General features: G+C 63.3%; 45 protein-coding genes (2 of these 45 only partly in view). 30 read left to right on the forward strand and 15 right to left on the reverse strand.

Going from position 1 to position 57671, the window contains the following annotated elements; all coding sequences use genetic code 11:
- Together nagA and N008_RS21300 are read left to right on the forward strand one after the other, a co-directional pair.
- Nucleotides 1-595, forward strand: the 3' portion of a protein-coding gene (gene nagA / locus N008_RS04360) for an N-acetylglucosamine-6-phosphate deacetylase (RefSeq protein ID WP_044014024.1). 527 nt of this gene lie to the left of the window's left edge; only the last 595 of its 1122 coding nucleotides appear in the window; its start codon lies off the left edge, out of view; the stop codon is at nucleotides 593-595.
- Between the two features lie 107 nt (nucleotides 596-702).
- The gene (locus N008_RS21300) at nucleotides 703-1392 is read left to right on the forward strand and encodes a DoxX family membrane protein (protein ID WP_081910610.1); all 690 of its coding nucleotides are present in this window, start codon (nucleotides 703-705) and stop codon (nucleotides 1390-1392) included.
- Here the strand turns inward: N008_RS21300 and N008_RS04370 are convergent.
- On the reverse strand, nucleotides 1389-2192 hold the full coding sequence (locus tag N008_RS04370) for a TrmH family RNA methyltransferase (protein ID WP_044014026.1): 804 nt from the start codon (nucleotides 2190-2192) through the stop codon (nucleotides 1389-1391). The two genes, N008_RS21300 and N008_RS04370, sit on opposite strands and share 4 nt — an antisense overlap.
- Nucleotides 2193-2334: 142 nt before the next feature.
- Between N008_RS04370 and N008_RS21305 the strand changes: the two genes are divergently transcribed.
- From N008_RS21305 to N008_RS04410, 8 genes are all read left to right on the forward strand, one after another.
- Nucleotides 2335-3834, forward strand: a complete 1500-nt coding sequence (locus N008_RS21305) for a sensor histidine kinase (protein WP_197062950.1) — start codon at nucleotides 2335-2337, stop codon at nucleotides 3832-3834.
- 130 nt (nucleotides 3835-3964) lie between these two features.
- Nucleotides 3965-4375: a response regulator gene (locus N008_RS04380; protein WP_044014028.1), complete on the forward strand. Its 411-nt coding sequence runs from the start codon at nucleotides 3965-3967 to the stop codon at nucleotides 4373-4375.
- Between the two features lie 23 nt (nucleotides 4376-4398).
- A complete protein-coding gene (locus N008_RS04385; protein WP_044014030.1) occupies nucleotides 4399-4800 on the forward strand; it encodes a hypothetical protein in 402 nt (133 codons plus the stop codon).
- A gap of 106 nt (nucleotides 4801-4906) precedes the next feature.
- Complete coding sequence (locus N008_RS23510) at nucleotides 4907-5836, forward strand: hypothetical protein (protein ID WP_197062951.1); 930 nt, start codon at nucleotides 4907-4909, stop codon at nucleotides 5834-5836.
- A gap of 71 nt (nucleotides 5837-5907) precedes the next feature.
- Nucleotides 5908-6636 carry an endonuclease III domain-containing protein gene (locus N008_RS04395; RefSeq protein ID WP_231569779.1) on the forward strand — a complete coding sequence of 243 codons (729 nt, stop codon included), beginning with the start codon at nucleotides 5908-5910 and terminating at the stop codon, nucleotides 6634-6636.
- A 166-nt stretch (nucleotides 6637-6802) separates the two neighbouring features.
- Nucleotides 6803-7003 carry a hypothetical protein gene (locus N008_RS04400; protein ID WP_044014034.1) on the forward strand — a complete coding sequence of 67 codons (201 nt, stop codon included), beginning with the start codon at nucleotides 6803-6805 and terminating at the stop codon, nucleotides 7001-7003.
- Nucleotides 7004-7007: 4 nt separating this feature from the next.
- Nucleotides 7008-7280, forward strand: a complete 273-nt coding sequence (locus N008_RS04405; RefSeq protein WP_044014035.1) for a DUF167 domain-containing protein — start codon at nucleotides 7008-7010, stop codon at nucleotides 7278-7280.
- Between the two features lie 67 nt (nucleotides 7281-7347).
- Nucleotides 7348-8142 (forward strand): ZIP family metal transporter, encoded by a 795-nt coding sequence (locus N008_RS04410; RefSeq protein ID WP_044014037.1) that lies wholly within the window; start codon nucleotides 7348-7350, stop codon nucleotides 8140-8142.
- A gap of 295 nt (nucleotides 8143-8437) precedes the next feature.
- Here the strand turns inward: N008_RS04410 and N008_RS04415 are convergent, their stop codons facing one another.
- Nucleotides 8438-9817 carry an ammonium transporter gene (locus tag N008_RS04415; RefSeq protein ID WP_071884485.1) on the reverse strand — a complete coding sequence of 460 codons (1380 nt, stop codon included), beginning with the start codon at nucleotides 9815-9817 and terminating at the stop codon, nucleotides 8438-8440.
- A 241-nt stretch (nucleotides 9818-10058) separates the two neighbouring features.
- Complete coding sequence (locus tag N008_RS04420; RefSeq protein WP_044014039.1) at nucleotides 10059-12014, reverse strand: glycosyltransferase; 1956 nt, start codon at nucleotides 12012-12014, stop codon at nucleotides 10059-10061.
- Between the two features lie 185 nt (nucleotides 12015-12199).
- On the opposite strand from N008_RS04420, the gene N008_RS04425 reads away from it, so the two are divergent.
- The 4 genes from N008_RS04425 to N008_RS04440 are packed head-to-tail and all read left to right on the forward strand — an operon-like array spanning nucleotide 12200 to nucleotide 17363.
- Nucleotides 12200-13576: an ATP-binding protein gene (locus N008_RS04425; protein WP_044014041.1), complete on the forward strand. Its 1377-nt coding sequence runs from the start codon at nucleotides 12200-12202 to the stop codon at nucleotides 13574-13576.
- Between the two features lie 7 nt (nucleotides 13577-13583).
- Nucleotides 13584-14849, forward strand: a complete 1266-nt coding sequence (locus N008_RS04430) for a tetratricopeptide repeat protein (protein WP_044014043.1) — start codon at nucleotides 13584-13586, stop codon at nucleotides 14847-14849.
- Between the two features lie 36 nt (nucleotides 14850-14885).
- Nucleotides 14886-16142, forward strand: coding sequence for a tetratricopeptide repeat protein (locus N008_RS04435; RefSeq protein ID WP_044014045.1), 1257 nt, complete (start codon nucleotides 14886-14888; stop codon nucleotides 16140-16142).
- An 18-nt stretch (nucleotides 16143-16160) separates the two neighbouring features.
- A complete protein-coding gene (locus N008_RS04440; RefSeq protein WP_044014047.1) occupies nucleotides 16161-17363 on the forward strand; it encodes a tetratricopeptide repeat protein in 1203 nt (400 codons plus the stop codon).
- Nucleotides 17364-17605: 242 nt separating this feature from the next.
- On the opposite strand, the gene N008_RS04445 is transcribed toward N008_RS04440, so the two are convergent.
- From N008_RS04445 to N008_RS22970, 3 genes are all read right to left on the reverse strand, one after another.
- A complete protein-coding gene (locus tag N008_RS04445; protein WP_044014049.1) occupies nucleotides 17606-18811 on the reverse strand; it encodes a threonine synthase in 1206 nt (401 codons plus the stop codon).
- 246 nt (nucleotides 18812-19057) lie between these two features.
- The gene (locus tag N008_RS04450; protein ID WP_044014050.1) at nucleotides 19058-19966 is read right to left on the reverse strand and encodes a LysR substrate-binding domain-containing protein; all 909 of its coding nucleotides are present in this window, start codon (nucleotides 19964-19966) and stop codon (nucleotides 19058-19060) included.
- A gap of 111 nt (nucleotides 19967-20077) precedes the next feature.
- Nucleotides 20078-20509 (reverse strand): hypothetical protein, encoded by a 432-nt coding sequence (locus tag N008_RS22970; protein WP_156109009.1) that lies wholly within the window; start codon nucleotides 20507-20509, stop codon nucleotides 20078-20080.
- Nucleotides 20510-20624: 115 nt separating this feature from the next.
- On the opposite strand from N008_RS22970, the gene N008_RS04455 reads away from it, so the two are divergent.
- The 9 genes from N008_RS04455 (at nucleotide 20625) to N008_RS04495 (ending at nucleotide 41847) form a co-directional block, all read left to right on the forward strand.
- Nucleotides 20625-26153 carry an alpha-2-macroglobulin family protein gene (locus N008_RS04455; RefSeq protein WP_044014053.1) on the forward strand — a complete coding sequence of 1843 codons (5529 nt, stop codon included), beginning with the start codon at nucleotides 20625-20627 and terminating at the stop codon, nucleotides 26151-26153.
- Nucleotides 26154-26312: 159 nt separating this feature from the next.
- Nucleotides 26313-26861 (forward strand): transposase, encoded by a 549-nt coding sequence (locus tag N008_RS22265; RefSeq protein WP_044014055.1) that lies wholly within the window; start codon nucleotides 26313-26315, stop codon nucleotides 26859-26861.
- A gap of 136 nt (nucleotides 26862-26997) precedes the next feature.
- The gene (pbpC, locus tag N008_RS04465; RefSeq protein ID WP_044014057.1) at nucleotides 26998-29304 is read left to right on the forward strand and encodes a penicillin-binding protein 1C; all 2307 of its coding nucleotides are present in this window, start codon (nucleotides 26998-27000) and stop codon (nucleotides 29302-29304) included.
- Nucleotides 29305-29754: 450 nt separating this feature from the next.
- On the forward strand, nucleotides 29755-31113 hold the full coding sequence (locus tag N008_RS04470; RefSeq protein WP_044014059.1) for a TolC family protein: 1359 nt from the start codon (nucleotides 29755-29757) through the stop codon (nucleotides 31111-31113).
- A 230-nt stretch (nucleotides 31114-31343) separates the two neighbouring features.
- Nucleotides 31344-32477, forward strand: coding sequence for an efflux RND transporter periplasmic adaptor subunit (locus N008_RS04475; RefSeq protein WP_044014061.1), 1134 nt, complete (start codon nucleotides 31344-31346; stop codon nucleotides 32475-32477).
- 146 nt (nucleotides 32478-32623) lie between these two features.
- Nucleotides 32624-35851: an efflux RND transporter permease subunit gene (locus tag N008_RS04480; RefSeq protein WP_052381189.1), complete on the forward strand. Its 3228-nt coding sequence runs from the start codon at nucleotides 32624-32626 to the stop codon at nucleotides 35849-35851.
- Nucleotides 35852-36387: 536 nt separating this feature from the next.
- Nucleotides 36388-37737, forward strand: a complete 1350-nt coding sequence (locus tag N008_RS04485) for an SWIM zinc finger domain-containing protein (protein WP_044014063.1) — start codon at nucleotides 36388-36390, stop codon at nucleotides 37735-37737.
- 57 nt (nucleotides 37738-37794) lie between these two features.
- The gene (locus N008_RS04490; RefSeq protein ID WP_044014065.1) at nucleotides 37795-40869 is read left to right on the forward strand and encodes a DUF6493 family protein; all 3075 of its coding nucleotides are present in this window, start codon (nucleotides 37795-37797) and stop codon (nucleotides 40867-40869) included.
- Between the two features lie 57 nt (nucleotides 40870-40926).
- Complete coding sequence (locus N008_RS04495) at nucleotides 40927-41847, forward strand: alpha/beta hydrolase (RefSeq protein WP_044014067.1); 921 nt, start codon at nucleotides 40927-40929, stop codon at nucleotides 41845-41847.
- On the opposite strand, the gene N008_RS04500 is transcribed toward N008_RS04495, so the two are convergent.
- A complete protein-coding gene (locus N008_RS04500; protein ID WP_044014069.1) occupies nucleotides 41848-42123 on the reverse strand; it encodes a hypothetical protein in 276 nt (91 codons plus the stop codon). It lies immediately after the preceding gene.
- 250 nt (nucleotides 42124-42373) lie between these two features.
- On the opposite strand from N008_RS04500, the gene N008_RS04505 reads away from it, so the two are divergent.
- From N008_RS04505 to N008_RS04515, 3 genes are all read left to right on the forward strand, one after another.
- Entirely contained in the window at nucleotides 42374-42868 is a 495-nt protein-coding gene (locus N008_RS04505; RefSeq protein WP_410471198.1) for a hypothetical protein, read from the forward strand.
- A 125-nt stretch (nucleotides 42869-42993) separates the two neighbouring features.
- Nucleotides 42994-43458 (forward strand): YybH family protein, encoded by a 465-nt coding sequence (locus N008_RS04510; RefSeq protein WP_044014073.1) that lies wholly within the window; start codon nucleotides 42994-42996, stop codon nucleotides 43456-43458.
- A 169-nt stretch (nucleotides 43459-43627) separates the two neighbouring features.
- Nucleotides 43628-45670, forward strand: a complete 2043-nt coding sequence (locus N008_RS04515) for a S9 family peptidase (protein WP_044014075.1) — start codon at nucleotides 43628-43630, stop codon at nucleotides 45668-45670.
- Nucleotides 45671-45853: 183 nt separating this feature from the next.
- On the opposite strand, the gene N008_RS04520 is transcribed toward N008_RS04515, so the two are convergent.
- From N008_RS04520 to N008_RS04530, 3 genes are all read right to left on the reverse strand, one after another.
- Entirely contained in the window at nucleotides 45854-46264 is a 411-nt protein-coding gene (locus tag N008_RS04520; protein ID WP_044014076.1) for a DUF779 domain-containing protein, read from the reverse strand.
- Between the two features lie 52 nt (nucleotides 46265-46316).
- Nucleotides 46317-46676 carry a hypothetical protein gene (locus N008_RS04525; protein WP_156109010.1) on the reverse strand — a complete coding sequence of 120 codons (360 nt, stop codon included), beginning with the start codon at nucleotides 46674-46676 and terminating at the stop codon, nucleotides 46317-46319.
- A gap of 175 nt (nucleotides 46677-46851) precedes the next feature.
- Entirely contained in the window at nucleotides 46852-48381 is a 1530-nt protein-coding gene (locus tag N008_RS04530) for an aldehyde dehydrogenase family protein (protein WP_044014081.1), read from the reverse strand.
- A 300-nt stretch (nucleotides 48382-48681) separates the two neighbouring features.
- Between N008_RS04530 and N008_RS04535 the strand changes: the two genes are divergently transcribed.
- Together N008_RS04535 and N008_RS04540 are read left to right on the forward strand one after the other, a co-directional pair.
- Complete coding sequence (locus N008_RS04535) at nucleotides 48682-49605, forward strand: AraC family transcriptional regulator (RefSeq protein WP_044014083.1); 924 nt, start codon at nucleotides 48682-48684, stop codon at nucleotides 49603-49605.
- 152 nt (nucleotides 49606-49757) lie between these two features.
- Nucleotides 49758-50966 (forward strand): MFS transporter, encoded by a 1209-nt coding sequence (locus N008_RS04540; RefSeq protein ID WP_044014085.1) that lies wholly within the window; start codon nucleotides 49758-49760, stop codon nucleotides 50964-50966.
- Here N008_RS04540 and N008_RS04545 read toward each other — a convergent pair.
- The 5 genes from N008_RS04545 to N008_RS04560 form a co-directional block, all read right to left on the reverse strand.
- Nucleotides 50956-51588, reverse strand: coding sequence for a hypothetical protein (locus tag N008_RS04545; RefSeq protein WP_156109011.1), 633 nt, complete (start codon nucleotides 51586-51588; stop codon nucleotides 50956-50958). The genes N008_RS04540 and N008_RS04545 overlap by 11 nt on opposite strands.
- 26 nt (nucleotides 51589-51614) lie before the next feature.
- On the reverse strand, nucleotides 51615-52469 hold the full coding sequence (gene rfbD / locus N008_RS04550; RefSeq protein ID WP_044014089.1) for a dTDP-4-dehydrorhamnose reductase: 855 nt from the start codon (nucleotides 52467-52469) through the stop codon (nucleotides 51615-51617).
- 178 nt (nucleotides 52470-52647) lie between these two features.
- Nucleotides 52648-53595 (reverse strand): TIGR03915 family putative DNA repair protein, encoded by a 948-nt coding sequence (locus tag N008_RS04555; protein WP_052381191.1) that lies wholly within the window; start codon nucleotides 53593-53595, stop codon nucleotides 52648-52650.
- A 42-nt stretch (nucleotides 53596-53637) separates the two neighbouring features.
- Nucleotides 53638-53814 carry a hypothetical protein gene (locus tag N008_RS22975; protein ID WP_156109012.1) on the reverse strand — a complete coding sequence of 59 codons (177 nt, stop codon included), beginning with the start codon at nucleotides 53812-53814 and terminating at the stop codon, nucleotides 53638-53640.
- A 95-nt stretch (nucleotides 53815-53909) separates the two neighbouring features.
- Nucleotides 53910-55178: a putative DNA modification/repair radical SAM protein gene (locus N008_RS04560; RefSeq protein WP_044014091.1), complete on the reverse strand. Its 1269-nt coding sequence runs from the start codon at nucleotides 55176-55178 to the stop codon at nucleotides 53910-53912.
- Nucleotides 55179-55463: 285 nt separating this feature from the next.
- On the opposite strand from N008_RS04560, the gene N008_RS04565 reads away from it, so the two are divergent.
- Together N008_RS04565 and N008_RS04570 are read left to right on the forward strand one after the other, a co-directional pair.
- Nucleotides 55464-57383 carry a hypothetical protein gene (locus N008_RS04565; RefSeq protein WP_044014093.1) on the forward strand — a complete coding sequence of 640 codons (1920 nt, stop codon included), beginning with the start codon at nucleotides 55464-55466 and terminating at the stop codon, nucleotides 57381-57383.
- Between the two features lie 264 nt (nucleotides 57384-57647).
- Nucleotides 57648-57671 carry the 5' portion of a DUF6252 family protein gene (locus tag N008_RS04570; protein WP_044014095.1) on the forward strand. It continues 528 nt past the right edge of the window, so the window shows 24 of its 552 coding nt (coding positions 1-24); it begins with the start codon at nucleotides 57648-57650; its stop codon lies beyond the right edge, outside the window.

The following is a 57671-nucleotide window of genomic DNA, read 5'->3' on the forward strand; positions in this document are numbered from 1 at the left end:
TGCCGTAGCAGCCCGCCTGCGTGAGGCCGGCGTGGTGTTGTCGGCCGGCCACTCCAATGCCACCTACGCCCAGGCTATGGCGGGCTTCGATGGCGGATTTTCCGCCGCTACCCACCTGTTCAATGCCATGTCGGCGCTGCAGGGGCGGGAGCCAGGACTAGTGGGCGCTGCGTACGATGCGGCCACGGCCAGCGCCAGCATCATTGCCGATGGCGTGCATTGCGACTTTGCCTCGGTGCGCATCAGCCACAAGATTATGCGGGAGCGGCTGTTTCTGATTACGGATGCCGTGACGGAAAGCGCGCAGGGCGCCTACCGGTTTCGGCGCCAAGCCAACCACTTTGTGGATGTGCAGGGCACGCTGGCCGGCTCGGCCCTCACGCTGCCGCAGGCAGTACGCAACTGTGTGCAACACGCCGGTATTCCGCTGCCAGAGGCCTTGCGCATGGCGTCGTTGTACCCGGCCCGCGTGCTGGGTCTTGACGGGCAACTGGGGCGCCTGGCGGCCGGCTATGCGGCTGATTTTTGGTTGTTTGACAACGAGCTGAACGCCCAGGCCACGGCCCGGGCCGGCGAACTGGTCTGGCACGCCTAGCGGCTGCTCTAGGGCTGGTACCTAGTGTTGCCTCACAAAGAACTTAGTTGCAGCGGTAGTGCCGCCGAAGCTTCCGTTATTTAGCCCGCTGTACCACTACCTCCATCATGCCGCCCGTTACCCTACTCTACGCTTTGACCATTGTGCTACCGCTGCTGGCTACGGCCGTGGCCTTCTGGGCGGGCGGCTGGTGGCGGCGGCTCTATGTGGGTGGTGCGCGCCTGTTGCTGGGCGCGCTCATGCTGGGCGGCGGCCTCTACAAGCTCTCCGACAATCACCTGCCCGGCCTGATGGGCCCGCCCATGGACCACGCCTTTCTGGCCAAGCACAGTCTGGAAATCTTTGCCCGCTTCATTGGGGTGGCGCAGCTGCTGATTGGGCTGCTGCTGCTCACGGGCCGGTTTGCGCTGCTGGGGGCCCTGATGCTGGTGCCCATGTGGGTAGGCATCGTGATGCTCACCTGGTCGCAGCACTGGACGGGCACGCCGTACCTGACCTTGGGCTTCCTGATCCTGACTCTGGGGTTGCTGCTGCACGACTACCACCGGCTCAAATACGTGCTCTATCCGCCCGCGCAGCCCGAAACCATCCGGGTGGTGCCCTTGCGCACCGGGCCGCGGAGCCTGGAGGCACTGTGGTGGCTGGGGGTGGCCGTATTCATGGGCGGCAGCCTGCTCTACCCGGTTTCGCTGCGCATGATGGTGGGCACCATGCTGGCGGGCCTGTTGCTGCTGCTGGCGGCCGGCGGCCTGCTGCTGTGGCGCCGGCGTACCGCCGCCGCCGCGCCCGGCGTTTAGCCGCGCTGGCGCACCGCCTCAAACGTGAGGATGGCCGTGGCGGTGCTCACGTTCAGCGAATCAATGTAGCCGCCCATCGGGATGATGATGGTTTCGGTGCAGGCCTGCATGAGCTCGGGCGTGAGGCCGTCGGCTTCGGTGCCCATCACGAAGGCGGTGGGGCCGCGGAAGTCGTACTGAGTGTAGGGGCGGGCGTGGTCGGTGAGGGCGGCGGCGTAGGTGCGGATGCCATGCTGCTCGCACCAGCTCAGCAGCTCCTGCCGGGTGGTGGCCACGGTGGGCACCGTGAAGATGCAGCCGATGCTGCTGCGAATGGCGTTGGGGTTGTAGAGGTCGGTGCGCGGGTCGCAGATGATGACGGCGTCGGCGCGGGCGGCGTCGGCGGTGCGCAGGATGGCCCCCAGGTTGCCGGGTTTCTCCACAGCTTCCAGCACCAGCAGCAACGGCGCGGCCGGCAGCTTCAGCGCGGCCAACGTGTGGCGCGGCGGCTGGGCCAGGGCCAGCACCCCATCGGAACCCTCCCGGTAAGCTACCTTCTCAAACACCGGCTTCGACACCTCAATCCACTCGGTGGCGGCCCCGGCGGCCAGGGCGCGCAACTCGGCCAGGCGGGCCGGGCCGGCCAGTTCGGGGCACACAAACAGCGTGGGCACGGCTACCCCGGCAGCCCGGGCAATGGTGAGCTCGCGCAGGCCTTCGATAATGGTGAGGCCCTGCTCGCGCCGCTCCGACGACTTTTGCTGGAGGCGCAGCAGGTTTTTGATGCGCGGGTTCTGAGGGCTGGAAATGAGGTCGGGCATAGCGAAAAACGGGCCCGGCAGGTGGGCGGGCCCCCAAAGATACGGGGCCGGGGGCGAGCGGCGGCGCACTTTTCCGTACCTCAACCGTTATCCTTGCACACGCGTAAGCGTGCTGACTTTCGGTTTCGCCTTTTTCCTGCAAATGCGGCTACAACTCAATACCAAGATTCTTCTGGGCTTCACGGTGGCGCTGCTGGTGCTCACGCTCACCTCGCTGCTGGCCTACCGCAGCATTCAGCAGCTGAGCTTCTACACGCGGCAGGTGGAGCACACCTACCAGGTGATGCAGCACACCTCCGACATGCGCATGCGCACCCGCGACGCCCAGCTGGCCGTGCGCAACTATCTGCTGCTGGACGACTCCACCCGCCTGGACGAGGTGCAACCCAGCCTCGACGGGGCCCTGCGCAACTTCGATGCGCTGCAGCTGCTCACCCGCGACAACCCCACGCAGCAAACCCGCCTCGACAGCCTGCGGCAGCTGATTGCCTTCGAGCGGGCCCTGCTCAACAAGTGGCAGCGCGTCCGGCCCTCGCCCGAGGCCGCCCGCGACCTGGTGCTGGCCGACGCCAATGCGCTGAACGATATCCGGCGGCTGCTGGATGAAATCACGGCCGACGAAACCGTGCTGCTCGACCAGCGCCGCCAAAACCAGGATTTCTACGAAAACACCAGCCCGCTGGCCATCGTCGTGTCGGCAGTGCTGGCCGTGCTGATTGTGCTGTGGCTGTTCTCGAAAATCTCGCGCGAGCTGCAAGCCAACCAGCGCCTACAACAGGAGCTGACCACCGTCAACACAGACACGGCCCGGCGCATCGAAATCATCGAAAACCTGGCCAACCAGGTGGTGCAGGGCGACTTCAGCGTGAAGATCAGCCAGGACCAGCAGCGCGACACGCTGGGCAAGCTGGCGACTTCGCTCAACCGCATGACCCAGACGCTGGACGAGAACTTCACGGCCCTCAAAAACCGAAACCAGGAGCTCGACCAGTTTGCCTACGTGGCCTCCCACGACCTGAAAGCGCCATTGCGGGGCGTGATGACGGTGGTCAAGTGGATTGAAGATGAGCTGCACGGCGAGCTGAGCGAGCAAATGCGCCAGTATCTGGGCATGATGAAGGGCCGCCTCAGCCGCCTCGAAGACCTGATCAACGGCTTGCTGGCCTACGCCCGCGCGGGCCGCACCGAGCAGCACATCGAGGAAGTGAACGTGGCGCAGCTGGTCAGCGAAATCACGGAAATGGTGGTGCCGCTGAGCTTTCGGGTGGAGCTGGCCGACTCGCTGCCGGTATTCCAGACCGACCGCCTGAGCCTGCAGCAGGTGTTCACCAACCTGATGAGCAACGCCGCCAAGTACCACGACAAGGAAGCCGGCACCATCACCATCGGCTGCCGCGACGCGGGCAAGTGCTACGAGTTTCGGGTGCAGGACGATGGCCCAGGCATTGCCCCCGAATACCACGAGAAGATCTTCCTCATTTTCCAGACCCTGCGCGACCGGCACACCGCCGAAAGCACCGGTATCGGCCTGAGCATCGTTAAGAAGATTATTGACGAGCAGAAAGGCAGCATCCACGTTGAGTCGGCGGCCGGCCAGGGAGCTGCGTTTGTATTCACTTGGCCAAAAGAGGCCACCAAATAGGGTGGTGATGAGGGAATGAAGTGCTGAGTTGATGATGTAACGCTCTTACTCTGGTCTTCCATCAGCTTTAACTTCAGCTCCTGTTCTCTCATTGCCCTATCACCTGTCACCCCATCACTCCATCCCTACTATGCGCTCCGTACTGCTTGTAGAAGACGATTTCTTTGACACCATGACGGTGAAGAAGTCATTCGAGAAATTTAGCGTTCAGCACAAGCTCTACACGGCTTTCAATGGCCTGGAAGCCCTGGATTTGCTGCTGGGTCGCAACGGAATCGAGCCGATCCGGCCGCTGCCCGAAGTGATTCTGCTGGACCTGAACATGCCTAAAATGAACGGCCACGAGTTCCTGGCTGAAATCCGCCGCAACCCCGAGCTGGCCGACATTCCGGTGTTCATCACCACTACCTCGGCCATGGACGTAGACCGGCTCAATGCCCAGAACCTGGGTGTAAGCGGCTACATTCTCAAACCCATTGATTTTGAAACCACTACCGACATGGTAGACAGCATGAGCCTGCTGGAAAAGCTGCTCAAATAAGAAATAAGTAAGAATCCTTTATCATGACGCTTAAATTCGAAAACGACACCACCCGCATCTACTACGACGATACCATCCCCGGCTTGGTGCAGGTTTGGAACGGCTTTGCCACCGGCGGCCCTCTGCGCGAAGCCCACGACGCGCTGCTGCAGCTACAGCAGCAGTACGGCACGGCCAAATCCCTGAGCGACCTGCGCGCTATGCGCGTGATTCCGCGCACCGACCAGCAGTGGATTCAGGAAACATTTTTTCCGCAGGCGCTGGCTGCTGGCTACCGCGCCGTGGCCATCATCACCAGCGAAGACATTTTCAACCAGACTTCTGTAAAGAATATTCTGCTGCATGTTGGGCAGAACGATACCTTTCAGGCCGAATACTTTCAGGACGAAAGCGCCGCCCGGGCTTGGCTGGTGCAGCTGCCGTAGCGCCCCCTCAAAACCGGGCACTTATTTTGCGGCATCGGCGCACAGGTTTCGTCCAGAAGCCGTTTTTGTTGTAGCGCCTCATCCTTCGCCCTTCTGCTCTTTTCGTATGCTATTTCGTTCTGCCTTGCTGCTGTCGTTGGGATTGGGGCTGGCCGCGCCCGCAGTGGTGCGGGCCCAGCAGGCTCCGCGTGAGCTGAACACCCTGCCGCCGGCCCCGCCCACCAGCCGCCCGGCCGCCGCCGCGCCTGTGGCCGCCCCCGACACCGCCCGCCAGGCTGCCCCGCGCCAGCTGGCTGCTCCGCCCGCGGCGCCCACTCCGCAGCCGCAGCAGGCCCCCCTGCCCCCGGCCGCTACCACCCGCTACAGCGTGGGCCTGAAAACCGGGCAGGTGTATAAGGGATTCGATGTGCTGGTGAAGCAGCCGCTGCTGGGCCGCCCTTACCTGCTCATGGATGGGCAGCAGCGTTTCGAGCTGGACCAGGTGCGCTACTACGAAGACGAAACCGGCTTCTACGTGCGCACCACGCTGCCCGGCCGCTCTTCCCGCGAGTCCACGCTGCGCCGCGACAAGGTGGGCCGCATCAGCCTCTACTCCATCACCAGCACCCAGTACGCCGGCAACGGCATGGGCGGGTTCGGGGGCTATGGCCGCTACGGCGGGTTTGGGGGATACCCCTACGGCTTTGGCGGGCCGATGTACCGCACCACCAAAACCGAGTATTTCAGCAAAGACAACGGCCCGATTGAGAACTTGAACGTGCGCACCCTGGCTTTGGCCACCGCCGACAACCAGGCTGCGACCAGCCTGCTGCTGCAGGCCCGCCAGTACCAGACCTACACCACACTAAGCTACGTGGCGGCCGGGGGCCTGCTGGTGGCCGGCCTGGTCCAGTCGCTCAACCCCAACAGCAACGGGCCGGCTATTTCGCCGCTAGTATATGCCAGCCTGCCCCTCATGATTGTGCCGCTGGTGCTGGGCGGCAAAACCCAGAACAACGTCCGGCAGGCCATCAGCCTCTACAACCGCGGGCAGTAGCTGGGAGGCGGGGCGCGCCAAAACCGGCCGCTCCGCCAACGCCAGGGCCCTTACCTGCGTAGGCTGCAGGTGTGATACCAGACCTTTTTTCGGCCGCCGATGCCGACACGGAAGCGCGCCGCCGCAAAGCCCTGCTGGTGCATGAGCGCCTGTGCGCCGAGTACGGGGCGCCCTTCCCGTTTTTCAGCACCAAAGACCCGCTCAGCGAGCTGGTCAGCGCCCTGCTCTCGCACCGCACCCGCAACCACGACTCGCACCGGGCCTACCAGGAACTGCGGGCACGGTTTCCAACCTGGGAGGCCGTGCGCGATGCGCCCACCGAAGCCGTGCAGGAGGCCATCAGCGCCTGCACCTGGCCCGAGCAGAAGGCCCCGCGCATTCAGGCTGTGCTGCGCGAAATCAGCACCCGCTGCAACGGCGGCCCCTGCCACCTGGAGTTTCTGGCCGACCTGCCGGTGCCCGAGGCGCGGGCCTGGCTGGAAGCCATTCCGGGCATCGGGCCCAAAACCAGCGCCGCGGTGCTGCTCTTCAGTACCCTGCGCATTGCAGCTATGCCCGTGGATAGCCACCACCACCGCGTGGCGCAGCGCCTGGGCCTCATCGGCCCTAAAGTGGGCGAGGCGGCCGCTCACAAGCTGCTGGAGGCCCTGCTACCCACCGGCTGGGATGCCCAGCAGGTCTACGACCACCACGAGGCGCTGATGTTCCACGGCCAGAAGTGCTGCTACTTCCACACGCCCGCCTGCGGCCGCTGCGTCATCCTCGACCAATGCCCGTTCGGCCAGGCACGGGTGAGGTAATTTTTGGTGATGAGGTGATGAGGTGATGAGGTGAAAATATTCACTCTTTGGCCTCTTGTTACTGGCTTTGCCTTACTTGCTGTCCACGTCACCCCATGACCGTTCACCTGTCACTCAATCACCCCATCACTTCATCACCAAAATTCACCTCATCACCAAAAACCATATGAAACCTACTTACGGCGTACCGGCTTTGCTTTCGTTTTTCATTCCTGGCCTGGGGCAGCTCATCAAGGGACAGATTCTGAAGGCCTTTCTGATCTGGGCCGTAGGCGGCGCGCTCAGCTTTTTCCTGGTCTGGACCATTGTGGTGCCGTTTGTTATCTGGGCCTGGAACGTGTACGACGCCTACAACGACCCGGCGTAGCGGCATGGCCGTGCTTCATCTGAAGGCCAAGCCCAACGCCCGCCAAAACGCCCTGCTGGTATCCCCGGACGGCACCATTACGGTGCGCCTGCACGCGCCCCCGCAGGATGGCAAGGCCAACGCCTGCCTGCTGGCGTATCTGGCCGAAGTGTTTGGGTTGCCGAAGTCGCAGCTGACTTTGCTGAGCGGCCACACCGCCCCGTTCAAGAAAGTGGAGCTGGCCGGCTTGTCCGATGTGACGGTGCAGGCTACACTTGCCCGCTATTCTGTTGCCTGACGGCAGCATTCCTGTAAGAATTAAGTACTCTGTACTTGACAATCAATATCAATCAAACCAACGAGTTATGACCTTTCCGATGTGGGCGCAAGCCGGTTTTTGGGGGCTTGTGTCGGGGTCGGCACTGCTGCTGGGTGCGGCGGCAGGCTATTTCATGCGGGTGCCGCAGCGGCTGATTGCGGCCATTATGGCCTTTGGCAGCGGCGTGCTGATTGCCACTCTTTCGCTGGAACTGATGGAGGAAGCCTACCACAAGGGCGGCTTCACGGCCACGGCGCTGGGGTTTCTGGGTGGCGCGGGGGCTTTCACGCTGGCCAACTGGCTGCTGGCCCGCCACGGGGCCAAGCACCGCAAACGCTCCGGCGAGCATCAGCAGCAGGAGCGCACCGCCGTGCAACAGGGGCAGACCGAAGGCTCCGAAAGCGGCGACGATAATGGCCTGGCGCTGGCCATTGGAGCCTTGCTGGACGGCATTCCTGAGAGCATCGTTATCGGGCTGAGCATGCTGGCGGGCGGCGGCGTGAGCGTGGTGGCCGTGGTGGCCATCTTCCTTTCCAACCTGCCCGAAGGCCTTTCCAGCGCCTCCGGCATGCGCAAGGCCGGCCGCCCGGCCCGCTACGTGCTGCTGCTGTGGGCCGGTATTGCCCTGATTTCGGGCGTGGCCTCGCTGGCCGGCTACACCGTGTTCAGCCAGTTCTCCGACGAGGTGGTAGCTGCTACCATGGCCGTATCAGCCGGAGCCGTGCTGGCCATGATTGCCGATACCATGATTCCGGAAGCATTCGACGTGGCCCACAACTTCACGGGCTTTATCACGGTGCTGGGGTTTCTAGTGTCGTTTTTCCTGAGCAAAATGGAGTAGCAGAGCGAGTAGTAAACCAGTCATGCAGAGCCGGAGGCGTATCATCTCGCGTGTTGACGTTGCTTCACTGGCCCAGGGTTTAAACCCTGGGCTACGGAGCGGTTGCTGTTCAATTATTCGGCAACGTTAGTGCGCGAGATGCATCGGCAGTACCTCTGTCCGACGTTCCATCTTCACTTCAAACACGAAAAAGCCGTCAGATTCCCCCCTGACGGCTTTTTCTCCCCACTCCACAACTCACCCGGCATGAGCCATCCCGCTTTCCGGAGCCGGAAGGCTGCTGCCCGGGTGGTACTTACACGCTTTCCGCTACTGGTTCGCGCCGGTAGCTGCGCTCAAATTCTTCGTCGATATGATAAGTGGACTCCTCGTGCTGGCTTAGGTCGAGGCCCAGTTCTTCGTCCTGCAGCTTCACGCGCAGCCCGAAGAGGCGGTCGGTGAGCTTGAGAAGCAGCCAGGAGCCCACGAAGGAGTAGCTCACCACAATCAGCAGGCCCAGCACGTGGTAGCCAAATACGGTGGCCGAACCGTGCACCAAACCCACTTTATCGGCGAATACGCCGGTGAGCAGCATGCCCACGATGCCGCCCAGGCCGTGGCACGGAAACACGTCGAGCGTGTCGTCGAGGGTAGTGCGGTTGTTTTTCCAGTGCACGGCGCCGTAGCTGATCAACGACGCCAGCACCCCGATGAAAATGCTGTGCCCGTATTGCACGAAGCCCGCCGCCGGCGTGATGGCCACCAGCCCCACCACGGCCCCAATGCAGGCGCCCAGTGCGGTAGGCTTGCCGCCGTGCACCGTCTCGACCAGCAGCCAGGCCGTGAGGGCCGCGCCCGAGGCCAGCGTGGTGTTCACGAAGGCCAGCGCGGCCACTTCGTTGGCGGCCAGCGAGGAGCCGGCATTGAATCCAAACCACCCGAACCACAGCAGCCCGGTACCCAGCAGCACGTAGGGCACGTTGGGCGTGGAAAAAGCGGCTTTGCGCACGTGCGTGGTGCGACGACCCAGCACCATGGCGCCAGCCAGCGCTGCAATGCCTGCCGAAATATGCACCACCGTACCGCCGGCAAAATCGAGCACGCCCCACTGCCGCAGGAAGCCCTCAGGGTGCCAGGTCCAGTGGGCCAGCGGGCAGTAGATGAACAGACAAAACAGCACCATAAAGGCCAGATAGCCCTTAAAGCGCACCCGCTCGGCAAACGAGCCGGTGATGAGGGCCGGCGTGATGACGGCAAACTTGAGCTGAAACGCAAAGTAGAGCACAAACGGAATGGTGGCCGCAAACGCCGGATTAGGCGCGGTGCCTACGTTGCGCAGCATAATGAACGTGAGCGGGTTGCCGATCAGGCCGTGCCAGGAGTCGCCGTAGGCCAGCGAAAAGCCCACGAAGTAGAACACCAGCGTAATCACGCCCATGGCCACAAAGCTCTGCAGCATGGTGCTGATGACGTTCTTGGGCCGCACCATGCCGCCATAGAAGAACGACAGCCCCGGCGTCATGATCAGCACGAAGGCCGTGGCCGTGAGCATCCAGGCCACATCGGCGCCGTTGAGCGAGCCCGCCAGCGCCGCCGGGTGCGGCAGTTCCGTGAAGGCCGCCACCGCCGCCAGCCCGACCAGCGTCACCAGCGAAAACATGCTCAGACTGGTAAGCTTTTTTGAAGGAGCAATCATGTCCACAGGAATCGATGTAGTGCGTTATGCAAAGGCAATTTAACAACAAACTGCCTTTTCACAAGCAATACCCCTCCGTATTCAACCCCTATATTCTATAAAGTACCTTCTATACCAAAAATACACCCTAATAAATACACCCAATTCGTCAAAACTCACACATACATAAAGGACATGCCTGTCACTTCGCTGACAGCGAGACAATAGGTTTACTTTCCAGCCTTACAGGGTTTAGCGACGGTTACTTGCCGCGCTTCCAGCGGTAGTAGGCGCGGTACCAGAACGAGGTCTTCTTGCGCAGCGTGGCCGTGGTTTCTTCCGGAAATATGTTCACCCGAAACACCTGCATCCGGTCGTCTTCGAGGTGCAGGCCGCCGGTGTCGGTGGCTACGCCGAAGGCGAAGCCGGCCGCCTGCACCTGGGCTTTGGTTTCGGGCGTGAGGGCGCCGTAGGGGTAGGCAAAGGACACGATGCGCGTGGCCAGGGCCTGCTCCAGGGCCGTTTTGCTGTCCTGGATTTCCCGGGCAGCCTCGGCGGCGGGCAGCTCCGGCAGGCGGGCATGGCGCATGGTATGGGCCCCGATTTCCCAGCCGGCGGCCACAAACGCCAGCTTCTGCGCTTCGTCCATGATGTCGGAGCGCGGCTCGGTGGGGTCGGCGTCCACGTCCCAGTAGTTGTAGCGGATGGCGGGGTCGCCGAGCAGGTAGAGCACGCCGCGGTAGCCGTACTGCTGCATCAGGGGCAGCAGGTTGGTGTAGTTGTCGAGGTAGCCGTCGTCGAAGGTGAGGATGAGCGGGCGGGCCGGGAAGTCGGCCAGGGGCCGCTCGCCGTTGGCAAAGGCCAGGTAGTCGAGGAAGGTGATGGGCGTGAACTGCTGCTGCCGGAAAAAGCGCAGGTGCTCCTCAAACCGGTCTTTCGTGACGAAGATGCGGTGCTTGGTTTGCAGCGGCTCCGTCGGGATTTTGTGGTACATAAGCACCGGCAGGAAGCCCGGCAGCCGCTTTTTCATGATGGCCGAACGGTACACCGTCAGGACCTCGGCGCTGATGCGGGCCAGACTGAACTCAGTGCGCACGCGCTGCTGCAGGGTGGCCGGCACCGCCGCCGGGGCCGCCAGAAACGCCCGCACCTGCGCCAGCAGCGCCGGGTAGTCTACGTGCGAGCTGGTGCCGACCTGCGCCGAGATGTCGCCGAAGTTGGAGGCGGCGGCCGTGGGGTAGCTGGCTTCCGTCACGATGCCTTCGCAGGTGGCTTCGCCCAGCGCCAGCACCGGCACGCCCGCGCCCAGCGCCTCAATGGCCACCCGCCCCGCCCCTATCACCAGCGTGGAGCGGCGCAGCCAGCCCGGCACATCATCAGTGAAGCCTACCACCTCCACCCGTTCGCCAAACTGCTGTTGCAGCGCCACCAGGGCCGTTTTGCCGGCTTCGGGCAGATGCTCCAGCTCGCCGCCCACCAGCGCCAGCCGCAGCCCGGCAAACCCGGTGAGCAGCGCCGGAAACACCTGCTGCAGCAGGGCCGCCGCCCGCTCGCCCTTGCCGCCGTTGAAGCGCCCGATGAAGGAGAGCCTGAGGTTGTCCGCAGTTGAGGCCTCATCCCCCCGGCCCCCTTCTCCCGTGGAGAAGGGGGAGCCTGACGGCTTTTTAGAATTATCATCTATGGCTAGTTCCCCCTCTCCACGGGAGAGGGGGCTAGGGGATGAGGCCACCGGTAGAGCTGATCCAGGAAAATCCACTCCGTTGGGCAGCTGCACGATTTTCTCGGGGCGCATTTTCACTTCCTCGATGAGGTGCTGACGCAGGTTTTCGCAGATGGCAATGACTTTGTCGCCGTAGATGTCGAAGAGGCTGGTGCTGGTGTGCAGGTGCTGGCGGCCGTGCACGGTGCTCACCAGCGGCACCTTCAGGCCCCGCAGCGCGAAATAGGCCACCCAGCTGGCAGCGCGCGAGTGGGCGTGCACCACCTCAATCTGCTGCTGCTGCACCAGCTGCCGAATGCGCCGGATGTTGCGCAGCCGCTGCGGGTGCCGCCGGTTGCTGATGGGCAGCTGCTCGACGTGCGCGGCCGTGGGCAGCGTGGCCGCGTCCGACAGCAGCCAGACCTCGTGGCCCTGGGCGCGGTGCGCCTCGGCCAAGTGCACGGCGTAGCTCACCGAACCGGCGAAGAAGTTGGCGGACAGCAAGTGCAGAATACGCATAGGAAACGAGGCAGACAGGTGAGCGGGCAAAGGTACGAAGCCCCGCAGGGGCCTAGCGGGCCGGCGCGGGCTTCACCAAAACCGCGGAACCGAAAAAGCCGGATTTGCGAACAGCGGAGCCCGTTTCTGCCGCGCCAATTGGCCGCAAAACCCGTAGCTTGCGGCCTCTCTTTATCGTGTAGATTATGGCCGCCTTACCCAATCCATCCGACTTACAACCCCTACTCGACGCCCTGCAGTTTTCGCCCGAAAACGTGCCCCTACGCCGCCACGTAGCCAACCTGCTGCGCCAGATGGGCCGCTTTGCCGAAGCCGAAGACCACTACCGCCTCGGCCTGCGCCAGGCCCCCGACGACGTGGAGCTGCAGCTGGGGCTGGCCGAAACCTACGCGGCCCTGCTGAAAACCTCGGCCGCGCTGGTGGTGCTGGAAGAAGTGCTGCGCGCCCACCCCGACCACGCCCGCGCCCACCTGCTGCACGCCCGGGTGCTGGCCCGCGCCGGCGGTCCGCCCGACGAAGCCCGCGCCGCCTACCAGCAGGCCCTGCAGCTGGACGGCAGCCTGCGCGACCAAGACCTCGACGAGCAGCTGGGCCTACGCCCGGCGGCCCGCCCTGCCGGGGGCGGCCCCGCAGCCGACTACAACGCCACCCACGTTTCAGACCAGGGCCTGGATGAAAAGGCGCTGTTTGCGGGCCTGGAGAAGCCGAAAATCACGTTTCAGGATGTGGGCGGCATGGACGCAGTGAAGGAGGAAATTGGGATGAAGATGATTCAGCCGCTGCTGCATCCCGACTTGTACAAAGCCTACGGCAAAGCGGCCGGGGGCGGACTGCTGCTGTACGGCCCGCCCGGCTGCGGCAAAACCTACCTGGCCCGTGCCACGGCCGGCGAGGTGAAGGCCTCGTTTATCCACGTGGGCATCAACGACATTCTGGACATGTGGATGGGCCAGAGCGAGAAGAAGCTGCACGACTTGTTCGAGCTGGCCCGCGTGCAGGCGCCCTGCGTGCTGTTTTTCGACGAGGTGGATGCCCTGGCCGCCAACCGCCACGACCTGCGCCAGAGCGCCGGCCGCACCCTCATCAACCAGTTTCTGGAGGAGCTGGACGGGGCCCGCAGCTCCAACGACGGCGTGCTCATCCTGGCCGCCACCAACGCCCCCTGGCAGCTCGACCCCGCCTTCCGCCGTCCCGGCCGCTTCGACCGGATTGTGCTGGTGACCCCGCCCGACGAGCCCGCCCGCGTAGCCATCCTGGAAGTGCTGCTGCGCAACAAGCCCGTGGCCGCCGACCTGCGCCTGCCTGCCCTGGCCGCCCAAACCGCCGGCCTCTCCGGCGCCGACCTGCAGGCCGTGGTGGACACGGCCGTGGAGGCCTGTTTGCGCGAGTCGATGAAGGCGGGCCAGGTGCGGCCGGTGCAGCAGAGCCACCTGCTGGCCGCCGCCAAGCAGGTGCGCCCCAGCACCAAGGAGTGGTTTGCCACGGCCAAAAACTACGCCCTCTACTCCAACGAAGGCGGCACCTACGACGACATCCTGACTTATCTGGGCATCAAAAAATAGCTTTGCCATGATGCCCGGAACCCCGGCCGCGCGGTGGCAGGACGCGGTGCAGAACCTGCTGGATATACACCGGCCGGAGCAGGCCGAACGGCTGGTTCGGCAGCAGCTGGCGCTCAATCCGCAGGATGTGTTTGCGCACATCCTGCTCAGCTTTGCGCTATACCAGCAGAGTCGGCTGGAAGGAGCGCGGGAAGTGGCTCAGCAGGCGCTGGCCCTGAACCCAACCGCCAGTGAGGCATTTTATGTGCTGTTTCTGGTGGAAGACCAAGCCGGACAGGCGCCTGCCCGGGCCGGGGCGTTGCGGGAAGCCCTCCGCCTGCAGCCCTTCAACCCCAAATACCTGGCGGCCCAGGCTCAGCTTCACTTACACCAAAACCAGCCGGCCGCGGCGCAGCAGACGGCGGCGCGGGGCCTGGCCAATTACCCTAGTCACGCCGGCTGCCTGATAGCGCTGGCGAATGCGCTGCACGAACAGCAGCGCTGGCCAGACCTGGCGCCGGTGCTGCAGCAGCTGGTGGCGGCTCATCCTACTATGCCGAAAGCGCACCAGCTGCTGGGCCGCGAGGCGATGCGGCTGCAGTACTATGCAGCCGCCCAAACGCATTTTCAGGAAGTGTTGCGCCTGGCTCCCACCGATGCCACGGCCCTGCACGGAGCCAGTCAGGCAATCCGCCGCCAGCTCTGGATTGGCCGGGCGGCCGTGTGGCTGGATAATTATCTGACCTTCATTTCGGAAGGCACCAAACAAGGCAAGCTGAGAGCTTGGGGGCATTTCCTGCTGATTCTGATTCCGCTGAGCCTGCTGTGCATCCCCATCCTGCTTTTCATGGGGTTTGAGGCCGTGTACTGGCGCCTGCACCCGCAGGTGCGGCGCCTGCGTAACCGCCCCGACCAGGCCCTTCCGTACGCGCAGCAAACATTCTGGCGGTATGGGCCGGTAGCGGCCTTTACGCTGTTGCTGCTGGCCTGGCTTACGGGCATATTCTGGCTGCTGGTGTGGCTGGGCGTGCCGGAAAGCAGCCTGGGGCCAGGCCTCACGGGCGGGCTTACTACGGTGGCTATGGCTATTTGGGCCGCTTTCAAACACGCCTCCGAGCAGCCGTTGCCTGAAAAGTCGCCCTTGGGAAAGGTGCTGGCCGCCGCGCTGGCGCTGGCACTCAGTATTACGTGCGCAAGCTGGTCGGCAACCTGGCCCTATGGGCCGCTGGGAATACTGGGGCTCACTAGCTGGGCCGGGTTTATCGTCTTTCGCCGGGCGCGGGCAGCAGCGTAGTAGCCGCCGCTTTTTGCTTTTTCTATCACGTGTTCCATGGATAACCCTCAGCCGCGCCGGATTCAGGTTTTGCTGCGCCAGCTACGCCCCGACCTAGCCAAAACGGAAGCCCGGCGGCAGCTGGCCCGGTTTCCGGAGTCCAGCCAGCTGCAGGCGCTGCTGGGGCTTAGCCTGATTCGCCAGCACAAACCGGCCGAAAGCCAGCCCCCCGCCGAGCGGGCCGTGGCCCTGGACGCGCAGAACGACTTTGCCTTCTACGTGCTCAGCATCGCCTGCCTGCAGAATGGGCAACTGCCGCAGGCCGCTCTGCATATTGCTACGGCCCTGCAGCTGCAGCCCACCGTGCCCGACTACCATTTCCTGCAGGGCTCCGTGGCTTTCGCCGAAGGCCATACGGAAGCCGCCCTGGCTGCCGCCGACCGGGGTCTGTGGCTGCATCCGCAGCACGTGCAATGCCTCAACCTCCGGGCGCGGGCCCTGTCCAGGCTGGGTGGCGGGGCCGACTGGCAGCCGGGGTACCAGCAGGCGCTGCGCGAGGCACCTCTGTTTGCGCCTACGCACGTCAACCTAGGCTTCAGCCACCTGGAGCACGCCCAGTTTCAGCAGGCCGAAGCGCATTTTCTGCAGGCCCTGGCCCTCGACCCCACTTCGCAGGAGGCCCGGGCGGGCGTGGTATCCACGGCCGTTTCCCGCGCGGGCTTAGCTCCCCAGCCCAAGCCCCCCAAACCGTGGTTTGTTGAAAACAAACGGGCCGGTTTTTTCCTGATTGCCCCTTTTGTATTGATGTTTCTGGTGGTGCTTTATGCCGCACTGGAAGATGTGGAAGCTGCCACCCTGCGGCAGTATGCGCTACCAGTGCTGGCCGGGGCAGTGCTGCTGTTTCTCTCGCCGGTGTGGCTGATTGCCAGCTTCAAAACCCTGCACCTTAGCTGGCAGCTGCTGCGGCCCGCTACCCGCCACATTCTGCCGCCTCCCCACGGCCGACAGTTGGCCGTGGAGGCCGGGGCCATCCTGGCGTTCTACCTTACCCTGGCGGCCCTGCTGCTACCGGGCACCGCAGGCGGGGGCGGGATGCTGCTTGTCCTGAGCTTGACGGCGGTGGCCGTGGGCCAGCAAACCCTCAGCACCGTGCCGGGCCGCCGGGTGGGCTACCTTTACGCCGCTGGGCTGCTGCTGCTGGCCGTGGTGCTGGGCGCCTTGCATCCCGCGTACGGCCTGAGCTGGCGGGCCCTGATGCTGTATTTCAACCTCGGAACCTGGCTCTATCTGCTGGCCTTTTCTTATCTCGATTAACCGCTCTTGCCTCTATTCATGGATTCCTATCAGTCGATCAGCCGCGTACAGTTACTGCTGCAGCACAAGCGCCCCCAGGAGGCCGAGCAGGAAGCCCGCCGCCAGCTCCGCGACAACCCCGACAACAGCTTTCTGCACTGCCTGCTGGCGTTGGCGTTGATGGAGCTGACTCAATTGACCGAGGCCCAGGTCGAAGCCGAGCAGGCCATCTACCTCGACCCCGAAAGCAGCTTTGCCTTCTACGTGCTGAGCGCCGCCCTGCAGCGCCAGCATGAGTTGCCGGCGGCGCTGGAAGCCATTGAGCAGGCCCTGGCCCTCGACCCCGAAGATGCCGACTACCAGCACGTGCTGGGCCAGTTGCGGTTTCAGCAGGGGCAGCTGCACGCCGCGTTGCGCGCAGCCGAAACCGGTTTGCAGGTCGACCCCACCCACGTCGACTGCCTGGGTCTGCGGGCGCGCTGCCTGGCCCGCCTCGGCCGCCGCGACGAAGCCTCCGCCGACCTCGACGAAGCCCTGCGCCACAGCCCCACCGATGCCGGCACCCACGCCGACCTGGGCTGGGTGGCCCTGGAGCGCGGCCGCGCCAAGCAGGCCGCCGGCCACTTCCGCGAAGCCCTGCGCCTCAACCCCACCTCCGACTACGCCCGCGAAGGCCTGGTATCGGCCCTAAAAGCGCGTTTCTGGCTCTACAATGGCTTCTACCGCTTCATGGTCTGGACCCAGACGCTGAGCCCGGGCACCCGGCAGGGCCTGTTTATCGGACTTTTTCTGCTCTCGCGGGTAGTACCGGGGCTACTGCCGCTATACCTCGTGCTGGTGTACATGAGCTGGTTTGCCGAGCCCCTGTTCAACTCGCTGCTGCGCTTCAACCGCTACGGCCGCTTTGCCCTCAGCGAAGCCGACACGCGCTATTCCAACCAGTTTCTGGCCTTGCTGCTGAGTGCCCTGGCCCTGCTGGGCGCGGGCCGTTACGGCCACCTCAGCCCGCTGACTACGGCCGGCATTGTGGGGCTGGGGCTGCTGTTTCCGCTGGTGGGCACGCAGCGGCAGTGGCACCCAAAACGGCGGCAGCAGTCGAAGTGGTTTGGCTGGGGCCTGGCGGCCGTGGGCGTACTGGCCATCTGCTTTGATGTGCTGGCGCTGCCGGGTGAGGGTCCGCTGTTCCTGACGTTTCTGGGCGGCACGCTGGTGTACGTGTGGGTGATGGGCCTGCGTAGCTAGATTTTGCAACAGCCAGGGAAAAGAACGTCATGCTGAGCTTGCCGAAGCATCTCTACCGCTTCGTTGCCCGGTTGTAGAGACGCGACACTTCGCGTCTCGTGGTCCGCGCCATTAGGTCCATTCGGATGGCCCAACGTCAGCAACGACGAGACGCGAAGTGTCGCGTCTCTACAACCGTTCGGACAGCCCAACATCAGCAACGACGAGACGCGAAGTGTCGCGTCTCTACACAGTGCCGGATACTACCCGTTTGCCCGGCCCAGCACGTTGTCCAGGTACTTCTGGGCTGAGCCGGTATTGAGCAGCAGGATCTGCTCCTCGGGCCGGATCTGGCCAGTGTGCAGCAGGTGCAGAGCCGCACTCCAGAGCGCCCCGCCCTCCGGGGCCACGAACAGGCCTTCCAGGTGACTTAGCTCGCGCATGCCCGCCAGCATCTGCTCGTCGGTGATGGGCAGGGCCAGACCGTGGGACTCATCCAGCACATCCAGCATGAGCGGTTCGCCCAGGGGGCGGGGCACGGCCAAGCCGTTGGCAATGGAGGGCTGGCCCACGTAGGCGTGGCAGTTGGGCTGGCGGCCGGCGCGGGTTTCCACCAACGGGCAGCAGCTGGCGGCCTGCACGGCTATCATCCGGGGCAGCCTGGCGTGGCGTGGCAGCCAGCCCAGCTCATGCATTTCGCGCAGGGCCTTCCAGATGCCGATGAGGCCGGTGCCACCCCCGGCCGGGTACAGCAGCACATCGGGCAACGACCAACTGAGCTGTTCGGCCAGCTCGTAGCCCATAGTTTTCTTGCCTTCGAGGCGGTAGGGCTCCTTGAGGGTGGATACGTCGAGCAGCTCGCCAGCGGCGTTCAGTTCGCGCACCCGGGCGGCGCAGTCGTTGATGAGGCCGTCCACGAGGTGCACCTCGGCGCCGTACCAGTAGCATTCCTCCTTGAAGGCCGTGGGCGTGTGGCGGGGCATCACCACCACGCAGCGCAGGCCGGCCCGGGCGCAGTAGGCGGCCAGGGCCACGCCCGCGTTGCCGGCCGTGGGGATGATGCAGCCGGTTACGCCCAACTCTTTGGCTTTGGAAACCGCCATACTCAGGCCCCGGGCCTTGAACGAACCGGTCGGGTTCTGGCCTTCGTCCTTGAGCAGCAGGCTGCGCAGGCCGTGGCGGGCGGCCAGGCGGGGCAGCGGCAGCAGCGGCGTCCAGCCCTCGCCCAGCGTCACTAGGTTGGCGTCGTCGAGCAGGGGCAGCAAAGCCCGGTAGCGCCACATGGAGTTATCGGCCGGGTTGATGACGTCGGCGGGGGTGAGCGGGGCGGTGAGGTCATAGCGGGCCAGCAGCGGCTGGCCGCAGCAGGCCGATACGCGCTGCAGCGCGAAGGCGTCGTGGGGGGTGTGGCAGGCGGCGCAGTGCAGCACCTGCAAACGGGAGTGGGTGGTGGTCTCGAGGGTGGTCATAGCAGGGAGTTGAACGCAAAGCTCCCGCCGCCCTATGCCCAAACCAAACGCCTTCTTGGAATAGCCTATGCCTGTTTGGAATGACGAACGACGTAGAGACGCAATATTTTGCGTCTCGTCGTTGCTGAGGTTGTTCGATATGCACCTTGCCGCATCGTTCAACGACGAGACGCAAAATATTGCGTCTCTACACCAGTCAGGCATCAGCACGCGAGATTCCTCGCAGGCTCGGAATGACGTTCTGGGTTACCGCTGCGCGTTGCCGTAATACAGCCGGGCGAACTGCACGAAGGTTTTGTAGGGCAGGTTGTTTTCGGTGCCTTTGCGCTGCACGAAATCGAAGTGGCGCACTAGGTTCAGGTCGCGCACGGGCACTTCCACCAGCTCGCCGGCGGCCAGCTCCTTCATCACCGACTGCCGGGGCAGAAACGCCAGGCACGTATCTACCCGCACGAAGTTCTTGAGGGCTTCGGTGCCGCCCAGGCGCACTTTCACCGGCAAATCAGTGAGGCGGATGCCGTGGGTTTGCAGGGCCTCTTCCAGCACGGCCAGCGTGCCCGAGCCGGTTTCGCGCAGGGCCACGGGCGTGCGGCGCAGGTCCTGGGCTTCCAGCTCGCGGCGGTGCAGCGGGTTGCGGGCCGAGCACACGGCCACCACCTCATCGGTGAGCAGCGGGGTGTAGGTGACGTGGCTGACTTTGTGGATGCCCTCGATGATGCCCAGGTCGATTTCGTGCTCCAGCAGGGCTTTGAGGATGTTCTCGGAGTTGCGGTTTTTGAGCGTGAGCTGGGTGTGCGGGTAGCGGCCCAGGTAGGCCGACAGCACCGGCGGAATCACGTAGAGCGAAATAGTGGTGCTGGCCCCGATTATCATCTGCTGGCGCGGCTGAAACTCGGGACTCAGCTCGGTGAACTCCTGCTCCAGTTCGTGCTGCAGCTGCCGGGCCAGCAGCAGCTTGCGGTACAGCAACTCGCCGGCGGCCGTGAGCTGCACCGCATTGCCGAGTCGCTCAAACAAACCCGTCTTGTAGTGCTCCTCCAGCGCCCGCACCCGCTTGCTCACCGCCGACTGGCTCAGAAACAGCGTCTGCCCCGCCTTGGTGAAGCTCAGCTGCCGGGCAACTTCCAGAAAGACTTCGTGCGCGTGGGAAAGCATGGTAGCGAAGGTACGCGCCCGGATGGTTTTTGGGCGGTGTTGGGGCGGGGGTCAGCAAAGGGATAATTGGCACAAGTGTAACGCAGCATGCCTCCGGCTAGTCATTTCAAATCACGCAATACTTCCCCAAACGGCGTAGTTTGAGTCTCCTGATGAGGCTATAAGCAAAATACCGCCCTCATCTACACTTGTACCATCTGACAATTGCCAAGGCTCATGTTCATGCTCGGTAGTACCATTAATCCTGAACCATGAACCGTCATCAAAACGCACTTCTAAATCCGCGGTATCGGTACAGAAAGCATCTGCTACTCGCTTCAGATTGACGCTATTCATTCCCAGCAGCATACGCTCTGCTTCACTCAACTTATCATCCCGCTGAGGATAGAAAGTAATACCAGAATCGAAGTAAAGCTCTATGTCACCGTGCTTCCCTCTAAATTGGATGTATGGGCTTTGATGAAGTACACCAAAGCTTTCAACATTGGTATCAACCAAAAGCGTGCTTACTATACGAGTAGCTACGTCTATATTATTCTTCATAATTCATATAAGTTGGCAAAAACCCAATAACTATTCCCATTCAAACCTATACAAAACCTAGCAGAAACGCCGTTTTTCTATACCTTCCGGCGTCCTTCTAAGCTCCTCCCCTTCCATGCTATCGAAAACACTTTCCCGCCTGCCGCTGCTGGTGTTGCTGGCTTTGCTGTGCGCCTGCTCCAAGTCCGGCTCCGAGGCCGGCCAGGACCCCAACGGCGAGGAAATTGACCCGTACCAGAACCTCGTGTTTCAGTTTGCCGAGGCCGTGGTGACGCCCGAGCTGCAGGACCGCTGGGATACGGTGCAGGTGGTGAGCTTCGAGCCGGCCGTGCGCGGCAAGTTCAAGTGGACGTCGGACCGGGAGCTGGTGTTTTCGCCCAGCACGCCGTTCAAGCCCAGCACGAACTTCAAGGCCACGCTGCGCAAGGAGGCCCTGCCCGAAGGCAAGCGCAACGCCGAGCTGCCCGAAAACCGCCAGAAATTCCACACGCCCTACCTGGAGCTACAGGAGCCGCAGGCATTCTGGGGCCGCTCCAGTCGGGCCGCCGGCACCGCCGAGATGCGCGTGGAGCTGCCCTTCAACTACGCCGTGAAGCCCGCCGACGTGAAGCCCCTGCTGCGCGTGACCCAGGACGGACAACCCGTGGCCTTTGAGGTGAGCGGAGAGCCGGGCGAGGTGGTGCGCGTGCGCCTCAACCAGCAGGTGCGCCCCGGCACGCCGCTCACCGTGGCGCTGGCCCAGGGCTTGCACGCCGTGGGCAGCGACCAGCCTAGCACCGCCGACTACGAAACCCAGGTAACCGTGCCCGACCCCGAGGCCCTGCAGGTAACCACCATCGAAGGCTCGCTGAAAAACGCCGACCCGATGGTGCTCATCACCACCAACCAGCCCGTCACGGCCACCGATTTGCAGAGCTACATCACCGTGTCGCCGCAGGTGGCCTACGAGGTGGAGGAAACGGAAAACGGCGTGCGGCTGAAAGGCGGCTTCGAGGTGGGCCGCACTTACCAGATTGGCGTGAACCAGGGCCTGCGCGGAGCGCTGGGTGGGATGCTGGGTGAGGGTGTGACGCAGTCGGTGAGCTTCTCCGACGAGCGGCCTACCATCAGCTTCGGCAGCGCTGAGAAGGCCATGTACCTCGACGCTCTGGGCTCCCGCAACCTGGGCGTGCGCATCAACGAGGTAAACCAAGTGAAGGTGACCATTGCCAAGGTGTACGCCAACAACATTCAGCAGCTGCTGCGCGGCGGCAGCCAGTACGGCTACCCCGAGTACGACGGCGAGGAAAGCAGCGAGGAAGAAGACGACGGGGGCGAGTACGTGGACCGCTCCTTCCAGTACTACGACGTGGAGAACCTGGGCAACGTCCTCACGGAGCGCACCTACACCGTGTCGGGGCTGCCGAAGGCGCAGGGGCTGCGGCTGCTGAACCTGAACCTCAAAGACCTGGAGTTTTCGGGCGGGCTGAAAGGCCTGTACGTGATAAAGGTGCAGGACACCGAGCGGCAGTGGCTGCAGGTAAGCAAGCTGGTGGCCGTTTCGGACATCGGGCTGATTGTGAAGCAGGGCAAGGCCGGCAGCACGCTGGTGTTTGCCAACTCCATCCGCAACGCCAAGCCGCTTTCCGGCGTGGAGCTGCGCTACATCAGCACCAACAACCAGGTGATGGGCACCGGCCTTTCCAACGGCGACGGTGTGGCCCGCTTCGACAGCACCGCCGCCAACGGCCGCTTCAAGCTAGGCATGGTGATGGCCCAGCAGGGCAACGACTTCACCTTCCTCGACCTGAGCCGCAGCCGCGTGGAAACCTCCCGCTTCGAGGTGGGCGGCCTGCAAACCAACGCCGCCCGCTACCAGGCCTTCCTCTACGGCGACCGGGACCTGTACCGCCCCGGCGACACCATCCAGACCAACACTGTACTGCGCACCGACGCCTGGCAGGCCCCGCCCAAGGGGCTGCCGGTAAAAATCCGGCTGCTGCTGCCCACTGGCAAGGAGTACGCCAGCCTGCAGAAAACCCTGAACGCGGCCGGCTCCTTCGAGGCCCGCTTCATCCTGCCCCCGGCCGTGATGACCGGCCTCTACACCCTGGAAGTGTTAACAGGCAACGATGTGCTGCTGACGTCGCGCCAGCTCTCGGTAGAGGAGTTTATTCCAGACCGCATGAAGGTGACGGTGAAGGCCGACCGCGCCGTGGTGAAGCCCGGGCAGTCGATTTCGGCGCAGATTACGGCCCAGAACCTGTTCGGTCCACCCGCCGCCGACCGCAAGTTTGAAGTGGAGTTTTCCTTGAAGGAAAAAGCCTTCAACCCCAAAGGCTTCGAGCAGTTCACCTTCGCCATCAACAGCGGGGAGCGGCGGCGCGGCAACTACGGCGACCTGGAATCGACGCCCATTGCCGACCGTTTCGAGAAGACCACCCGCGAAGGCACCACCGACGCCGCCGGCCGCGGCACCGCCACTTACGAAGTCCCCGACTACACCGACCTGGGCACGCTGGAAGGCGCGGCCTTCACCACGGTGTTCGATGAAACCGGCCGCCCGGTAAACCGCCTGGCCACCTTCGAGGTGCAGACCCAACCGGTGCTGTTCGGCATTCGGAGCGCCGATGATTTGGTGAGCACCGGCCAGCCGCTGGCCGTGCAGCTGGCGGCCCTCACGCCGGCCGGCCAGCCCACCACGGCCCAGGCCCGGGTGCAGGTGGTGCGCCTGCTCTGGGAGACAGTGATTGAGCGCCAGGGCGGCCGCTACGTGTACAACTCGCAGAAGCGCGAGGAAGTGGTACTCAACCGCGTGGTGTCGGTGAAAGGCGCGGGCCAAGACGCCGGCCTGAACTTCACGCCCACTTACTCCGGCGAGTACGAAATCCGGGTATCGGGCACCGGGGCCGTGACCTACGTGGCCCGGCGCGTGTACGCCTACGGCTACGGCGACACCCAGAGCAACTCGTTCGAAGTGAACAACGAGGGCGAGGTGACCATTGAGGCCGACAAGCCCAAGTACGAGCCCGGCGACGTGGCCCACCTGCTGCTGAAAACGCCCTTCCCCGGCCGCGTGCTCGTGACCGTGGAGCGGGACCGGGTGCTCGACCACTTCTACGTGACCACCGACGAGAAATCGGCCAAGGTGGACGTGCCCATCCGGGGCAACCACGTGCCCAACATCTACGTGACGGCCACCGCCATCCGCGAAATTAAGGACAACCGCCTGCCACTCACCGTGGCCCGGGGCTTCGTGCCGCTGACGGTGGAGAAGCCCGGCGCGCGCCTGCAAGTCGCCATTAAGGCACCCGCCCAAAGCCGCTCCCAAACCGCCCAAACCATTGAAGTAACCACCGCCCCCGGCGCGCAGGTGACGCTGGCCATGGTGGACGAGGGCATTCTGCAGATGAAGGACTACCGTACGCCCGACCCCTACGGCTACTTCTACCAGAAGCGCGCCCTGGAAGTGCAGGCCTACGACGTGTACCCCTTCCTGCTGCCCGAGCTGGGTTCCAGCAGCACCGGCGGCGACGGTTACGACCTCTCGCGCCGCACCACGCCCGTGCCCAACCGCCGGGTGCGCCTGCTCGCCAAATGGAGCGGCGTCCTCACCGCCGACGCCAGCGGCAAGGTGCGCTACAAACTGCAAATTCCGCAGTTCAGCGGGGCCATCCGCATCATGGCCGTGGCCTACAAAGGCGACGCCTTTGGCTCGGCCGAGCACACCATGAAAGTGGCCGACCCGGTAGTTATTTCAACGGCCCTCCCCCGCTTCCTCAGCCCCGACGACACGGCTTATGTACTTGTCACCATGACCAATACGCTAAACCACGGGGTCACTGGCTATGTAGGTATGCAAGCCACAGGTGCTCTGTTCCGCACTAAACCCGGTTCGGCGGGACCAAACCTGGTGGGAGAAGAGCTTGTAAGCATCGGCGCCGGCAAAGAAATACAATTAGGCTTCCGTGTCCTTGCGAAGAATGCAATTGGCATAGGTACATTGACACCTAACTTTTTTAATTCTAACACCAACGAATCGTTTAAGGAAACTATTGAAATTCCGGTCCGGCCCGCTTCGCCGCTGCAGAAGCGTACGGGGGCGGGCGTGGTGGCGGGCGGTGCGGCCCAGCAGCTGAACCTGCGCACCGACTTCCTGCCTTCCTCCCTGCGGAGCCAGCTGGTGGTGAGCCGCTCGCCCATGACGGAGTTTGCCAAGGACCTACGCTACCTGCTGCAATACCCCTACGGCTGCTTGGAGCAAACCGTGTCGGCCGCCTTCCCGCAGCTGTACTACGGCGACCTGGCCGCCACCCTGGGCCAGAAGAACGGCCCAGGCACTAAGCACCAGGCACTAAGCACTAAATACAACCCCAACTACCACGTGCAGGAAGCCATCCGAAAGGTGGAAGCCCAGCAGATGTACAACGGCAGCCTCAGCTACTGGCCCGGCGGCGACTACGACAACTGGTGGGCCACCGCCTACGCCGCCCACTTCCTGCTGGAAGCCCAGCAAGCCGGCTTCGACGTGAACAAGAACGTGCTGGACCGGGTGCTGCGCTACCTGCAGGCCCGCGTCCGCAAGCGCGAAACCGACACCTACAACATCATCCAGACCGGCGGCGTGATTCAGCCCGTGACGCTGGCTAAGAAGGAAATATCCTACTCGCTCTACGTGCTGGCTGTGGCCGGCCGCCCCGATGCTGTGGGCCTGAACTACTACAAAGCCAACCGCAAGCTGCTGCCCGAGGATTCGCGCTGGGTACTGGCCTGCGCTTTCGCCCTGAGCGGCAACCAGCGCAGCTACCGGGAGGCCCTGCCCACCCGATTTGGGGTGCAGTCCATAGCCGGCCGCCAGCTCGACGGCGCCTTCTCCTCCCCCATCCGCGACGAGGCCCTGGTGCTCAACGCCCTGCTCGCCGCCGACCCCGCCAACGCCCAGGTGAACGTGCTGGCCCGCCAACTCAGCCGCCAGGTGAAGCAGGCTGGCTGGCTCAGCACCCAGGAACGCGCCTTCGCGCTGCTGGCCCTCGGCAAGCTGGCCCGCAAAAACGCCGGCAGCACCGTTACGGCCAGTCTGCTGGCCGACGGCAAGGCCATTGGCAACTTCTCGGGCAAGGACCTCACGGTAAGCAACGTGGCCAACCGCCAGCTGGCCCTGCGTACCAGCGGCAAGGGTAGCCTCTACTACTTCTGGGAAACCGAGGGCATCTCGCCCACCGGCCAAATCCGCGAGGAAGACGCCTACCTGCAAGTGCGCCGCCAGTTCCTGAACCGTACCGGCCAGCCCGTGGGCAGCACCAGCTTCCGCCAGAATGATTTGGTGGTCGTGAAAATCACCATCCAATCAGCTGAGTCGGCCGGAGAGGTGAAGAACGTGGCCATTACCGACCTGCTCCCCGCCGGCCTGGAAATCGAAAACCCGCGTATCGGGGCCGTGCGCGACATCACCTGGGCCACCGATGCCGCCCAACCGGACTACCTCGACGTGCGCGACGACCGAATCAACCTCTTCACCACCGTCACGCCCCAGCCCAAGTCGTTCTACTACCTCTGCCGCGCCGTCTCGAAAGGCACCTTCAAGCTCGGCCCCGTCAGCGCCGACGCCATGTACAACGCCGAGTACCACAGCTACGCCGGCAGCGGCGTGGTGCGGGTGCGGTAACAGAACGGTGTAGAGACGCAATATTTTGCGTCTCGTCGTTGCTGATGTTGTTTGGGCAGCGCGGTTCCGGGCCGTTCAACTACGTGCCACCGCATCGTTCAACGACGAGACGCAAAATATTGCGTCTCTACACCGGTACAATTGCTTTATGCCTCACCTATGGACTCCGGGCTGTATCAAGATAAATACCGCATTGCTTCAACTCGCTGGCATGGATACGACTACAGCCAGAACGGTGCGTATTTCGTCACTATCTGCACGCATAGCCGACGCCGGTATTTTGGGGAGATACAAGCTGGACAAGCCATAGGTAAAGCAGCAGTATTGACTCCCACTCCTCTGGCAGAGCGGGCCTTGACATGTTGGCAGGAAATACCGGACCACTTTGCTTTTGCAGTACCGGACGCTTTTGTCGTGATGCCTGACCATGTACACGGCATCATCTTCTTCCACAAACCGGATACGAATACGGAAGCCGCTGCCACGTTCGGCCCACAAAGCCAAAATTTGGCGGCTGTCGTGCGGGGCTTCAAAGTAGGCGTGAAGGCCTGGGCAACGCGTGCCGGCGTGGAATTTACGTGGCAGCGGAGGTACTTTGACCGGGTGATTCGCAATGAAGTCGAGCTACAGAAAGCACGGGAATACATTCGCAATAATCCATCCCAATGGTCGGCTGACCACGACAAAGCAGATGGTTTGTTCCGTTGAACGAGGTAGAGACGCAATATTTTGCGTCTCGTCATTGAACGATTCAGAATTGCCCGAACGCCGGAAATAGAAAACCTCAGCTACATCTAATAACATCAGCAACGACGAGACGCAAAATATTGCGTCTCTACATCCCATGAAACGCCGCCCCCTTTACCGCTTGCTGGCGGGCTTTGGCCTGTTGTTGCTGCTTCTGCTGGGGCTGGATTTTGCCTTTCCGGTGCCGCCGGCTCCGCAGTACTCGCCCCTGGTGCTGGCCGCCGACGGCTCGGTGCTGCACGCCTACCTCAACCCCACCCAGAAGTGGCGGATGAAAACCGAGCTGCGCGAGATTACGCCGGTGCTGCGGGCGGCCATCATCGAGAAAGAGGATCGGTGGTTTCGGTGGCATTTCGGAGTGAACCCCGTGGCGCTGGTGCAGGCGGCCGGGCGCAACCTGTTCGGCACGGGGCGCACCACCGGGGCCAGCACCATTACGATGCAGGTGGCCCGGCTGCTGGAACCCAAGGAGCGCACGTTGCCCAACAAGCTGCTGGAAATGGCCCGGGCCGTGCAGCTCGAATCACATTACAGCAAGGACGAAATCCTGCAGCTGTACCTGAACCTGGTGCCCTACGGCGGCAACGTGGAAGGCGTGAAATCGGCCGCGCTGCTCTACTTCCAGCAAACGCCCGACTACCTCTCTCTGGCCCAGACGGTGACGCTGGCCATCATCCCGAACCGGCCGCGGGGGCTGGTACTGGGCAAGAACAACGCGGCCGTGCTACGGGAGCGGAACCGGTGGCTACAGCGCTTCGGGGCGGCCGGGCTGTTTCCGGCGCAGGACGTGGCCGACGCGCTACTAGAGCCGCTGGATGTGCAGCGCCACGCCGCGCCCACCCTGGCCCCGCACCTGTCGCGGCGGCTGGTACGGCAGTTTCCGCACGCGGCCATCATCCGCAGCAGTTTGCAGCGCAGCAAGCAAAGCAAGGCCGAAGACCTCACGCTGGGCTACGTGCGCCGCCTGCGCGAGCTGGGCATCACGCAGGCGGCCGTGCTGGTGGTGAACAACCGCACCCGGCAGGTAGAAGCCTACGTGGGCTCGGCCGATTTCCGCGACTTCGCCAGCCAGGGCCAGAACGACGGCGTGGTGGCCGTCCGCTCGCCGGGCAGCACGCTCAAGCCGTTTCTGTACGCGCTGGCCATGGACCGGGGCCTCGTCACGCCCAAGCAACTGCTGCCCGACGTCCCCACCAACTTCCAGGGCTACCGGCCCGAGAACTTCGACAAGCGCTGCAATGGCGAAGTGACGCTGGAACGCGCCTTGGCCTACTCGCTCAACATCCCGGCCGTGCGCGTGCTCAACCAACTCGGCGTACCCACTTTCACCGAAAAGCTCCAGCAGGCCGGTTTCCAGAACGTGAAGCGCAACCGCGACCAGTTGGGCCTGAGCAGCATTCTGGGCGGCTGCGGCGCGAACTTGGAGGAACTAACGGGCTTGTATGTGACACTGGCCGATGCCGGGCAGTACGCGCCGTTGCAGCTGACATCCTTCACGAAGCCTAAGTCCGCAACATCCCTGATTTCCGAGTCGGCAGCCTTTCTCACCACCGACATCCTCAGCCAACTTACCCGCCCCGACCTCCCGCTGGGGGCCGCCAGCAGCATGCGGTTACCCAAAGTGGCCTGGAAAACCGGCACCAGCTACGGCCGCCGCGACGCCTGGAGCATCGGCTACAACCGGGAGTACACCATTGGCGTGTGGCTGGGCAACTTCAGCGGCCAGGGCAGCCCGGCCCTCACCGGGGCCGACGTGGCCACGCCGCTGCTGTTCGACCTGTTCAACGCCCTGGCCTACAACTCGCCCAACGACTGGTTTGCGCCCCCGGCGGCGCTGGACTTCCGGCTGGTGTGCACCAAAAGCGGCTTGGTGCCGGGCGAGAACTGCCCCCACCAAGTAATCGACTATTTCCTCCCCAGCGTGAGCAGCGGGCAGCGCTGCCAGCACCAGCGGGAGGTGCTGGTGTCAGAAGATGGCGGGTTTGCCTACTGCCGGGCCTGCGCGCCGGCGGCCGGCTACCGTCGGGAGTTATATCCGAATCTGCTACCGGAGGTAGCGGCTTATAAGGAGGCCCAGGGCATTCCGTACCGCCGCCTGCCGCCCCACAACCCACAGTGCCAGCTGGTGCGCGGCGGCCCCGAAAAAGCCCCCAACATCACCTCGCCCACCGCCAACACCGAGTACGTGCTCAACGCTCACGAGCAGCAACAGCTCCTACTGAGCTGTACCACCGACAACGAGGTACGTCAGGTGCACTGGTACGTGAACGACCAGTTTCTGCGCACGGCCCGGGCCACCGAGCGGGTCTTTTTCCGCCCGCAGCCCGGCCCGCTCAAAATCTCCTGCGCCGACGACCACGGCCGCAACACCGACGTGCTGGTGACGGTGACGGAGCTGGAGTAAGCCGCCCGCGCAGTAGCGAGAACCATTGAACCCAGGCTGCCGAGCAGCTCTGGTCCGGTGGCTATTGAAGCCGTCGGGCCGGTCTTCGCGTACTGATGCAGTGGCCGGCAGGTTGTATCCGCCAGGATGCTAGAACGGCGACTGGTCCGACGGCTAAAAAGCTGCCGGACCGGAGCGGCGGTTTACCTGAAGCTGAACCATGCGCTGGCAGCTTCTTAAAGACTCCTAAAAACCTTCCGGCTACTGGCTAGTTTAACCAGCTTCCGCCCTTTCACCAACCGGAATCCGGGCCGGCCGTTTTTGGCTGGTCAGGAGGTTCCGGGCCCCGGGACTCGTGCAGCCTCCCCCCGGCTGCCGGTGTCCATCGGGGCATCCGCCCTGCCGCTTCTATTGGGTCACCCAGCCCTGAACCGCTCAGTTACGTATCGGAGTAACTGCTTTTCCTTTCGTATGAAACACGTACACCAGGCGCTCCGGCTTCTGCTAGGTTTGCTGTGGCTTGCTCCCAGCGCGGGACTGGCCCAGACCACTGCCCCCTCCTTACCGCCCAACCAAGAGCTTACCCTCGACCAATGCCTGAATGTGGCGCTGGCTAATCAGCCGTTGCTGCGGCAGGCCCGCGTTGATCAGGAAATTACCCGCTCCGAAAATCAGATTGCGCTGGCTGGCTGGCTGCCGCAGGTGGGGTTGCAGGGCACGGCGCAGCATTACTTTCAGCTGCCCTTCACCATCTTCCCCGACCCCGCCACCGGTACGCTTACGCCCCGCCAGATTGGGGTGCGCAACGTGACCACCGTGGGCCTGAGCGGGACGCAGTCTATTTACAACAACGACGTGCTGCTGGCCGCCCGCAGCAAGCGGTTCAACAACCAGGCCGCCACCCAGAACACGGTGAACGTGAAGATTGCCACGGTTTCGGACGTGAGCAAGGGCTTCTACGACGTGCTGCTGGCCCAGCGCCAGCTGGAGGTGTTCAGCCAGGATATTGCCCGCCTGCAGCGCAACTACCGCGACGCCCGGGCCCGCTACGAAACCGGCATTGCCGATAAAACCGAGTATCTGCAGGCCGAAATTTCCCTCAACAACTCCCTGGCCGGCCGCAAACAGTCGCAGGAGGCCATTAAGGCGCGGCTGGCCTACCTCAAGCAGTTGATGGGCGTGCCTCCCGAGCGGCCCCTGGCCCTGCAATACGACACCCTGAAGCTGGAATTGGATGCCACCATGGACACGGCCGTGGTCCTGAACATCAGCAACCGCATCGAAATCCAGCAGCTACAGACGCAACGGTCCTTGCAGGACCTGACGGTGGACTACTACCGATTCGGTTTTCTGCCGTCGTTGTCGGCGTTTGCCAACTACAACTCGGTGTTTCAGAACAACTCGGCCAGCGACCTGTACCGCACCCGCTTCCCGAACTCCTACGCCGGTTTGCAGCTCGGTCTGCCCATTTTCACCGGCTTCCGGCGGCTGCAGAACGTGCGCCGCGCCCGCCTGCTCAACACCCGCCTCGACGAGGACGTGAGCAACACCCGCAACCAGATCAACACCGAGTACGCCACGGCGCTGGCCAACTACAAGGGCTACTACACGCAGTACCTGCTGGGCAAGCGCAACCTGGAAGCCTCTAAGGAAGTGTACAACGTCATCAACCTGCAGTACCGGGAAGGCATCCGCGCCTACATCGACCTGATTGTGGCCCAGACCACCCTGCGCACCTCCCAGCTCAACTACTACACCGCCCTGTTCCAGCTCTTGAGCAGCAAAGTAGACCTGCTTCGCGCCCTCGGCGAGCTGCCGACGGAGTATTAAGCCTCGTTGGAACCACGCCGTTTAAACGATGTAGAGACGCAATATTTTGCGTCTCGTAATTGAACGGCACCGCCAGACGATTGACGTAACAACATCAGCAACGACGAGACGCAAAACATTGCGTCTCTACATCGTGTAACACCGCACGCCATAGCCTAGGGTTTCAACCCTGGGCACCCGCGCCACCCGCCGCCTCAATCACCCTCCTTCCGCCGCTCTTGCTTTCCGATATGAACCATACCCTCCTCCGTCCCCTCGCCTTTGCCGCCAGCCTGTTGGCGTTGGCCAGCTGCGGCAAGAAAGAAGACGAAAAAGCTGCCGGGCCGCCGCCGGCTACGCCCGTGACGCTGGTTGCCGCCCGCACCACCGACGCCGTGTACTACGACGAGTACCCGGCCACCGTGGTGGCTCTCAACCAGGTGGAGCTGCGCAGCCAGGTGGCCGGGTTCATCACCCGCATCTACTTTAAAGACGGCGACGTGGTGCGGAAGGGGCAGCCGCTGTATGAGGTGGACCGCCGCAAGTACCAGGCCGCCTACCAGCAAGCCCTGGCCGGCCTGCGCAGCGCCCAGGCCGTGGTGCAGAACGCCCAGGTGAACCTGAACCGCTACCAGCGCCTGGCCCAGCAGGACGCCATTGCCAAGCAGATTGTGGACAACGCCGCCACCAGCTACTCCACCGCCCAGGCGCAGGTGGCCGAGGCCCAGGCCAACGTGGCCCTGGCCCGCACCGACCTCGACTACTCCGTGATTAACGCGCCGTTTACGGGCCGCATTGGCATTTCGCAGGTGCGGCTGGGGGCGCAGGTGAGCCCCGGCACCACGCTGCTCAACACCATCAGCGCCGAGGACCCGATGGGCGTGGACTTCGTGATTCCGGACACCGACCTGAGCCGCTTCGCCGACTTGCAGCGCCAGGGCGGCCAGGATTCCACCTTCCGCCTCATGCTGCCTGATGGCACGCGCTACGCCCAGCCCGGCAAGATGCTGGCCATCGACCGGGGCGTAAACCAGCAAACCGCTACCGTACAGATTCGGGTGCAGTTCTCGAATCCCAAGCGGGAGCTGAAGGACGGCATGAGCACCGTGCTCAACGTGCTCAACCGGCAGTCGGGACGCCGGCTGGTGGTGCCGTTTAAGGCCGTGGTGGAGCAGATGGGCGAGAACTTCGTGTTCATCGCCGGCGACAGCAGCAAGGCCGTACAGCGCAAAGTGCAGCTCGGCCCCCGCCTCCGCGACCAGATCGTGATAATGAACGGCATCCAGGACGGCGACAAAGTGGTAACCGAAGGCCTCAACCGCCTCCGCGACGGCGGCCAGATAACCACCGGCGCGCCCGCTACCGCCCCTACTGCCGCTAAGTAAGCAGCAGAACGTCATGCAGAGCGCAGCGAAGCATCTCGCGTGCTGACGTCAGAATATTAGTGCAACGTCAGCACGCGAGATGCTTCGGCTTCGCCTCTGCATGACGTTCTGCTAAGCACTAAGCACCACGCACTAAGCACTAGCTCATGATTGCAGAAACCTTTATCCGGCGTCCCGTCACGGCCATTGTCACCTCCCTGGTGATTGTGCTGGTGGGCGTGCTGGCCATCCTGAATTTGCCCGTGGGGCAGTATCCGGAAATTACGCCGCCTACCGTATCGGTGAGCGGTACCTACACCGGCGCCGACGCCCAGACCGTGGAGCAGACCGTGGCCACGCCCGTAGAGGTGCAGGTGAACGGTACGCCCGGCATGACTTACCTGCAAAGCAACAGCACCAGCAACGGGCAGATGAGCATGACGGTGAACTTTGAAGTCGGCACCGACATCAACATCGCCGCCCTCGATGTACAGAACCGGGTGGGCATTGCCCAGCCCACGCTGCCGCAGGAAGTGCAGCGCCTGGGCCTGGTGGTGCGCAAGCGGAACCCCAGCATTCTGATGCTGGTGGCCATGTACGCGCCCAAAGGCACCCACAACACCACCTTCCTCGACAACTACGCCAACGTGTTCGTGAAGGACGCGTTGCTGCGCACCAAGGGCGTGGGCGACATCGTGAGCCGCGCCGACGACTTCTCGATGCGCGTATGGCTCAAGCCCGATAAGCTCAGCCAGCTCGGCGTGACGGCTCAGGAAGTCACGGCCGCCATTCAGGAGCAGAACGCCCAGATTGCGGCCGGCTCCATCGGCGCGCCCCCGGCCCAGACGGGCCAGACGTTTGAGTACATCGTGTTCGTGAAGGGCCGCCTGACCAACACCGAGGAGTTCGGCAACGTCATCGTGAAAACCCGCCCCGACGATGGCTCGGTAGTGTACCTCAAGGACGTGGCGCGGCTGGAGCTGGGCAAGTTCAACTACGCCAACAACTCCTTCGTGGACGGCAAACGCTCGGCCTACCTGCTTGTGTACCAGGCTCCTGGTGCCAACGCCCTCGAAACCTACGAAAACGTGGTGGCGACCATGGACCAGCTCAAAAAGCAGTTCCCCGCCGACCTCGACTACGTGGTGCCGTTTGAGGCCGCCTCGGTCGTGAAAGTGTCCATCGAGGAAGTGCTGCACACGCTGGTGGAAGCCCTGGTGCTGGTGATTATCGTGGTGTTCCTGTTCCTGCAGAGCTGGCGCTCCACGCTCATTCCGGTGCTGGCCATTCCGGTGTCCATCATCGGCACGTTCATCATGTTCATCCCGCTGGGTTTCACCATCAACACGCTCACCATGTTCGGCTTCGTGCTGGCCATTGGTATTGTGGTCGATGACGCCATTGTGGTGGTGGAAGCCGTGGAGCACAACATGAACGAGCGGGGCATGAGCCCCCTGGATGCCACGCTGGCCGCCATGCGCGAAATTTCGGCCCCGGTTATTGCCATTGCCCTGATTCTGGCGGCGGTGTTCGTGCCGGTGGGCTTTATCCCGGGCATCACCGGGCGGCTGTACCAGCAGTTCGCCATCACCATTGCCATTTCCGTGATTATCTCGGCTTTCGTGGCCCTCTCGCTCACGCCGGCTTTGTGTGTGCTGCTGCTCAAGCCCCACAAGCGCGACGAAAACTCGAAAGGCCTCGACAAGCTCTTCTACAAGTTCAATACCTGGTTCGATAAGGTGACCAGCAAGTACGGCCGGGGCGTACAAAGCGGCATCAAGCACAGCCGCTTCGTGGTCGTGATTCTGGTCTGCATCATTGCCGGCACCGGGTTGCTGTTCGCCAAGAAGCCCGGCGGCTTCATCCCCACCGAGGACGAAGGCCGCATCATCATCACCTTCAACCTGCCCGAGGCCTCCTCTACCGAGCGCACCGTGAGCACGCTCAAGGGCATTATGAAAGAGCTGAGCGAGGTGAAAGGCATCCGACACTATGCCGGCCTGGGCGGCCTGAACGCCGTCAACTTCTCCTCCAAGTCGAACAGCGGCACCGTGTTCTGCCAGCTGCAGCCCTGGGAAGAGCGCGAGGACAAGGAGCTACAATTGCAGGGCCTGATTGCCACCATCCAGAAGCGGATGAGCCGCTTCAAGGAAGCCAACGTGGTGGTGATTTCGCCTCCGGCCATTCCAGGCCTGGGCAACACCGGCGGCTTCTCCTTCGTGCTCCAGGAGCGCGAGGCGGGCGGCGACATCAAGAACTTCGACGCGCAGCTGCAGAACTTCCTCGGCGCCCTGCGCAAGCGGCCCGAAATCACCGGCGCCTTCTCGTTTTTCACCGCCAACACCCCCGGCTACGAGCTGACCATTGACCGCGAGAAAGCCAAGAAGCTGGGCGTGTCCATCTACGACATCGGCACCGCGCTGCGCACCTACCTTGGCTCGGCCTACGTGAACGACTTCACGGTGTACGGCCGCAACTTCCGCGTGGTAACCCAGGCCGACAGCATGTACCGCGGCGACATCCGCAACCTGGGCCAGTACTACGTGCGCAACAGCCAGGGCGGCATGGTGCCGCTGAGTACGCTCACCAGCTACAAGCGCAACGAGTCGGCCCCGCTCATCTCGCACTACAACCTGTTCCGCTCGGCCGAAATCAACGGCAACGCGGCCTCCGGCTACTCCTCCGGCGACGCCATCAAGGCCCTGCAGGAAACGGCGGCCGAGTCGTTGCCGGCCGGCTACGGCTTCGAGTTTTCGGGCCTGACCCGCGAGGAGCAGCTGGCCGGCGGGCAGACGGTGTACATTTTCGCCCTCTCGCTCACGTTCGTGTTCCTGTTCTTGGCGGCGCTGTATGAAAGCTGGTCGGTGCCGTTTTCGGTGCTGCTGGCCGTGCCGCTGGGCGCGTTCGGGGCTATCCTGGCCCTGATATTCCTGCCCAAGCTCACCAACAACATCTACGCCCAGATTGGTCTGATTACGCTGATTGGTTTGTCGGCCAAGAACGCCATTCTGATTATCGAGTTTGCCAAGGAGCGGGTGGATAAAGGCATGCCGCTGGTCGATGCCACCCTGGAAGCCGTGCGCCTGCGCCTGCGCCCCATCATCATGACTTCGCTGGCCTTCATCCTGGGCGTGCTGCCACTGGTATTCGCCTCCGGGGCCGGCGCCCAGAGCCGCCAGACCATCGGCTGGACGGTGCTCGGCGGCATGATTTCGGCCACGCTGCTGGCCATTTTCATCGTGCCAGTGCTCTACGTGCTCATCACCCGCTTCGCCTACGGCAAGGAGAAGCTGGCCGAGCTGGAAGCCAACTACAAGCCCGACGAAGAGCACGGCGGCCCCCAGGAAGCCGGCCCCGGCGAAGGCGACCATTCTGCCGCCCCGCAGCCGGCGTAACATCTAGGCTAGTTCCCCTCCTTGGAAAGGAGGGGCTAGGGGTGGTTGACCTTGCGTTGGAACGATGCTAGAGTTAGTTCTAAAAACCGTTCAACGGATATCAACCACCCCTAGCCCCTCCTTTCCAAGGAGGGGAACTAGCTTTTTAGCTCTGGTTCTCAGCTTAGTATTTCAAGCAAGTAAAAAGCCCCGACAGCCCCCGCTGTCGGGGCTTTTTCGTGCCCGGTGTAGAGACGCGTATTCGCGTCTCGGCGTTGAACGGCCCGGCACCACGCAACCCCAGCAGATTTAGCAAATCCGGCACACATACACGTGCCTTGCTTTTGAGTGACTACAAACGATCCATATAAACAACTTCAGCAACGGCAAAACGCGAATACGCGTCTCTACAGGCATTACAGCCTGCTTCACCACACGTTATACTCAACTAAATTATTTAGCTATAAACCTCTGAAACATCACACATGTTCTACTAACAAAATTAGTATTTGCCAAAATCATTCGCTTACTTGGCATCATAATCAACTGCCACTGTTATGACTGATTTTGCGTATGCTTATGCCCGGCCGTCGGCGCTGGAAACGGGGCCTGAGGGCCAGGCCCTGCTGTTATCGGCCTTTGCAGAAAACGCTGCTGATGCGGCCGGTACGGCCTGCTTTTTCCGCGGCCGTTTGCGCGACTCCTGGCTGGCGGCGCGGGGCCTGAGCACCCTGGCCAAAGTGGTAGCCGCCCGCTTCGTGCCCCAGAGCGCCGTGCTGCGCGACCCTATTGTAACGGCCGGGGCCGGGCGGCTGCGGTTCGAGGCATTTTCCTCGTGCAACGGCGTGTACGCCCGCCTCGATTTGGGGCCGGAGGCACTGGACGGCGAGTTTCTGTGCAGCGGCACCACCAACGTCGATTTCAACGAGCCCATGGTGAATGCCCTGGCCCGCATTTCGCGCACTGAGCCGGTGCTGTTGTCGGTGGGCGAGCAGGAAGTGGTGCTGGAGCGGGCCGCCGGGCGCGTAACCGAGCGCAAAGTGGCGCTGCCGGAGCGCTGGATTAAGGGCCTGACCACCGTGCAGGGCTACCTGGCCCAGATGGAGGAAAAGCTGCGCCTCACCCGCCTGCAGGCCGTGCAGCTAGTGCAGAGCCTGCCCGCCGGCACCGCCCGCACCGATTTTTTCCTAGTAATGCGCGGCCCGCGGCCCAGCTTTGCGGCAGTAGCCAGCCCCGGCGCGGTGCGGGTGGGCGGCGTGCACCGGCTACGGCTGCTGGAAGGCCTGCTGCCGCTGTGCGAAGCCCTGCGCGTGTACACCGCGCCCAACGGGCAGGCCGCGGCCTTCGTGCTGGAGCTGGGCGGCGGGCAGCAGTTTGTACTGGCCTTGTCGGCTGATGCGTGGCGCGGGTTCTCGGGTGAAGGCAACCAACTGGAAGCCCTAGTGGACGAGCTGCCTGCCGAGTGGGTGGCCGGGGCCAACGCCCTGTTCCGGGGCAACGAAACCTTCAACCCCACCCTGTTTGCTCTGGAGCACGGCCTCGCCCCCAACACCGTGGACCGCCTCTGCGCCAGCCTCTCGGCCATGGGCCTGCTGGGCTTCGACCTGCTCGAAAATCAGTATTTCTACCGCCGCCTGCCCTTCAAAACCCAGCGCATCCTGAGCCTCAACCCGCGCCTGAAAAACGCCCGCGCCCTGCTCACGGCCGCCGACGATGTGCAGCTGGTCAGCATCGGCCCTGAGGGTCGCACCGAGGCCCGGGTACGTGGCACCGGCGTGTGGTACACCGTGCTGGTGGGCGGCCCCGAGCCGGCCCGCTGCACCTGCCCCTGGTACAGTGGCCACCAGGGCCAGCGCGGCCCCTGCAAGCACGTACTCGCCGCGCAACTGCGCTTTGTGCAGAGCTAGCGGCCATTGAGTTCCGCCTTTATCCATTTTCTACCCTTCGTTATTCTTTCCCCGGCTATGACCACCATCGAAACTTTCGAGCACATTATTCGCCGCCAGAAGCCGGCGCAGCTGGTGCCTTTTCTGCTGCAACTGCCCAAAAATGAAGTGGTAGCGGTCCGGAAGAAAACCCGGCAGCTGCAGCGGGAGCTGGAGCAATTCCGCGACCTGGGCGGCGGCAGCTGGGGCCGAACCAGCACGCCGGAGCAGTTGCTGATGCTCTTACTGGCCGGCCTGCGCACTTACTCCCGCAAGGAGGCCCTAAGTGCCAGCTTCCGCATCTGGGAGCTGCAGCCGAAGGACATGCCCCATTTCTGGGCCGTGCTGGAGCACACCCGCCCCGATTGGCTGGCCGACTTTTACGCCCTGCGTGCCGACCGCAACAGCTGGGACCGGCCGTCTTACGCGCTGCTGCGGGAGCTGGAAAACCGGCAGCTGCTAGCCCACCAGCCGCGCCTGTTTGCCCACGCGCTGCCGGGGCTGGTTTCTGAGCTGGGCACGGAGCTGAGCCGCCTCACGCCGGTGCCCGCCAACGCTACCGCCGCCATGGCCGCCCGCCTGGCCGCCGACCCCGTGCTGCTGACCCGCGACCTGCCGCTGCTGTTCGACTACGACACTTTCGCCGACGGGCAGCAGGGCCACGTGCAGCCGCCCATGACCCCGAGAGACCAGCTAAACGCGCTGGGCCACTACGCCTGGCAGCACTGGGAAACGCGGCACCCGCGCCAGATTGTAACCTGGCTGGACGTGCTGCTGGAGCTGGAGCGCACCGGCCACCTGCAGCGCGCCGACCTGCTCAGCCGCTGCCTGCTGGCACTGCGCCGCGACTTCCGCCGTTCGCTCCTGACGTGGTTTAAATCCCTGTTTCTGGGCTTGCAGCCGACGCTGGCCGAGCGACTGGCCCGCCAGGCCGATTTGGTGGACCTGCTGGCCCACCCGCTGCCGTTGGTCGTCAACTTCGCGCTTGAGCAGCTCAAGGACCTGTGGGCGCATCCTGATTTCGCCTCGGCCCCACTGCTGCTCTACGCCGAAAGCCTGCTCACCCGCCACGATGTCAAAACCGGCATCCGGGCCCTGTTTGGCGGGCTGGAGAAGCTGCTGAAGCGCGAGCCCGGCGTGGCGCCCACGCTGGCGGCCCTGGCTTCCACGGCCCTCGCCCACGCCGATGCCGCCGTGCAGGAGCGCGCCGCCAAGCTCCTGAAAACCCTGCTCAGCGCCCCCAAGCCGCTACTAACGGCCGCCGAAGCGGCCGATACCATCGCCGGCCTCTGCCTCTACGCCGACCTGCTGGCCCCGGCTGCCCGCGCCCTGCTCCTGCCCTACCTGCCGCTGGAAGACGATGATCCGTCTTCCAGCGACGCTGTTTCCTACGTGCCGCAAACCGGCTTCGTGGCTGATATTTCTGCCGCCACGGCCATAGCGCCGGTGCGCGACTGGCACGAGCTGCTGTTCCTGACCGGGCAGCTGGTGCAGCAGCGCCAGCCGGCGGAGGTGGAGCGCTGGCTGGACGGCCTGCTGCGCCTGCGCGGCCAGTTTCCGGCCGACTATGCCCGGCAGCTGCACCCGTATCTGGTGCAGGCGCTGCCCTGGGGGCTGCAGGGCAAGTCGGAGGAGGAGACGCGGGCGGCGCTGCTCACGTTTTCCTTCGGCAACCACAACGGGCAGCAGGAGCTGCTGCTGGCCCTGCTCATGAGCTGGTATTTGGGGTTTCCGCACCTGAAAGTGCTGCAGGTGTCCTTGAGCTCCGCCCAGTATCACCACCCCGACCCGCTGCTGCGCGTGGAGCAGCAGCGCCTGGCCTCCGTGGAAGAAGCCCTGCGGGCCTTTGTCGCGCCGCTGCCGCTGCTCAGCACGCCCACCCACGCGCCGCACTGGGTGGCGCCCTCGGTGCTGGTGCAGAAGCTGCTGGACTATGAGGCCGCCGGCCAGGAGCCCAACTCCGCCGACTTGTGCCTGGCGCTGGCCCGCACTGCCCTATCTGCCCCCGACGATGCGGCCACGGCCCGCACCCTGCTGCCCCGCTTCCGCAACGCCGACCTGCGCCAGCTGCTGACGTCGTTTCTGGGGCCTCCCACTCTGGAAGTAGCGCTACCGGCTACCCTGCCGAAGCCGCCGCAACGCCGGTTTTCGGGCCGGCTGGCCCATCTGATTCCGTTTCTGCGCAACACGGCCGCCCCGGCCGCCAGCCCCGACTGCACCGCCACGCTGCCCTGGCTGTGGGCAGTAGCGGCCCGCACCCGCCAGCCCCACGCCCTGCTGCCGGCTCTGCAGCACTGCGCCACCTACCCCGGCGTGGATATGCCCTGGCACCCCACCTGGAAAATCCAGCAGAACTCGCACACCTACAAGCAGACCTGGAACAAAGAGAAGCCCGTAGTGACCGAATACTGGCAGGAGCTGGTGGTAGAGGTGCCGACGCCGCAGCACAAGCTGCCTTCCGGCCTGCTGCTGTATTCGCTGCACGCCAGCGTGGCGGCCCGCAACAACTATTCGCTGTGGGCTATGGCCACGGACCTGCCGTTTCTGCTCACGCTGCTGCCCAACCACCCCGAGCCGCTGTACTGGCACCTGATCCGCATCGGCTGCCGCACCGCTGGCAAAGACACGTCGTCGCAGGATGCCCTGCGGGTGGTGCTGCACAGCCTGCTGCAGCCGGGGCCGGCCTTCACCGAAGCCGCCACGCTGCTGCTGGCGCTCAGCCTCACGCACGCCGCCCCCAACTGCCGGGCCGTGGCGCTGGAAGTGCTGCTGGCCGCCGTGGAATACGGCCGACTAGTGCCGGGGGCGCTGGGCACCGTTCTGGGCCAGCTGCTGACTACTGGCTTCGCGCCCGTGCAGCGCCTCACCGATGCGCTGGCCCAGGCCCGTGCCATCAGCGCGCTGGTAGATGACGCGCTGCGCCAACTGCTGGATAGCCTGCTGCCACTGCTGCCGGCCGCGCCGCTACGCAACACCCGCAAGCTGATTGAAGCCTACGCCGACCTGCAGGGCCGCACCCGGCAGGCAGTACCGGAGGCCGTGCAGCAGAATTTGCGCGCCTGGAGCAGCTCGGCCACGCTGAAGAAAGCCACGGCCGGCCTGCTCAGCGCCTAACTTACGCTGCCGCCGCGCGTATCTGCCTTCGTCTGGTTTCACCTGCTTTTTGGCTGTATGAAAGCCCTCTGGTTCACCGTTGTTATGGGATGCCTGCCCCTGCTGCTGCACGCGCAAGGCGCGCCGTTTTCCATCTACTCCAGCACCATCCCGAACTCCAAGCCCAGCAGCCTGCAGGAAAAGACCATCACGCTCGAAAACGGCGGCATTCGGGTGTCCGATGTGGTGCAGCCGACGCTGCAGGTGTTTCGGCCGGCCCAGGGCAAAGCCAACGGCACGGCCGTTATCATCTGCCCCGGCGGCGGCTACGTGCGGCTTTCCATGGACAACGAGGGCTCCGACGTGGCCAAGCGGCTCACCGAAATGGGCATCACGGCTTTCGTGCTCAAATACCGCCTTCCCAACGACCAGCTCCAGCCCGACAAAACCACCGCGCCGCTGCAGGATGCCCAGCAGGCCATCCGGCTGGTGCGCCAGCGCGCCGCCGACTACGGCCTCAACCCGGCCCGGATTGGGCTGATGGGCTTCTCGGCGGGCGGGCACCTGGCTTCCACGGCCGGCACGCACTTCGCGCAGCCCGTGGGCACCACCACCGACGCCACCTCCGTCCGGCCCGATTTCCTGGTGCTGCTCTACCCCGTCATCAGCTTCACGGGTAGCCTAGCTCATGCCGGCTCGCGCCGCAGCCTGCTCGGCCCCGCCCCCACCCCCGACCAGCTCCGGCTCTACTCCAACGAGCAGCATGTAACGCCCCAGACGCCGCCCACCTTCCTGGTGCACGCCCAAGACGACCAGACAGTGCCCGTGCTCAACAGCGTGAGGTTTTACGAAGCCTGTGTGCGCCACAGCGTGCCCGCCGAAATGCACCTCTACCCCAAAGGCGGCCACGGCTTTGGGTTGAACAATAAAACCACCAAAGACAGCTGGCCCGAACGGCTCCAGAACTGGCTCGACGCTAACGGCTGGCTCGCGCCGTAGCTACCAGTCTGCCGGTTCTGCCTCGCCGGTCCACCATACTTCCGTGCCAGCGGGCACGGGCTGGGCGTCGGGCTCGGTCAGGAGCAGGGTGCGGGTTTCGAGCGTGTCGGAGCCGGCTATTTCTTCTACGCTGGCAATGGTGGCCGTCTGCCGGCCATCGGGGTGGCGTAGCTGCAGGCGCAGGTGGGTGTACAGGGCTAGCCCGGCCAGGGCAGATGGGGCGGTTTCCGGTAAAAGTAATATCCCGAGTCCGGGCAGCGAAAAACTTTTTGCCACCCGGAAAAGTAATTTTTCTTGCATAGCGGTTCATACGCGTAAATACGCCTTCCCGCCGATTGAAGCGCCATTTTGGGGCTCTGACCGACGCTACGGGGGCGTTGGCGGGCAGCCACGGGGTAGGCCAACCCCGGGCGGGTTCCGTTCGTATTGGCATGGTGCTTGTAATTCTTTCCCCGAAACCGGGTCACGAGCCCTTCAACCATTAACCCTCGTAGTCATGAAAAAGGCAAGTTTGCTTCTCGCATTTGTGATGTTCTTCACCACCATCCTCAGCGGCTTCGCTCAGGACCGCAAGATCAGCTCCAGCGCTAAAGGCGGTATCATTGGTGGCCTGGGCGGCGCGGCTGCCGGGGCGCTCATCAACAAGAAAAACCGGGTAGTAGGTGGTGCCGTAGGGGGTGCCGCCGGGGGCGCCATCGGCTACACCATCGGCCGCAACGCCGACAACAAGCGCCGCGCCGAAGCGGCCCGCGTAGCCGCCGCCCGCCGCGCCGAAGCCAACCGTGCCGCTGCTTACCGTGCCGGCATTGCCAAAGGCAACGCTACGGCCCGCGCCAACAACAACAACGCCATGGCCGCTACGGCTGCCGCCGCCGCTGCTCCTTCCATGATGAACAGCCTGGCTCCCGCCGCTTCCAGCCCATCGGCCTTTGCCATGAGCACCGGCTACCTGCCCAACGAGTCGTACGGCAACCGCAACGCTGCTTACCCTTCGTCGGAAGTGCGCCGGAAGAGCTGGTAGATTTCCAGCCTTGTGCTACCGAAAACCCAGGTCTTCGGGCCTGGGTTTTCTGTTAGGCCGCCGCTTAGCTTTCGGTTTTCTTCTTGTTCTGCTCTCTCCCTTTTCTCCAACCAAAACCTGTTCTCATGAAACCCTTTCTCGGTCTCCTGCTCGGGGGCGCTCTGCTGGCCTCCTGCTCTAAACCCGCTCCTGAAGCTGCTGCCGTCGACGTAAAAACGCTCAACCAGCAGTTCGTAGGAGCCTGGAACGCCAAAAACACCCTGCAGATCGACTCGCTGCTGGCCGATGACGTGCAGTACGCCCAAGGCGCCACGCGCTTCAACGGCAAGTCGGAAGTGGCCGACAAGTGGGTGCGCGCCACCATGGGCACCATCGCCGACCTGAAGCTCTACGGCACCTCCACCGGCTCCGACGCCACCATGGCCTACGAGGCCGGCACGTTCTCCACGGAAGTGCTGCCCGAAGCCCCCGGCCAGCCCCGCGGCGAAGGAGAAGGCAATTTCATCCTGCTTTGGAAAAAGAACGCCAAAAACGCCTGGAAGCTCAGCTACGTGCAGCTTGAAGGCCTGCCCGTGAAAGTGGCCAACTAGCCTGCCTCATTTCTTTCAAAAGCCCGCTATGCTTCAGTGCATAGCGGGCTTTTGCGTTTAGGGCTGTCAAGGTCTTTGTTTTTGGCACACCTAAAAAGCAATGTTTTATATAAACAATATTATATTTACCTTATACTTACCCGGCATTCCACCTTTCTCTTTCCTCTCTATGAAACAACTGCTTCTATGCGCCGGCTTATTGCTGGCCCTGGCTTTGTCACCCGCCCTGGCCCAGACCCAGAAAGCCGGGGCCCAACCTGCCCTCATCGACCGGGACGTGCTTTTCGGCGACCCGGAGATTTCCGGTGCTCAGCTTTCGCCCGACGGCAAGTTCCTGTCGTTTATCAAGCCGTACAACGGCACCCGTAATCTGTGGGTGAAAGGGTTGAATGAGCCGTTTGAGAAGGCCCGCGTGATGACCAACGATCAGGCCCGGCCGGTGCGCGGCTATTTCTGGAGCCGCGACGGCAAATACCTGCTCTACAGCCAGGACAAGGGCGGCGACGAGAACTTCAACATCTACGCCGTGAACCCGGCCGAAGCGCCCGCCGCCGGCCAGCCCGTGCCCGCCGCCCGCGACCTGACCGGCCTGAAAGGTGTGCGGGTGCAGATCATCAACGCGCCCCTCTCCGACCCCAACACGCTGTATATCGGCCTGAATGACCGGGACAAAGCCTGGCACGACCTCTACAAACTGAACCTGACCACCGGCGCAAAAACCCTGGTGCGCCAGAACACCGACCGCCTCGGGGCCTGGGTGTTCGACTGGAACGACCAGCTGCGGCTGGCCTCCCGCTCCAACCCCGACGGCAGCACCGAGTGGCTGCGCGTGGAAGGCGAGAAGATGACGCCGTTCTACAAAACGTCCATCAATGAGCAGAGCGGCGTGGTGGGGTTTGCCAAAGACAACCGCCGCGTGTACCTGGTCACGAACCAGGGCCAGGGCCGCGACCTGGCCGAAATAGTACTTCTGGACCCCGCTACGGGCAAGCAGGAACCCTACCAGGCCGACCCGCAGAAGCGCGTGGATGTGGGCGGGCTGGTGCTGTCGGAAAAAAACCACGAGCCCGTGTTCGTGAGCTTCGAGGACGACCGGATGCGCCGCGTGTGGAAAGACAAGGCGTTTGAGGCCGACTTCCAGAAAGCCAGCGCCCAGCTGCCGGGCCTCGATGTGCGTCCTGCTTCCAACACCACCGACGAGCGGCTGTGGCTGCTGACGGCCAGCTCGGCCACCCAGCCCGCCGTCACCTACCTCTACGACCGCCAGACCAAGCAGCTCACCAAGCAGTACGAAACCCGCCCCCAGCTCAAATCCGCCGACCTGGCCGACATGAAAGTGGTGCGCTACAAGTCGTCGGATGGGCTGGAAATCTCGGCTTACCTGACCTTGCCCAAGGGCGTGGCAGCCAAGAACCTGCCGGTCGTTATTTTCCCGCACGGCGGCCCTTGGGCCCGCGACGTGTACGGTTTCAACGCCTATCATCAGTTTCTGGCCAACCGCGGCTACGCGGTGCTTTCGCCCAACTTCCGGGCCAGCACTGGCTTCGGCAAGAAGTTTCTGGAAGCCGGCAACGGCGAGTGGGGCCGCAAGATGCAGGACGACCTGACCTGGGGCGTGAAATATCTGGTAGCGCAAGGCATTGCCGACCCCAAGCGGGTGGGCATCATGGGCGGCTCGTACGGCGGCTACGCCACGCTGGCCGGCGTCACGTTCACACCCGACCTGTACGCGGCGGGCGTAGCCATTGTGGCGCCGTCCAACCTGAGCACGCTGCTGGGCGCCATTCCACCCTACTGGGAGGCGATGCGCAAGCAGATGTACGCCCGCATGGCTGACCCCGGCACCGAGGCCGGCCGCGCCGAGCTGGCCCGCATGTCGCCGCTGACCTTGGCCGACAAAATCAAAACCCCGCTTATGGTGGTGCAGGGCGCTAATGATCCGCGCGTGAACAAGGCCGAAGCCGACCAGATTGTGGTGGCCCTGCGCGACCGGAATTATCCCGTGCAATACATCTGCGCACCCGACGAAGGCCACGGCTTTGCCCGCCCCGTGAACAACCTGGCTATGCTGGCGGCCTCCGAGAAATTTCTGGCCGAGCACCTGAAAGGCCGCTACCAGGAAAGCATGTCGCCGGCCGTAGCCAAGCGCCTGCAGGAAATCACCGTCGACCCTAAAACGGTAACGCTGGCCAGCAAGGCCGCTGTGAAGTAGATGGGGATATTATAAAAAAGGCTCCTGCCGTAATGGCAGGAGCCTTTTCTGTGCGCTTGGTAGTGGAGAGAGAAACGGTCATGCTGAGCGCAGCCGAAGCATCTCTACCGCTGGCTAATCAGCTAGTACTGCAACGAAGCAGTAGAGATGCTTCGGCTGCGCCCAGCATGACGTTCTAGGTCGCTACGCCTGCTGGCTTTCCAGGTATTCTTCGCCTTGCAGCACCGGCGACATATTCTTCGACTCTTCTTCGGTGAACAGCCGGGACCGAATCAGGAACCGGACGCCGAGCGGAATCTCCAGCGAGAAGCTGGCCCCGCGACCTTTTGTGACATCTACGGTGAGTTGGGTGTGCTGCCAGTACTCAAACTGGCTGGTGCTCATGAAAAAGTCGCAGCCGTGGATTTGGCCCAGCCACACGTCGTTGCCGCCGATGCGGAACTCGCCCTTGGCAAAGCACATCGGCGACGAGCCGTCGCAGCAGCCGCCGCTCTGGTGGAACATCAGCGGGCCGTGCTCGTCGCGCAGCAAATCGATGGTGGCTTCGGCAGCGGGCGTCACGAGGACGCGGGGAGTTTGGGTCTGGGACGACATAGAGCAAACAGAATCGGCCGCGCAAAGCGGCTGGGGAGAAGAAAAAAACCGTCTACTTCAACGGCTTAGGGTGCGCGCCTTTTTTGGGCGCGTACGTGTACACGGTGCCGGTGCGCAAATCCTGGGCCCGCAACCGGCCTTTTTTCAGGTCGGCCATGTTGTAACGCACGTTGCGGAGCGGATCGTAGTAGATAACCCACTGGCCGCTGCTGTCCTTCACGCCACCGCGGGCATCGATATTGGGCATGGGCACCGGCTGCGGCTGATCAGATTCAACCACTTCATCCTGGTACAAGCCTTCAGTTTTCAACAGAGTCCAGTCCGGGTTTTTCTGGCCCGGCAACGGCAGTTTCTGGGCTGAGGCCGCCGTGGCCGCTACCAGCGGCAGCAATGCAAGCAAGGAAACTTTCATAAGCAGCATAAGGAGTAGTGCGTTATAGTCCTGAGGGTTATCCACAAGACGCAAACGCACCGCCGAGCGTTGCAGGCGCCTCCCACACAAGCGAATGGTGAGCTGCTGTTCCACCGGCCTTGGTCAGGCTTACCGAACAGCAACTCACCATTTCACTTACCCAAGATGCGGCGGCCTAGAAGAAGCCCAGTTTCTGCTGGCTGTAGGAAATCAGCATGTTCTTGGTCTGCCGGTAATGGCTCAGCATCATCTTGTGGTTTTCGCGGCCGAAGCCGGAGGCCTTATAGCCGCCGAACGGGGCGCCGGCAGGATAGTCGTGGTAGCAGTTCACCCACACGCGGCCGGCCTGAATGGCGCGGGGCATCTGGTACAGCTCGTGCGCGTCGCGGCTCCAGAGGCCGGCGCCGAGGCCGTAGAGCGTGTCGTTGGCCAGCTCAATGGCTTCATCGTTGTCCTTGAACGTCGTCACGGACAGCACCGGGCCGAATATTTCCTCCTGGAAAATCCGCATTTTATTGTGGCCGCGGAAGATGGTGGGCTGGATGTAGTAGCCGTCGTGCAGCTCGTCGTGGGCATGGTCGCGGTGCGCCTCGCCGCCGGTCAGCACCTCGGCGCCTTCGGCCTTCCCGATTTCCAGGTAGCTCAGGATTTTCTCGTACTGGTCGTTACTGGCCTGCGCGCCCATCATGGTTTCGGGGTCGAGCGGGTGGCCAAGCTTGATGGCTTTCACGCGCTCAATCAGGCGGGGCATAAACTCGTCGTAGATGTCCTCGTGGATGAGCAGGCGCGAAGGGCAGGTGCAGATTTCGCCCTGGTTCAGGGCAAACATGGCTGCGCCCTCCAGGCACTTGTCGAGGAAATCGTCGTCGGCATCCATCACCGATTTGCAGAAGATGTTCGGCGACTTGCCGCCCAGCTCCATGGTCACGGGGATGATGTTTTCGGCGGCGTATTGCAGAATCAGGCGGCCCGTGGTGGTTTCACCCGTGAACGACACCTTCTGCACGCGCTTGTTGGAGGCCAGCGGCTTGCCGGCTTCCAGCCCGAAGCCGTTCACCACGTTCACCACACCGGCCGGAATAACGTCCTGAATCAGCTCCATCAGCACCATGATGCTGGCAGGCGTCTGCTCGGCGGGCTTCATCACCACGCAGCAGCCGGCCGCCAGCGCCGGGGCCAGCTTCCAGGTGGCCATCAGCAGCGGGAAGTTCCAGGGAATAATCTGGCCCACCACGCCCAGCGGCTCCTGAATCACCAAGGACAGGGTGGTTTCGTTGAGCTCCGTGGCGGAGCCTTCCTCGGCCCGAATCACGCCGGCGAAGTAGCGGAAGTGGTCGATGCACAGCGGCAGGTCGGCGGCCATGGTTTCGCGGATGGCTTTGCCGTTTTCCACGGTTTCCACGGCGGCCAGGTGGGCCAGGTTGGCCTCCATGATGTCGGCAATCTTGAGCAGCACGTTGCTGCGCGTGGTGGCCGAGGCCTTGCTCCAGCTCTTGAACGCCTCGTGAGCAGCGTCGAGGGCCAGCTCGATGTCCTCTTTGGTGCTGCGGGCTACCTTGCAGAATGCCTTACCATCGATGGGCGAGGGATTCTCGAAATACTGCCCGTTCACCGGCGCGACCCACTTGCCGCCAATGAAGTTGTCGTAGTGGGATTTGAACTTGGGGCGCTCGATAAGCGTGGTGGTTCTTTCCAGGGTTTCCATTGGCGAGAGTTTGGTGGGGTTTAGTGGGGTTTAGTGGTAGGCCAAGCTAGGCGTTCTATTACCCGAAAGCAATGCAGTATTCTCGCAGAAAACCCGCCTATTGTCGCAAACTTGTAAGTACTCACTCACCCAGCGTGCAACTCTTACGCCGGCAGCTGAGTTTGTTTACGGTGGGCCGGCCGCGGGCGGCGTTGCTTTCCGCCCGAACTGTCCTTAGCTTTAGCTGTTGCAGAAGCAGCCGGCCGCCGCGCTCCGCACGTATCAACACTGCATTCCGCCTGCTTTTATCTATTCGTTGCTATGCCGCACCACCTGCCCGCTCCCATCGCCCTGCGCCAGCCCGAACAGCTCACCACGCTGGTAGAAAACCGGACGGTGTACTCGTTGGAGGCCTTCGAGCTGAACGTGTTTGAGACGCACCGCACCGCCCACCAGGTACCGCTGAGCATGGGCCACGTGGTGCTGACCACCATGCTGCAGGGCAAAAAGGTGATGCACCTGGCCGGCCGGCCGGCCTTCGAGTACCTGCCCGGCGAGTCGGTGATTGTGGGTGAAAACGAAACGATGGTGATTGACTTTCCGGAAGCCGACGAGCAGCGGCCCACGCAGTGCCTGGCCGTAGCCATTCCCATCGAAACCATCCGCCAGACCGTAGACCTGCTCAACGAAGACCAGCCCCGCGCCGAAGCCCACCTGCCCTGGCAGCTGGACACCACCGAGCACGCCCACTTCCACAACACGCCCGAGCTGACCAGCACCCTGGAGCGCCTCGTGCAGCTTTCCCGCGACACCGGCCGCGTGAAGGATGTGCTGGCCAACTTCACGATTCAGGAGATGCTGGTGCGCCTGATGCAGACCCAGGCCCGGCAGCTGCTGTTCCACAACTACCAGCAGCACGCCACCTCGCACCGCTTCGCTGCGGTGGTGCAGTACATCAAGCAGCACCTCACCGAGCAGATTACGGTGGAAAAACTCTCGGAGCTGGCCTGCATGAGCAAGGCCACGTTCTTCCGGGTGTTCAAGCGCGAGCTGGGCCTCACGCCTGTGGAGTTCATCATTCAGGAGCGCCTTTCCGAAGCCAAGCGCCTGCTGCGCAACCCGCTCAGCACCGTCGCCGACGTATGTTTCCGGGCGGGCTTCAACAACACGGCCTACTTCCAGAAGCTGTTCAAGCAGTACGAAGGCATCACGCCCGGCGTGTATAAGCGCCAGTGCGCGGCGTAGGTATTACCACTTAATTATAGTTATAGTTAGCTCCCCTCCTTTCCAAGGAGGGGAGCTAGCCTTAGCACCACTTACCCATAACCTTCCGCGCCATTTAGCAGTTCTCTGCATTCATCTACGCCACGGCGGCCTGCCGTGGCGCTTTGTGTTTCATGAGAGAATCTGTGCAGGCCGGCGCCATTACTGCGCCGGCTCCTCCGCCGCTGGCCCCCGGCCTGGTCTGGCTGATGGCGGTTACCTGCGGCCTGGTGGTCGCCAATATCTACTACAACCAGCCGCTGCTGGCCGAAATCGGGCGCACCTTCGGGCTGCGCGAAAGCCAAGTGAGCTTGGTGGCCACGGTCACGCAGGTGGGCTACACGCTGGGGCTGCTGTTTGTGGTGCCGCTCGGCGACAAGCGCGAGCGGAAACAACTGATTCTGGGGCTGCTGCTGTGCGCGGCCGTGTGCCTGGCCGCGGCGGCCTACGCGCCTACTTTCGGCTTACTGGCAGCGGCCAGCCTGTTTATCGGGCTGTTTTCGGCGGTGCCGCAGCTGCTGATTCCAATGGCCGCCTCCCTGGCCTCCGACGCCGACCGGGGTAAGGTGGTAGGCCGCGTGATGAGCGGGCTGCTGATTGGTATTCTGGTGTCGCGCACGATTAGCGGCTACGTGGGGCTGCACTTCGGGTGGCGCACGATGTTCTGGGTGGGCGCGGCCATTATGGTGCTGCTCACGGGCATTCTGGCCCGGATGCTGCCGCGCAACCAGCCTACGTTTCAGGGCAGCTACGGCAGTCTGCTCCGCTCGTTGGGCACGCTGGCCGGCACGCTGCCGGTGCTGCGCCGCTCGGCGCTGGTGGGCGCCTGCATGTTCGGCGGCTTCAGCGCCTTCTGGACCGCGCTGGTGTTCTTCCTGGAAAGCGACGCCTACCACTACCACAGCGACGTGGCCGGCCTGTTCGGCCTCATCGGGGCCAGCGGCGCGCTGGCAGCGTCCTTCGCCGGCAAATCAGCCGACACCAAAGGACCGGACTACGCGCTGAACCTCGGGATTCTGCTGTTTCTGGGGGCGTACCTGCTGCTGGGCTTCGGCGGCACCTATCTGGTGGGGCTGGTGGTGGCCGTCGTTGTTCTGGATGTGGGCCAGCAGATGACGCACATTTCCAACCAGACCCGCATCTTCATGCTGCTGCCCGAAGCCCGCAGCCGCCTCAACACCGTCTACATGACCGGCTGCTTCATTGGCGCGTCTGCCGGTTCCTTCCTGGGCGGCCTCGCCTGGGACCATTTCCAGTGGCCCGGCGTGTGCGCCGTGGGGCTGGCGTTTGGCGCGGTAGCGTACCTGACGAATCGGTTTTACGGGCGAGGCGCTACGGCTTAGCAGGTGCGCCGTAATATGCCTGTTCTGCTTCCGCCTGACTTCGGCCCTGCGCATCAAACAACAGCGTAAGCGTGGTTTCGAACGCCGGAACCATAATATCCGCATACCAGCTCGGGGACACCGCGGGCACATGCTTATGCAGCTCAGCCAGAATGGTGAGCCAATGCGGCGTTGACTCGGAAAGCGTCAGGCACGCTGCATCCGCCCAGAATAGGTCGAGGTATATTTCGTCAGTGGTATAGCAGTCTGTTTTGTAGCCAAAGGCAGCCTCCAGTTCTTTCCAGTGATACTCCCGCGGCGGCATATCCGGGTTTTCCAATAGTGAAAAACCGCCGTCAAAGAACTGAACCTGCTCCATAGCTTCAGCATCAAGCGCCTCGCGAATCTCCCGGCCCAGCTTGCTGTCCGGGTTCACAAACATGATGCGCGGCGAAAGCAGTTGGTAGAGGGCAACAGCTCCGCATCCACCGAAGAAGACGACATTAAACCAGAACAACCAGGGCGAATAGCCAGCCCGCGTCCAGACAGCCCCCGCTACGAACAGAAAGCTGAAAATCACACTGCGGATCGTCTTTGATTTGCTCTCCCAGATGATGCGCCGGTTGTTGTAGACTTCTCGCATAGCCGTTTTGCCTAGGCGCTTTACTGCTACAGCCGCCCCATGCACACCTGCAGACTCTCCCGCCAATGCGGAATAGCCACGCCCAGCGCGGTTTTCACTTTGGTCTTGTCCATCACGGAGAAGGCGGGGCGGGTGGCTTTGGTGGGATACTCGGTGGTGCGGATGGGCACGGTGCGGGTGGGCAGGCCGCCCAGCTCGAAGATGGCCACCGCAAAGTCGTACCACGACGTGACGCCCTCGTTGCTGTAGTGGTAGAGGCCGTAGGCGTTGCTGCCGGTCTGGATGATGTGCAGCAGCACGCCGGCCAAATCGATGGCGTAGGTGGGCGTGCTCAGCTGGTCCCAGATGACGCGCATCTCGTCGCGCTCCTTGCCGAAACGCAGCATGGTTTTCACGAAGTTGTTGGCGTACTCCGAGTACAGCCAACTGGTGCGCAGGATGAAGTACCGCTCGGTGTGCTCCGGAATCACCTGCTCGCCTTCCAGCTTGGTGAGGCCGTAGACGCTGATGGGCGCGGTTTCGTCGGTTTCTGTGAGGGGCTGGTTGCCGGTGCCGGCAAATACGAAATCGGTGCTGATGTGCAGCAGCGTGGTGTTGAACTCACCACAGAGGCGGGCCAGGTTTTCGGCGCCGTCGCGGTTCACTTTGCGGGCCAGGTCCACTTCGTCTTCGGCCTTATCCACGGCCGTGTAGGCAGCGCAGTTGATGACGTAAGCCGGCTGGTGCGCGGCAAAAACGGCCCGCAGCGTTTCGGTGTTGAGGATGTTGGCCTGCTCTTCGGGCAGGAAAACGAGGCCGGACAGGTTGCGCTCCTTGGCAACGTGCTGCAGGCATTGGCCCAGCTGGCCGGCGCCACCGAAAACGAGAGTAGTTGAACCCATAAAATAGACGGAAAGTCGGGGGAAAAGCAACTGTCATCCTGAGCTTGCGAAGGACCTTATCGCACCAGAACAAATGGAGGTAGCCCCGGGTCGTTTTAGCGTGGTAAGGTCCTTCGCAAGCTCAGGATGACAGCTGAGGCAGAATGAGGCCGCAAATTACGTGTTTCCGGCCGCCCTCCTACTCGCCTGCGGCCGGGGCCGCGCCCAGCGCCGGGCCGCCGGGCTGCACCGGGCGCTTGTTCTGGATGGGCCGGAAGGGCTGCTCGCGGGGCTGCTTTTCGCTGAGGTAGCGCCAGTAGCGTAGCGGCATGTGGCGGCGGTGCAGCTTCATATTCTTGCGCTCCGGGATGTTCACGTGGTCGAAATACGACTGCCAGAGCAGCTTGAACAGCGGCTCCCGCTCATCCAGCACCGTGGCCGACACGCTGGTGCTGCGCTGCGGCGCGGCACTTTCAAACTCCACCACGTCGGTGCGGGTGAGGTCGTAGTAGAGGCCGTAGCGGCGGCGCTTGTCGAAAATCAGCCAGCGCTGGTCGGCGTAGCGCTTGGTGAAGTGCGGTGCTATCAGCGGCAGCACGTCGAAATCGGGGTCGATGGTGGCGTGAAACAGGCCGTCCTGGGTTTTCTCGAAGCGCACGAAGGCTTCCATGCGGTGCTTCTCGCGGTACATCTGCTGGGCCAGGCGCTGCACGCGGCGCACGTTGTCGTCGGCGTAGTGCTCGGAGATGTCGCGGCCGGCGCGCATGGCCAGGTCGGCGTAGCGGAAAACCAGCAGCTCCCGGTCAGGTTGCTCGCTCAGAAACACGTGAAACAGGCGCGTGCGGGCGTCCTTGTCCATGTAGCGCAGCAGTCCGTCCCAGACGCGGGCGGCGGCCGTTTCGTTGGTGTCCACTTCCACGGGCTGCACGAACAGGCCGCCCTGCACCGCCCCCACCAACTGAATGGAATTGGGCGCCGCCTTCCGGTCGTAGATCTGGAATAGCACCGACAGTAAGCCCTCAAACGAGCCGTCGTAGGTGTAGTCCAGGGCCGGGTTAGTGAGCTGGGGCGCACCCAGGCGGCGGCCGGCAGCCGGGCTGACGGCCGTATTACGCGGCTGGTTGAGAGGCGACAGGGAATGACTCATAGCACTACAGACTGGAACACAAAACCACGCCCGCTCACCGCCTTACGCAGCCTCCGACTGCCGGGATTTGGCGGCGGGCCGCACCGAGTCGCGGTGCAGCTGCTGCACCAGCGGCAACAGGTCGGAAAGCTTGCAGCAGCACGCAATGCGGGCCACTTTCTTAGGCTGGGCCAGTTCGGCGGCGGCCGGCACGTCGGCGGCCCGATGGGAGATGGTCATGTTGCTGATGGTTGAATTGTGGAATGGCTGAATGGTTGGCTGTTCTGCTGGTCTGCTTCCCGACCAGCCAGTTAACAATTCAGCCATTCAGCCCTTTAAGAAGCCTGGGCAAAGAGGTCGAGTTGCTGGGTGACGAGGGCGGAGCGGACCGAGCCGGCCCCGAACAGGATCTGGCGGCGGATGGTCTGCTCGTCGTAGTCACGGGTGGAAAGGGCCTGGCCGCGGCAGGTCAGGAAGAACTTGGCGCGCTTGAGCACCACGCCGAACTTGTGCAGGTGGTCGAGGCTGAGCGGGCCGAAGTGCCGGGCGGCCACAATGCGCTTGGCCGAACGTGCGCCCACGCCGGGAATGCGCAGAATCATCTCGAAATCGGCCGAGTTGATATCCACCGGGAAAACGTGGCGGTTGCGCAAAGCCCAGGCCAGCTTGGGGTCCACCTCCAGGTCGAGGAAGGGGTGCGCCGGGTCCAGGATTTCGTCGGCCTGGAAGCCGTAGAAGCGCATCAGCCAGTCGGACTGGTAGAGGCGGTGCTCCCGGATGAGGGGGGGCTGCGTCACCTGGGGCAGGCGGGCGTCGTCCGTCACGGGGATGTAGCCGGAGTAGTACACGCGCTTCAGGCCGTAGCCTTTGTAGAGCGAGTCACTCAGGTTGATGATCTGCAGGTCGTTTTCCTCGGAAGCGCCCACGATGAGCTGGGTGCTCTGGCCGGCGGTGGCAAACTGCGGCACTTTCTTGAAAAGCGCCTTTTCCTCCTTGTTCTGGGTGATGCCGTCCCGGATCTGGGCCATCGGCGTCAGGATTTCCTCGTAGTTTTTCTCGGGCGCCAGGTTCTGCAGGGCCATTTCCGAGGGCAGCTCGATGTTCACGCTCAGGCGGTCGGCGTACAGGCCGGCCTCCTGGATCAGCTCCTCCGAAGCGCCCGGAATGGCTTTCACGTGGATGTAGCCGTTGAAGCGGTGCTCGGTGCGCAGCTTCTTGATGATGCGCACGAGGCGCTCCATGGTGTAGTCGGGCGAGGAGAAGATGCCGCTGCTCAAAAACAGGCCCTCGATGTAGTTGCGGCGGTAGAAGTTCATGGTCAGGTCCACGACTTCGTCGACGGTGAAAGCGGCGCGCTTCACGTTGTTGCTCTTTCTGGACACGCAGTAGGCGCAGTCGAAGATGCAGTGGTTGGTGAGCAGAATCTTCAGAAGACTCACGCAGCGGCCGTCTTCGGTGTAGCTGTGGCAGATGCCCATTCCCTCCGCGTTGCCCAGGCCTTTGTCCACGTTTTTGCGCTTGCCGCCGCTGCTGGAGCACGACACATCATACTTGGCGGCATCTGCCAATATGCTTAGCTTTTCCTGGATACGCTGTTCGTTCATCGGGCAGTTTCGAGGCTTAAAAATAGAATCTTGCGCGCAGATTCGCACTATATACAAAGACTAATTTTATTGGAAATGTTCCGGTAATGTGAAGTATTTGCGCCACGCCGTGGCCCGAACTTCCCTCTGTAGCCCTACCCGTTGCAGACAGGCCACAACGGCCCCACGCGGCACGCAGCCTTCTGGCTCCGGACTGAAGTCCGGGCCACATTGCAACTTTCCGAATCCCCCGGGAGGCGCGTATCTTGCACACAGGCGGCCACAGCAGCGCCGCCGGCTGCACGCATGAATAATCGGGAGCTTTTCTGGACATTACTCGCGCTGACCTGGCTATGCCTGGCCGGTACGGCCGTGGCCCAGAATACCGCCGTAGCGCCCGTGGACACCACGCGCCGCGCCAACGGCACCCGCCCCGACTCGCTGCGCCGCCGCTTCGACCAAGAGCGCCTGCTCAACGGCCTGCGGGCCTACACCCGCCGCAAAACCATTGCCGGCAAGGCCGCCGCCGCCCTGTTCAACTTCACGCCCCGCCGCGAAGAGCAGGCCGGCCTCGACGCCGCTTTGCTCGACCGGCAGCACGACCGGCACAACTACAAAATCGTGCGGCAAATCAACATCCGCACGCTCACGGCCTTCGGCTACAGCATCACCGACTCGACGCGGACGCCGCGCAACATTCTGGAGAAGACCGGCAACGCGCTGCATATCAAAACCTCACGCACGCGGGTGCGGCAGGTGCTGCTGTTTCGGGTGGGCGACGAGCTGGAGCCGCAGGACCTGGCCGAGTCGGAGCGCTTGCTGCGCCAGACGCCGGAGCTGCTCGATGCGCGGGTGTTCGTAAACGAGCGCACCAGCACCGCCGACAGCGTGGACGTGGAAATCGTGACCAAGGACGTGTTCAGCCTCAGCGGCTCGTGGGAGGTGCGCGACGTGGGCGCGGGCATCATCGGGCTGCGCGACCTGAACTTTATGGGGCTGGGGCACCAGTTCCGCAACTCCTACCAGTACGGCAGCCGCTCGCCGCAGCCCTGGAGCTACGAGGGCAGCTACCAGGTGCCGTTCCGCCACTTCGTAACGGGCGAGGCGCGCTACTTCAACGAGTTTGAAAACAAGTACGGCGGCTTCACCATCAGCCGGGGCTTCTACTCCATCAACACCAAATACGCGGGGGCCCTGTCGGTGTACGCCTACGACCAGGGCGTGGTGCTGCCCTTGCCCGACGGCTCGCCCCAGCAGCCGCCCGAAGGCCAGCCGCCCATCTACACGCCCCGCCGCTATACCACCCAGGACGTGTGGCTGGGCCGCTCCCTGCCCCTGCCCTCCTACGACCTGGGCTACGAAAACCCGGCCCGCCTGATTGTGGCGGCCCGCCTGCAGCGCACCAGCTTCTCGGCCCGTCCCACCCCCGAGTACGTGGATGCCCGGGCCATGCTGGCCACCGTGGGTTACAGCGTGCGGCGCTACTACAAGGATAAGTACCTGTTCGGCTTCGGCCGCACCGAGGACATTCCGGCGGGCACGCTGCTGAGCGCTACGGTGGGCTACGAGATGAACAGCCAGCAAAACCGCCATTACTACGGCGTGCGCGCCTCCACAGCCAGCTACAGTCCGCGCGGCGGCTACCTGTATCTGAGCGGCGAGTTTGGCTCGTTTGTGCGGCGGCCGTCCAACGACTGGCAGCAGGGCCTCGTGAGCACCGAGCTGCTGTATTTCACGCGGCTCTACCACCGCGGCAACTTCCAGTGGCGGCATTTTCTGTGGAGCCGCAACGCCATCGGCCTCAACCGCCGCCCCGGCGAGCAGCTGCTGGCCATCAACGGCGACCGGGGCCTGCGCGGCTTCTCGCCGGCCACCGACCTGCGCGGCACCAGCCGGGTGGTGCTCAACTACGAAACCACTGTGTTTACGCCCGTCTCGTTTCTGGGCTTCCGGCTGGCCATGCTGGTGTTTGCCGATGCCGCCTGGCTGAACGTGCGCACGCCCAACCGCACGCTGCCCTTCCACGACAAGCCCTACACCGGCTTCGGGGCGGGTTTGCGCTTCCGCAACGAGTACCTGCCGATTCGCACGTTTCAGCTGCTGCTGGGCTTCTACCCGCGCGGGCTGGCCACGCCCAACGGCTTCAGCATATACGAAAGCTCCCGCTCCTACTACGACTTCAGCGACTTCAGCTTCGGCCAGCCCGGCGTGGTGCGCTACGAGTAGCCACAATCGTAAAGTCCGCGCCGGGTGCCGGCCGAGTGGCGCGGGTAGTGGTTGCGCCGGAATTTCAGGGCTCCACGCGGCAAAATTCCGGAATTTTAAAAGTCCGATTACCGGACATTCTTTCCGCGGGGCAAGCACCAGACGTACTGGAAACGCAGTATCCTTACCGTGCTTCTCTGATGTGCTGAGTTTGCTGCTGCCTTGCCAGCAACTTAGGGCACTGGGGCGGCAAGGTGTTATTGTTGAATCCTTTTCTACTCCGCTATGAAGCCATCATTACTCATTCTC

The sequence above is a fragment of the Hymenobacter sp. APR13 genome, assembly GCF_000737515.1.
Taxonomy (GTDB): Bacteria; Bacteroidota; Bacteroidia; order Cytophagales; family Hymenobacteraceae; genus Hymenobacter.

Excerpts from the sequence above, each read along its gene's own strand:
- N008_RS04405 (WP_044014035.1), top strand. The coding sequence starts at position 7,008 with ATGGCCGTGCTTCATCTGAAGGCCAAGCCCAACGCCCGCCAAAACGCC.
- N008_RS04555 (WP_052381191.1), bottom strand. The coding sequence starts at position 53,595 with ATGAGTCATTCCCTGTCGCCTCTCAACCAGCCGCGTAATACGGCCGTC.
- N008_RS04370 (WP_044014026.1), bottom strand. The coding sequence starts at position 2,192 with ATGCCCGACCTCATTTCCAGCCCTCAGAACCCGCGCATCAAAAACCTG.
- N008_RS04380 (WP_044014028.1), top strand. The coding sequence starts at position 3,965 with ATGCGCTCCGTACTGCTTGTAGAAGACGATTTCTTTGACACCATGACG.
- N008_RS04525 (WP_156109010.1), bottom strand. The coding sequence starts at position 46,676 with ATGAAAGTTTCCTTGCTTGCATTGCTGCCGCTGGTAGCGGCCACGGCG.
- N008_RS21305 (WP_197062950.1), top strand. The coding sequence starts at position 2,335 with ATGCGGCTACAACTCAATACCAAGATTCTTCTGGGCTTCACGGTGGCG.
- N008_RS04480 (WP_052381189.1), top strand. The coding sequence starts at position 32,624 with ATGATTGCAGAAACCTTTATCCGGCGTCCCGTCACGGCCATTGTCACC.
- N008_RS04420 (WP_044014039.1), bottom strand. The coding sequence starts at position 12,014 with ATGCGTATTCTGCACTTGCTGTCCGCCAACTTCTTCGCCGGTTCGGTG.
- N008_RS04545 (WP_156109011.1), bottom strand. The coding sequence starts at position 51,588 with ATGCGAGAAGTCTACAACAACCGGCGCATCATCTGGGAGAGCAAATCA.
- N008_RS04520 (WP_044014076.1), bottom strand. The coding sequence starts at position 46,264 with ATGTCGTCCCAGACCCAAACTCCCCGCGTCCTCGTGACGCCCGCTGCC.
- pbpC (WP_044014057.1), top strand. The coding sequence starts at position 26,998 with ATGAAACGCCGCCCCCTTTACCGCTTGCTGGCGGGCTTTGGCCTGTTG.
- N008_RS04430 (WP_044014043.1), top strand. The coding sequence starts at position 13,584 with ATGATGCCCGGAACCCCGGCCGCGCGGTGGCAGGACGCGGTGCAGAAC.
- N008_RS22265 (WP_044014055.1), top strand. The coding sequence starts at position 26,313 with ATGGACTCCGGGCTGTATCAAGATAAATACCGCATTGCTTCAACTCGC.
- N008_RS04400 (WP_044014034.1), top strand. The coding sequence starts at position 6,803 with ATGAAACCTACTTACGGCGTACCGGCTTTGCTTTCGTTTTTCATTCCT.
- N008_RS04490 (WP_044014065.1), top strand. The coding sequence starts at position 37,795 with ATGACCACCATCGAAACTTTCGAGCACATTATTCGCCGCCAGAAGCCG.
- N008_RS04540 (WP_044014085.1), top strand. The coding sequence starts at position 49,758 with ATGAGAGAATCTGTGCAGGCCGGCGCCATTACTGCGCCGGCTCCTCCG.
- N008_RS04440 (WP_044014047.1), top strand. The coding sequence starts at position 16,161 with ATGGATTCCTATCAGTCGATCAGCCGCGTACAGTTACTGCTGCAGCAC.
- N008_RS04515 (WP_044014075.1), top strand. The coding sequence starts at position 43,628 with ATGAAACAACTGCTTCTATGCGCCGGCTTATTGCTGGCCCTGGCTTTG.
- N008_RS04495 (WP_044014067.1), top strand. The coding sequence starts at position 40,927 with ATGAAAGCCCTCTGGTTCACCGTTGTTATGGGATGCCTGCCCCTGCTG.
- N008_RS04455 (WP_044014053.1), top strand. The coding sequence starts at position 20,625 with ATGCTATCGAAAACACTTTCCCGCCTGCCGCTGCTGGTGTTGCTGGCT.
- N008_RS04510 (WP_044014073.1), top strand. The coding sequence starts at position 42,994 with ATGAAACCCTTTCTCGGTCTCCTGCTCGGGGGCGCTCTGCTGGCCTCC.
- N008_RS04415 (WP_071884485.1), bottom strand. The coding sequence starts at position 9,817 with ATGATTGCTCCTTCAAAAAAGCTTACCAGTCTGAGCATGTTTTCGCTG.
- N008_RS22970 (WP_156109009.1), bottom strand. The coding sequence starts at position 20,509 with ATGAAGAATAATATAGACGTAGCTACTCGTATAGTAAGCACGCTTTTG.
- N008_RS04435 (WP_044014045.1), top strand. The coding sequence starts at position 14,886 with ATGGATAACCCTCAGCCGCGCCGGATTCAGGTTTTGCTGCGCCAGCTA.
- N008_RS04530 (WP_044014081.1), bottom strand. The coding sequence starts at position 48,381 with ATGGAAACCCTGGAAAGAACCACCACGCTTATCGAGCGCCCCAAGTTC.
- N008_RS04535 (WP_044014083.1), top strand. The coding sequence starts at position 48,682 with ATGCCGCACCACCTGCCCGCTCCCATCGCCCTGCGCCAGCCCGAACAG.
- rfbD (WP_044014089.1), bottom strand. The coding sequence starts at position 52,469 with ATGGGTTCAACTACTCTCGTTTTCGGTGGCGCCGGCCAGCTGGGCCAA.
- N008_RS04385 (WP_044014030.1), top strand. The coding sequence starts at position 4,399 with ATGACGCTTAAATTCGAAAACGACACCACCCGCATCTACTACGACGAT.
- N008_RS04560 (WP_044014091.1), bottom strand. The coding sequence starts at position 55,178 with ATGAACGAACAGCGTATCCAGGAAAAGCTAAGCATATTGGCAGATGCC.
- N008_RS04565 (WP_044014093.1), top strand. The coding sequence starts at position 55,464 with ATGAATAATCGGGAGCTTTTCTGGACATTACTCGCGCTGACCTGGCTA.
- N008_RS04450 (WP_044014050.1), bottom strand. The coding sequence starts at position 19,966 with ATGCTTTCCCACGCGCACGAAGTCTTTCTGGAAGTTGCCCGGCAGCTG.
- N008_RS04410 (WP_044014037.1), top strand. The coding sequence starts at position 7,348 with ATGACCTTTCCGATGTGGGCGCAAGCCGGTTTTTGGGGGCTTGTGTCG.
- N008_RS04475 (WP_044014061.1), top strand. The coding sequence starts at position 31,344 with ATGAACCATACCCTCCTCCGTCCCCTCGCCTTTGCCGCCAGCCTGTTG.
- N008_RS23510 (WP_197062951.1), top strand. The coding sequence starts at position 4,907 with ATGCTATTTCGTTCTGCCTTGCTGCTGTCGTTGGGATTGGGGCTGGCC.
- N008_RS04485 (WP_044014063.1), top strand. The coding sequence starts at position 36,388 with ATGACTGATTTTGCGTATGCTTATGCCCGGCCGTCGGCGCTGGAAACG.
- N008_RS04470 (WP_044014059.1), top strand. The coding sequence starts at position 29,755 with ATGAAACACGTACACCAGGCGCTCCGGCTTCTGCTAGGTTTGCTGTGG.
- N008_RS04445 (WP_044014049.1), bottom strand. The coding sequence starts at position 18,811 with ATGACCACCCTCGAGACCACCACCCACTCCCGTTTGCAGGTGCTGCAC.
- N008_RS04425 (WP_044014041.1), top strand. The coding sequence starts at position 12,200 with ATGGCCGCCTTACCCAATCCATCCGACTTACAACCCCTACTCGACGCC.
- N008_RS21300 (WP_081910610.1), top strand. The coding sequence starts at position 703 with ATGCCGCCCGTTACCCTACTCTACGCTTTGACCATTGTGCTACCGCTG.
- N008_RS22975 (WP_156109012.1), bottom strand. The coding sequence starts at position 53,814 with ATGACCATCTCCCATCGGGCCGCCGACGTGCCGGCCGCCGCCGAACTG.